General features: G+C 70.6%; 51 protein-coding genes and 1 pseudogene (1 of these 52 running past the window's edge). 36 read left to right on the forward strand and 16 right to left on the reverse strand.

The features are described from left to right. The 4 genes from purB to HQ603_RS00790 form a co-directional block, all read left to right on the forward strand. Positions 1-161, forward strand: the final stretch of a protein-coding gene (gene purB / locus HQ603_RS00775) for an adenylosuccinate lyase (protein WP_222682497.1). It extends 1261 nt beyond the left edge of the window; only the last 161 of its 1422 coding nucleotides appear in the window; its start codon lies off the left edge, out of view; its stop codon occupies positions 159-161. Positions 162-223: 62 nt separating this feature from the next. Continuing rightward, a complete protein-coding gene (locus tag HQ603_RS00780; RefSeq protein WP_222682498.1) occupies positions 224-1549 on the forward strand; it encodes a UDP-glucose dehydrogenase family protein in 1326 nt (441 codons plus the stop codon). A 78-nt stretch (positions 1550-1627) separates the two neighbouring features. Beyond that, positions 1628-3409, forward strand: coding sequence for a DUF4012 domain-containing protein (locus HQ603_RS00785; RefSeq protein WP_222682499.1), 1782 nt, complete (start codon positions 1628-1630; stop codon positions 3407-3409). Positions 3410-3525: 116 nt separating this feature from the next. Beyond that, entirely contained in the window at positions 3526-4440 is a 915-nt protein-coding gene (locus HQ603_RS00790) for a siderophore-interacting protein (RefSeq protein ID WP_261773184.1), read from the forward strand. A 1-nt stretch (position 4441) separates the two neighbouring features. Here HQ603_RS00790 and HQ603_RS00795 read toward each other — a convergent pair whose 3' ends face one another. Next, positions 4442-5872, reverse strand: coding sequence for an MDR family MFS transporter (locus HQ603_RS00795; RefSeq protein WP_222682500.1), 1431 nt, complete (start codon positions 5870-5872; stop codon positions 4442-4444). A 63-nt stretch (positions 5873-5935) separates the two neighbouring features. On the opposite strand from HQ603_RS00795, the gene HQ603_RS00800 reads away from it, so the two are divergent. From HQ603_RS00800 to HQ603_RS00810, 3 genes are read left to right on the forward strand one after another with little or no spacing between them, the layout of a single operon-like run. Next, positions 5936-6820, forward strand: coding sequence for a phosphoribosylaminoimidazolesuccinocarboxamide synthase (locus HQ603_RS00800; protein ID WP_222682501.1), 885 nt, complete (start codon positions 5936-5938; stop codon positions 6818-6820). A gap of 5 nt (positions 6821-6825) precedes the next feature. Further along, the gene (locus HQ603_RS00805; RefSeq protein WP_222683136.1) at positions 6826-8964 is read left to right on the forward strand and encodes a S9 family peptidase; all 2139 of its coding nucleotides are present in this window, start codon (positions 6826-6828) and stop codon (positions 8962-8964) included. Between the two features lie 35 nt (positions 8965-8999). Next, positions 9000-9893 (forward strand): alpha/beta hydrolase, encoded by an 894-nt coding sequence (locus tag HQ603_RS00810; protein ID WP_222682502.1) that lies wholly within the window; start codon positions 9000-9002, stop codon positions 9891-9893. Here the strand turns inward: HQ603_RS00810 and HQ603_RS00815 are convergent. Beyond that, the gene (locus tag HQ603_RS00815; RefSeq protein WP_222682503.1) at positions 9890-10615 is read right to left on the reverse strand and encodes a response regulator; all 726 of its coding nucleotides are present in this window, start codon (positions 10613-10615) and stop codon (positions 9890-9892) included. The genes HQ603_RS00810 and HQ603_RS00815 overlap by 4 nt on opposite strands. Next, positions 10612-12186, reverse strand: coding sequence for a sensor histidine kinase (locus HQ603_RS00820; RefSeq protein ID WP_222682504.1), 1575 nt, complete (start codon positions 12184-12186; stop codon positions 10612-10614). Before HQ603_RS00820 ends, HQ603_RS00815 begins: the two co-directional genes overlap by 4 nt. Before the next feature lie 158 nt (positions 12187-12344). Here HQ603_RS00820 and HQ603_RS00825 point away from each other — a divergent pair, with 158 nt between their 5' ends. Next, a complete protein-coding gene (locus HQ603_RS00825; RefSeq protein ID WP_222682505.1) occupies positions 12345-13730 on the forward strand; it encodes a cation:dicarboxylate symporter family transporter in 1386 nt (461 codons plus the stop codon). Positions 13731-13836: 106 nt separating this feature from the next. Here HQ603_RS00825 and HQ603_RS00830 read toward each other — a convergent pair whose 3' ends face one another. Then, positions 13837-15786 (reverse strand): HNH endonuclease signature motif containing protein, encoded by a 1950-nt coding sequence (locus HQ603_RS00830; protein ID WP_222682506.1) that lies wholly within the window; start codon positions 15784-15786, stop codon positions 13837-13839. 146 nt (positions 15787-15932) lie between these two features. Between HQ603_RS00830 and HQ603_RS00835 the strand changes: the two genes are divergently transcribed. Both HQ603_RS00835 and HQ603_RS00840 read left to right on the forward strand, forming a co-directional pair. After that, complete coding sequence (locus HQ603_RS00835; protein ID WP_222682507.1) at positions 15933-16433, forward strand: glutathione peroxidase; 501 nt, start codon at positions 15933-15935, stop codon at positions 16431-16433. 67 nt (positions 16434-16500) lie between these two features. Further along, positions 16501-17238, forward strand: coding sequence for a DUF2334 domain-containing protein (locus tag HQ603_RS00840; RefSeq protein WP_222682508.1), 738 nt, complete (start codon positions 16501-16503; stop codon positions 17236-17238). A 19-nt stretch (positions 17239-17257) separates the two neighbouring features. On the opposite strand, the gene HQ603_RS00845 is transcribed toward HQ603_RS00840, so the two are convergent. Then, positions 17258-18820 carry an FAD-dependent oxidoreductase gene (locus HQ603_RS00845; RefSeq protein ID WP_222682509.1) on the reverse strand — a complete coding sequence of 521 codons (1563 nt, stop codon included), beginning with the start codon at positions 18818-18820 and terminating at the stop codon, positions 17258-17260. 64 nt (positions 18821-18884) lie between these two features. Here HQ603_RS00845 and HQ603_RS00850 point away from each other — a divergent pair, with 64 nt between their 5' ends. Further along, entirely contained in the window at positions 18885-19481 is a 597-nt protein-coding gene (locus HQ603_RS00850; protein WP_222682510.1) for a helix-turn-helix domain-containing protein, read from the forward strand. An 18-nt stretch (positions 19482-19499) separates the two neighbouring features. Continuing rightward, positions 19500-21143: an FAD-binding dehydrogenase gene (locus HQ603_RS00855; protein WP_222682511.1), complete on the forward strand. Its 1644-nt coding sequence runs from the start codon at positions 19500-19502 to the stop codon at positions 21141-21143. On the opposite strand, the gene HQ603_RS00860 is transcribed toward HQ603_RS00855, so the two are convergent. Beyond that, entirely contained in the window at positions 21140-21784 is a 645-nt protein-coding gene (locus HQ603_RS00860; RefSeq protein ID WP_222682512.1) for an MBL fold metallo-hydrolase, read from the reverse strand. The genes HQ603_RS00855 and HQ603_RS00860 overlap by 4 nt on opposite strands. Positions 21785-21897: 113 nt before the next feature. Between HQ603_RS00860 and purS the strand changes: the two genes are divergently transcribed. Together purS and purQ are read left to right on the forward strand one after the other, a co-directional pair. Further along, a complete protein-coding gene (gene purS / locus HQ603_RS00865; RefSeq protein ID WP_068151702.1) occupies positions 21898-22131 on the forward strand; it encodes a phosphoribosylformylglycinamidine synthase subunit PurS in 234 nt (77 codons plus the stop codon). Further along, positions 22128-22817, forward strand: a complete 690-nt coding sequence (purQ, locus tag HQ603_RS00870; protein ID WP_222682513.1) for a phosphoribosylformylglycinamidine synthase subunit PurQ — start codon at positions 22128-22130, stop codon at positions 22815-22817. The genes purS and purQ overlap by 4 nt, the downstream gene beginning before the upstream one ends. A gap of 1 nt (position 22818) precedes the next feature. Here purQ and HQ603_RS00875 read toward each other — a convergent pair whose 3' ends face one another. After that, a complete protein-coding gene (locus HQ603_RS00875) occupies positions 22819-24111 on the reverse strand; it encodes an alpha-amylase family glycosyl hydrolase (protein ID WP_222682514.1) in 1293 nt (430 codons plus the stop codon). A 624-nt stretch (positions 24112-24735) separates the two neighbouring features. On the opposite strand from HQ603_RS00875, the gene HQ603_RS00880 reads away from it, so the two are divergent. From HQ603_RS00880 to HQ603_RS00900, 5 genes are all read left to right on the forward strand, one after another. Further along, positions 24736-26010 carry a M18 family aminopeptidase gene (locus tag HQ603_RS00880; RefSeq protein WP_222682515.1) on the forward strand — a complete coding sequence of 425 codons (1275 nt, stop codon included), beginning with the start codon at positions 24736-24738 and terminating at the stop codon, positions 26008-26010. 111 nt (positions 26011-26121) lie between these two features. Further along, positions 26122-28407: a phosphoribosylformylglycinamidine synthase subunit PurL gene (gene purL, locus HQ603_RS00885; RefSeq protein WP_222682516.1), complete on the forward strand. Its 2286-nt coding sequence runs from the start codon at positions 26122-26124 to the stop codon at positions 28405-28407. A 109-nt stretch (positions 28408-28516) separates the two neighbouring features. Next, positions 28517-30250, forward strand: coding sequence for an alpha/beta hydrolase (locus tag HQ603_RS00890; protein ID WP_261773239.1), 1734 nt, complete (start codon positions 28517-28519; stop codon positions 30248-30250). Positions 30251-30254: 4 nt separating this feature from the next. Beyond that, positions 30255-30599, forward strand: a complete 345-nt coding sequence (locus HQ603_RS00895; protein ID WP_222682517.1) for a CPBP family intramembrane glutamic endopeptidase — start codon at positions 30255-30257, stop codon at positions 30597-30599. A 5-nt stretch (positions 30600-30604) separates the two neighbouring features. Next, entirely contained in the window at positions 30605-30991 is a 387-nt protein-coding gene (locus HQ603_RS00900) for a sterol carrier family protein (protein ID WP_222682518.1), read from the forward strand. Between the two features lie 10 nt (positions 30992-31001). Here the strand turns inward: HQ603_RS00900 and HQ603_RS00905 are convergent. Next, positions 31002-31567 (reverse strand): annotated as a pseudogene (locus HQ603_RS00905) (helix-turn-helix domain-containing protein). Between the two features lie 84 nt (positions 31568-31651). Here HQ603_RS00905 and HQ603_RS00910 point away from each other — a divergent pair. Both HQ603_RS00910 and HQ603_RS00915 read left to right on the forward strand, forming a co-directional pair. Then, positions 31652-32335, forward strand: coding sequence for an AzlC family ABC transporter permease (locus HQ603_RS00910; RefSeq protein WP_308126295.1), 684 nt, complete (start codon positions 31652-31654; stop codon positions 32333-32335). Then, complete coding sequence (locus HQ603_RS00915) at positions 32332-32661, forward strand: AzlD domain-containing protein (RefSeq protein ID WP_222682520.1); 330 nt, start codon at positions 32332-32334, stop codon at positions 32659-32661. The genes HQ603_RS00910 and HQ603_RS00915 overlap by 4 nt, the downstream gene beginning before the upstream one ends. Here the strand turns inward: HQ603_RS00915 and HQ603_RS00920 are convergent, their stop codons facing one another. Beyond that, on the reverse strand, positions 32662-32979 hold the full coding sequence (locus tag HQ603_RS00920; protein ID WP_222682521.1) for a hypothetical protein: 318 nt from the start codon (positions 32977-32979) through the stop codon (positions 32662-32664). It abuts the gene before it with no gap. Between the two features lie 2 nt (positions 32980-32981). Beyond that, positions 32982-33497 (reverse strand): DUF427 domain-containing protein, encoded by a 516-nt coding sequence (locus tag HQ603_RS00925; protein ID WP_222682522.1) that lies wholly within the window; start codon positions 33495-33497, stop codon positions 32982-32984. 163 nt (positions 33498-33660) lie between these two features. Here HQ603_RS00925 and purF point away from each other — a divergent pair, with 163 nt between their 5' ends. From purF to HQ603_RS00965, 8 genes are all read left to right on the forward strand, one after another. Further along, a complete protein-coding gene (purF, locus tag HQ603_RS00930) occupies positions 33661-35226 on the forward strand; it encodes an amidophosphoribosyltransferase (protein WP_222682523.1) in 1566 nt (521 codons plus the stop codon). A gap of 4 nt (positions 35227-35230) precedes the next feature. Beyond that, positions 35231-35842, forward strand: a complete 612-nt coding sequence (locus HQ603_RS00935) for an ASCH domain-containing protein (protein WP_222682524.1) — start codon at positions 35231-35233, stop codon at positions 35840-35842. A 183-nt stretch (positions 35843-36025) separates the two neighbouring features. Beyond that, positions 36026-37600: an ABC transporter substrate-binding protein gene (locus tag HQ603_RS00940; RefSeq protein WP_222683139.1), complete on the forward strand. Its 1575-nt coding sequence runs from the start codon at positions 36026-36028 to the stop codon at positions 37598-37600. 2 nt (positions 37601-37602) lie between these two features. Continuing rightward, on the forward strand, positions 37603-38691 hold the full coding sequence (locus HQ603_RS00945) for an ABC transporter permease (protein WP_222682525.1): 1089 nt from the start codon (positions 37603-37605) through the stop codon (positions 38689-38691). Next, positions 38691-39650, forward strand: coding sequence for an ABC transporter permease (locus HQ603_RS00950; protein WP_222682526.1), 960 nt, complete (start codon positions 38691-38693; stop codon positions 39648-39650). The genes HQ603_RS00945 and HQ603_RS00950 overlap by 1 nt, the downstream gene beginning before the upstream one ends. Then, on the forward strand, positions 39647-41263 hold the full coding sequence (locus HQ603_RS00955; protein WP_222682527.1) for an ABC transporter ATP-binding protein: 1617 nt from the start codon (positions 39647-39649) through the stop codon (positions 41261-41263). Before HQ603_RS00950 ends, HQ603_RS00955 begins: the two co-directional genes overlap by 4 nt. Positions 41264-41342: 79 nt before the next feature. Continuing rightward, positions 41343-42440: a phosphoribosylformylglycinamidine cyclo-ligase gene (gene purM / locus HQ603_RS00960; protein WP_222682528.1), complete on the forward strand. Its 1098-nt coding sequence runs from the start codon at positions 41343-41345 to the stop codon at positions 42438-42440. Between the two features lie 60 nt (positions 42441-42500). Beyond that, positions 42501-43958: an aldehyde dehydrogenase family protein gene (locus tag HQ603_RS00965; RefSeq protein ID WP_222682529.1), complete on the forward strand. Its 1458-nt coding sequence runs from the start codon at positions 42501-42503 to the stop codon at positions 43956-43958. A gap of 86 nt (positions 43959-44044) precedes the next feature. Here the strand turns inward: HQ603_RS00965 and HQ603_RS00970 are convergent, their stop codons facing one another. From HQ603_RS00970 to ygfZ, 3 genes are all read right to left on the reverse strand, one after another. Beyond that, complete coding sequence (locus tag HQ603_RS00970) at positions 44045-44233, reverse strand: DUF3073 domain-containing protein (protein WP_222676649.1); 189 nt, start codon at positions 44231-44233, stop codon at positions 44045-44047. A 106-nt stretch (positions 44234-44339) separates the two neighbouring features. After that, positions 44340-45011 carry an MOSC domain-containing protein gene (locus tag HQ603_RS00975; RefSeq protein ID WP_222682530.1) on the reverse strand — a complete coding sequence of 224 codons (672 nt, stop codon included), beginning with the start codon at positions 45009-45011 and terminating at the stop codon, positions 44340-44342. Next, positions 45008-46144, reverse strand: a complete 1137-nt coding sequence (ygfZ, locus tag HQ603_RS00980) for a CAF17-like 4Fe-4S cluster assembly/insertion protein YgfZ (RefSeq protein ID WP_222682531.1) — start codon at positions 46142-46144, stop codon at positions 45008-45010. Before ygfZ ends, HQ603_RS00975 begins: the two co-directional genes overlap by 4 nt. 69 nt (positions 46145-46213) lie before the next feature. Here ygfZ and HQ603_RS00985 point away from each other — a divergent pair, with 69 nt between their 5' ends. The 6 genes from HQ603_RS00985 (at position 46214) to HQ603_RS01010 (ending at position 53798) form a co-directional block, all read left to right on the forward strand. Continuing rightward, the gene (locus tag HQ603_RS00985) at positions 46214-47065 is read left to right on the forward strand and encodes an aminodeoxychorismate lyase (protein WP_222682532.1); all 852 of its coding nucleotides are present in this window, start codon (positions 46214-46216) and stop codon (positions 47063-47065) included. A gap of 152 nt (positions 47066-47217) precedes the next feature. Continuing rightward, positions 47218-48693, forward strand: coding sequence for a cytochrome ubiquinol oxidase subunit I (locus tag HQ603_RS00990; protein ID WP_222682533.1), 1476 nt, complete (start codon positions 47218-47220; stop codon positions 48691-48693). A gap of 10 nt (positions 48694-48703) precedes the next feature. Next, positions 48704-49759, forward strand: coding sequence for a cytochrome d ubiquinol oxidase subunit II (gene cydB / locus HQ603_RS00995; RefSeq protein WP_222682534.1), 1056 nt, complete (start codon positions 48704-48706; stop codon positions 49757-49759). Beyond that, the gene (gene cydD, locus HQ603_RS01000; protein ID WP_222682535.1) at positions 49756-51423 is read left to right on the forward strand and encodes a thiol reductant ABC exporter subunit CydD; all 1668 of its coding nucleotides are present in this window, start codon (positions 49756-49758) and stop codon (positions 51421-51423) included. Before cydB ends, cydD begins: the two co-directional genes overlap by 4 nt. Next, positions 51420-53132: a thiol reductant ABC exporter subunit CydC gene (cydC, locus tag HQ603_RS01005; RefSeq protein WP_222682536.1), complete on the forward strand. Its 1713-nt coding sequence runs from the start codon at positions 51420-51422 to the stop codon at positions 53130-53132. The genes cydD and cydC overlap by 4 nt, the downstream gene beginning before the upstream one ends. Positions 53133-53474: 342 nt before the next feature. Continuing rightward, positions 53475-53798, forward strand: a complete 324-nt coding sequence (locus HQ603_RS01010) for a hypothetical protein (protein ID WP_261773186.1) — start codon at positions 53475-53477, stop codon at positions 53796-53798. On the opposite strand, the gene HQ603_RS01015 is transcribed toward HQ603_RS01010, so the two are convergent. Next, positions 53786-54427: an FABP family protein gene (locus HQ603_RS01015; RefSeq protein WP_308126296.1), complete on the reverse strand. Its 642-nt coding sequence runs from the start codon at positions 54425-54427 to the stop codon at positions 53786-53788. The genes HQ603_RS01010 and HQ603_RS01015 overlap by 13 nt on opposite strands. A gap of 313 nt (positions 54428-54740) precedes the next feature. On the opposite strand from HQ603_RS01015, the gene HQ603_RS01020 reads away from it, so the two are divergent. Next, a complete protein-coding gene (locus HQ603_RS01020; protein WP_222682537.1) occupies positions 54741-56216 on the forward strand; it encodes a cutinase family protein in 1476 nt (491 codons plus the stop codon). A 77-nt stretch (positions 56217-56293) separates the two neighbouring features. Here HQ603_RS01020 and HQ603_RS01025 read toward each other — a convergent pair whose 3' ends face one another. Together HQ603_RS01025 and HQ603_RS01030 are read right to left on the reverse strand one after the other, a co-directional pair. Continuing rightward, a complete protein-coding gene (locus tag HQ603_RS01025; protein WP_222682538.1) occupies positions 56294-56602 on the reverse strand; it encodes a DUF1416 domain-containing protein in 309 nt (102 codons plus the stop codon). A 2-nt stretch (positions 56603-56604) separates the two neighbouring features. After that, positions 56605-57441, reverse strand: coding sequence for a sulfurtransferase (locus HQ603_RS01030; RefSeq protein WP_222682539.1), 837 nt, complete (start codon positions 57439-57441; stop codon positions 56605-56607). Positions 57442-57488: the final 47 nt, after the last annotated feature.

The raw sequence follows: 57488 nt of genomic DNA on the forward strand, positions 1-57488 counted from the left end.
GCCTGCCGCTGGACCGCGCCGCCCTCGACGCCGCCCTCGCCGACCGCACCGCGTTCGTCGGCGCCGCGCCCGCGCAGGTCTCGGCCGTGGTGGACGCCGTCACGCGGCTCACCGAGGCGTACCCGGAGGCCGCTCACTACACCCCGGCGCCGATTCTCTAGGCACCGCCCGGGAACCGACCGCTCCGGTGGAAAGCCCGCCGCGCACCCCTTACGGTTCTCGGGTGAGCACGCGCATCGTCGTCATCGGAACCGGCTACCTGGGGGCGACGCACGCCGCCTGCATGGCCGATCTGGGTCACGACGTCCTGGGGGTCGACGTCGACCCGAGCAAGTTGGCCAAACTCGAAGCCGGTGAGGTCCCGTTCTGGGAGCCCGGCCTGCCGGAGGTGTTGACCCGGAACATCGAGGCGGGTCGGCTGCGCTTCACCGCGTCGTACGCCGAGGCCGCCGCGTTCGGCGACGTATTCTTCCTCGCCGTCGGCACCCCGCAGCGCAAGGGCGAGTTCGCCGCCGACGTCACCTACGTCGACTCGGTGATCGAGAACCTCGCGCCGCTCGTCGACCGCCCGGCCGTGATCTTCGGCAAGTCGACGGTGCCCGTGGGGACGGCGGCGCGGCTCGGTGCCCGCGCCCGCGAGCTCTCGCCCGTGGGCGAGCAGCTGGAGGTGGCGTGGAACCCGGAGTTCCTGCGCGAGGGCCACGCGGTGCAGGACACGCTGCATCCGGACCGGTTGGTGCTGGGGGTCGACCGCGACCGTCCCGGTCGCGCCGAGGAGGTCGCGCGCGAGGTCTACGCGACGCTGCTGGGCGAGGGCATCCCGTTCCTGGTGACCGACCTCGCGACGGCGGAGCTGGTCAAGACCAGCGCCAACGCGTTCCTCGCCACCAAGATCTCCTTCATCAACGCCATCTCCGAGGTGTGCGAGGCGGCGGGCGCCGACGTCACCGTCCTCGCCGACGCGATCGGTCACGACGACCGCATCGGCCGCAAGTTCCTCAACGCGGGCATCGGCTTCGGCGGCGGATGCCTGCCCAAGGACATCCGGGCGTTCATGGCCCGCGCCGGTGAACTCGGCGCCGACCAGGCACTGACGTTCCTGCGCGAGGTCGACGCCATCAACATGCGTCGGCGGACCGCGATGGTCGACGTGGTGCGCGAGCAGGTGGGCTCGCTGCTCGGAACGCGGGTGGCCGTGCTGGGGTGCGCCTTCAAGCCGGACTCCGACGACGTGCGCGATTCGCCCGCCCTCAACGTCGCCGGTCAGCTGCAGCTGCAGGGCGCCGGGGTCTCGGTGTACGACCCCAAGGCGATGGACAACTCGCGGGCCCTGTTCCCGACTCTCGGCTACGCGGCCTCGACGTTGGACGCGTGCCGCGGTGCGGACGTGGTGCTCGTGCTCACCGAGTGGCGCGAATTCCGCGACCTCGTCCCGGCCGACCTGGACGGTGTCGTGCGCGAGAAGCGCATCGTCGACGGGCGCAACTGCCTCGACCCCGAAGTGTGGCGGAGCGGCGGCTGGGCCTACCGCGGACTGGGTCGTCCGTGACGGCAACGTCGGTTCGTGGGGACAGGTTGGTATTGGTAGTCTCCTGCCGGGTCGGGGGACTCCCATTCGAAGGACGACATGACCAGTAAGCACGCGGTGCCGCGTTCGGGACGCCGCGCCCGGTGGTGGATCGTCGGCGTTCTCGCCGTGCTGGTGGCACTGCTGCTGTGGTTCGCGTGGACGTTGTACTCCGCCTACGACGGACTTAGTGCCGCCCGGGACGAAGCGCAGCGCGCGAAATCCGCCATCCTGGAGGGCAATCCGGACGAGGGTCGCGTTGCCGCCGACGCTGCGGTCGAGTCGTCGTCCGATGCGGTCGACGCGACGAACTCCCCGATCTGGCGCGCCGTCGCGGCGGTCCCGGGCCTTGGATCACCGCTGGCCGTCGTCGGATCGCTGGCCGACACCGTGCAGGAATTGACCTCCGACGTATTGCGTCCGGCGAGCGAGGTCGGGTCGGCGCTGAATCCGAAAGAACTGCGCGCCGACGACGGCACCATCGACCTGGCCGCCTTGCGCACGGCCGCACCGAAACTGGAGTCCATCGCCGCGGCGACGAGCGCGCTGAACGCTGACCTCGAGCAGACGTCGACCGACACCTGGGTTCCGCAGGTCGCCGACGCCGGTGCGCAGCTGAAGGATCAGGTGGGCGATCTCTCGAGCCTGGTGACCAACACCTCGCTCGCCGCGAAGGTGCTGCCGACGATGCTGGGCGAGGACGGTCCGAAGAGTTACTTCCTCGCGTTCCAGACCAACGCCGAGTCGCGCGGAACAGGCGGTCTCATGGGCGGTTTCGCCGTCGTGAAGGCGGACCGCGGCAAGATCAGCCTCGACGAGCTTGCGCAGAACGCCGCGCTCGACGGTCGTTACCGGCCTATCGACCTCGGTCCCGACTTCCAGCGTGCCTACGGCAACCAATACGACGCGACCACCAACTGGCAGAACGCCAACCTCAGCCCGCACTTTCCCTACGCCGCGCTCATTCTGCGCTCCATCTGGTGGCAGGACTCCGGGCAGGTGGTGGACGGTGTGGTGGCGACCGACCCGGTGGCGCTCGGCTACATCCTGACCGTGGTCGGCCCGGTGACGTTGGCCGACGGGGAACAGATCACCGGCGACAACGTGGTGAACAAGACGCAGTCCGAGGCCTACTTCCGGTTCCAGGACGACAACGCCGCGCGCAAGGAGTATCTGCAGCAGATCGCGGCGCGGGTCTTCGCGAAGCTCGACGGGTCGGTGTCGAACCCGCAGGCCTTGCTCGACGCGATCGGCCGGGGGGTCGGCGAGGGGCACACCGCGGTCTGGAGCGGTGACGAGCAGGTGCAGAACGTGTTGTCGGGCACCAAGATCGCCCACGAGGTCCCCGACGACCCCGCGCCGTACGCATCGGTGGTCGTCAACAACGGCGCCGGTGGCAAGCTCGACTACTACCTGAAACGCGACGTGACCTACACCGCCGAAGGGTGTGCGGGCGACCGTCGTCGGACCAGGGTGACGGCGACCGTGACCAACACGGCGCCGGCGCAGGACTACCCCGTGTACATCGCGGGTCGGCAGAACGAGACGACGGCCTACGAGGGTCCGCCCGGCACCAACCGGTCGGTGGTGACGATCTACACGACCACCGGGTCGAGCCTGGGCCGGGCGACCATCGACGGTCGTCCGGTGGTGATGTTGACCGGTGCCGAGCGCAACCACCCCGCGTTCTACACGCCGCTGGTGGTCGAACCGGGACAGACGCGCGAGGTGGTGCTCGAGCTGCTGGAACCGACGGCGCGGGGGGCCGCGCGGGTGCCGATGCAACCGCAGACGCTCGACGGCACCGTGACGGTGGACGTCCCCGACTGTTCGAAGAACTGACCCGCGGGTACCTCCCCTGTGAGGGCGCCCCGTTGCACGACCCGTCGTGCGATGGTTAGGCTTACCTTGCAGCCGGGATTCCGGTTGGACCGGACTCGGCAGGCGAGGGAGGTGCGATGTCCGCAGCGTTGGAGCTCGACGCGATCACCGAGATCGAGCCTGGGTGCTACCCCGCGATCGTGGTGTCCGCGCAGCAGCTGTCGCCCTCCATGATTCGGATCGTCTTCGGCGGGCCGGACATCGAACGCTACGTGGGCGTCGCGGCGCCCGACGAGTGCGTCACCGTGTACTTCCCGCCCACCATGGACGACGTGCTGCCGCGGATGACCGAGGTCGCCGGCGTGTGGGGCTACCACGATCCCGCGCTGCGCCCCGAGTGCCGCAACTACACCGTGCGATCGCGCACCGAGACCACCCTGACCGTCGACTTCGTCCTGCACGAGGTGGGCGTGGCCGCCGAATGGGCCCGCGCCGCACGCGCCGGCCACCAGGTGGTGCTGTCCCGACCGCGGTCCTGGTACCGCGTTCCGGCCGACGCCGACTGGCAGCTGCTGGTCGCCGACCAGACCGGCCTTCCTGCCGTCGGTCGGGCGCTGGAGCAACTCGCCCCCGGCGACCGTGCCCACGTGATCCTGGAGATCCTGGACGACGCCGATCGCCAGGAGTTCGACACCCGCGCCGACGTCACCGTCGAGTGGCTCGTCGGCACCGGCAACGGTGCGACGCCGACCGCGCTGGTCGACGCCGTGACGTCGTTCGAGCGTCCCGACGGCGTCGGCTACCTGTGGTTCGCCGGCGAGGCCGGCGCGTCGCGTGCCGTGCGCGCGATCGCGCGGAAGCATTGGGGATTCGACACCAAGCACTGCTCGTCCATCGGGTACTGGCGCGAGCGCGCCGAGGAGTGGCTGGCGAAGTACAAGCGATACGAGCGGATGGCGCTCGCCGGCTACAACCGGGCACTGCGCGAGGGCCGCACCGAGGCGCAGGCGCAGGAGGAGTTCGAAGCGCTCCTCGAGCGCGTCGGGCTCTGACTCAGGCGGGTCGATCCCGGCTTTCCGGCGACTCCACCCGTCCTCCCGGCATGGCCAGCGCGGCGACCAGCAGCAGGACCGCGCCGCCGACGACGGTCCAGAACACCAGGTGCAATCCGTCGGCCAGCACCTCCGGGCGTGGATCGTCCCCCACCGTCGCGTTGACGATGGCACCGCAGACCGCGATGCCCACCGCACTGCCGATGTTGCGCGCGAACGTGTTGGTCGAGGTCACCACGCCGCGTTCGGCGTAACTGACGGACGACTGCGCGGCGATCAGGGCCGGGCTCGCGATGAGGCCCATCCCGGCGCCGAGCACCAGACACCCGGCGGCCACTTCCCACACCGACGACGACTCCGACCAGCGCAGGGTGAGCAGGGAGCCGACGGCCACCACGGACGCGCCGATCACGGCCGTGCGCCGGAAGCCGATGCGCAGGTACACCCGGCCGGACTGCGACGACATGGCCGGCCAGGCGAGCAGCAGCGGCGCGAGCGTGAAGCCGCCGGCGAGCGCGCCGAGGCCGAGCACGCCCTGCACGAGCGTCGGCACGTAGGTGGTGATCACCAGGACGACGGCGCCGATGACGGCCGCCACGGCGCTGGTCGCGAGCAACACGCGGCGGGTGAGGACCCAGAGGGGCAGGACGGGCGCCACGGTGCGACGCTCGACGGCCACGAACGCGGCGAGCGTCACCACTCCGAGTCCGAACACCGCCACCGACGTCCCCGACGTCCAGGCCCAGGACCGTCCGCCCTCGAGCAGCCCCAGAATCAGGGCGCCCGCGCCGACGGTCAGCAGCGCGGCCCCGGGGTAGTCGATGCGGTGGGCGGTGCGGGGCCGTTCGCCCTCGTCGAAGCGGCGGGCAAGGACCACGGCGGCGACGATGCACAGCGGGATGTTGACGAAGAAGATCCACCGCCAGGACAGGAACTCGGAGAAGAGGCCCCCTAGGCTGGGGCCGGCGAGCGAGGCCACCGCCCACACGCTGGCGAGGTAGCCCTGGGCCTTCGCGCGCTCCCGCACGGTGTAGATGTCGCCGGCGATGGTCTGCACCATCGGTTGCACCGCGCCGGCGCCGATGCCCTGGACGGCACGGAAGACGATGAGCGACGGCATGGACCACGCGAGCCCGCACAGGATCGACCCGACCAGGAAGACGCCGATTCCGAACAGCACCAGCCGTTTACGGCCGAACAGGTCGGCCAGCTTGCCGTAGAGCGGGACGGTCACGGCCTGCGCCAACAGGTAGACCGAGAAGAGCCACGGGAACTGGCCGAAGCCGCCCAGCTCGCCGACGATCGTCAGCACCGACGTCGCGATGATCGTGGTGTCCAGGGCCACCAGGAAGTTGCACAGCATCAGGGCGGCGAGGATCGGCCCGCGTTCGGACCGGAATCCGACGTCGGCCGTTCCCGGTTCGCTCGCCACGAGTCGAGAGTGGCAGATGCCCTGGCCGCACTCCCGGCCGACCCGCGACTAGTGTCGGTCCTCGTGCGACCACCACTGTCGAGTTACCCCCACCTGGCCGCCGGCAAGGTTCGTGAACTGCACCGCATCGACGACGAGCACCTGCTGCTGATCGCGTCGGACCGCATCTCGGCCTACGACCACGTGCTCCCGACGTCGATTCCGGACAAGGGCCGGGTGCTCACGGCGATGAGCGTCTTCTTCTTCGATCTGCTCGGCGTGCCGAACCACCTCGCCGGCGGGCCGGACGACCCGCGCATTCCGGAGGAGGTGCTGGGCCGCGCCCTGGTGGTGCGCGCGCTGGACATGGTGCCGGTGGAGTGCGTCGCCCGCGGGTACCTCACCGGCTCGGGGCTGAGCGACTACCGCGCCACCGGCGCCGTCTGCGGCGTGCCGTTGCCCGACGGGCTGGTCGAGTCCAGTGCGCTGCCGGAGCCGATCTTCACCCCGGCGGCCAAGGCGGCTCTGGGTGAGCACGACGAGAACGTCGACTTCGACACCGTCGTCGCCACGGTCGGCGCGGACCGGGCGCAGGCGCTGCGGACGGCCACCCTGGACATCTACCGACGCGCCGCCGAGCACGCGGAGACGCGGGGAATCATCCTCGCCGACACCAAGTTCGAGTTCGGCGTCGACGCGTCGGGCACGCTGGTCCTGGCGGACGAGGTGCTCACCCCGGACTCCTCGCGGTACTGGCCGCGCGAGGGCTACGCGCCCGGCCGGACCCAGCCGAGCTACGACAAGCAGATCGTCCGCGACTGGCTCACCGGCGAATCGGGTTGGGACAGAACGGGTGACGCGCCGCCGCCGCCGTTGCCCGACGACGTGGTGCAGCGCACCCGCGCCCGCTACATCGAGGCCTACGAGACCGTCTCGGGCCTGAACTTCGACGATTGGGTCCGACCGTGACACCCCTGCAGCCGCCGATCGCCGCCACCGTCCCCACCGAACGTCGTCACCACGGCGATGTCGTCGTCGACCCGTACGAGTGGCTGCGCGACAAGTCCGACCCGGCCGTGATCGCCCACCTCGAGGCGGAGAACGCCTACACCGAGGCGCAGACCGCACACCTGCAGCCCCTGCGGGACGCGGTGTTCGAGGAGATCAGGTCGCGGACCAAGGAGACGGATTTGTCCGTCCCCACCCGGCGCGGATCGTGGTGGTACTACGGCCGCACGTCCGAGGGCAAGAGCTACGGCGTGCAGTGCCGCTGCCCCGTCGCCGCACCGGACGACTGGAACCCGCCGGTGCTCGAGGTCGGCGTCGACATCCCGGGCGAAGAGGTGGTGCTCGACAGCAACGTCCTGGCCGAGGGGCACGACTTCTTCTCGCTGGGGGCGTTCTCGCTCACCCGCGACGGGTCGCTCCTGGCCTACTCCGAGGACACCACCGGCGACGAGCGGTACACGCTGCGCATCAAGGATCTGCGGACCGGCGACCTGCTGCCCGACGTCATCGAGGGCGCCGCGCCCGGCGCCACGTGGTCCGGGGAGGGCGAGTTCCTCTTCTATCAGACCGTGGACGAGTCCTGGCGGCCCGACCGCGTCTGGCGCCACCGCGTCGGCACCGCGACCTCCGAGGACGTCGAGGTGTTCCACGAACCGGACGAGGCGTTCTGGGTCTCCTTCGGCTCCACCCGCAGCGAGAAGTACCTGCTGATCTCGGTCGGGTCGAAGATCACCACCGAGATGCGCTACCTCGAGGCGGACGATCCCACGGGCGAGTTCCGCGTGGTGCTGCCCCGGCGGACGGGCGTCGAGTACCACGTCGAGCACGCCGTCGTCGCCGGCGAGGACCGGTTCCTCATCATGCACAACGACGAGGTCGACGGGGTCAAGGCGGACAACTTCGTGCTCGTCGAGGCGCCCGTGAGCGACCCGACGGCGACGACGGTGCTGGTGCCGCACCGCGACGACGTCCGGCTCGAGGACGTCGACGCGTTCGCCGAGCACCTCGTGCTCTCCTACCGCCGGGGTGCGGTGCCGCGGATGGCGCTGTGGCCGCTCGGTCCGGACGGCTACGGCGAACCCGCCGAGCTCGAGTTCGACGAGGAGCTGTTCTCGGTGGGCCTCGGCGCCAACCCGGAATGGTCGGCTCCGCTGCTGCGCTTCGGTTACACCTCGTTCATCACGCCGTCGCAGGTCTACGACCTGAACCCGGCGACGGGGGAGCGCATCCTGCGCAAGTCGCAGCCCGTGCTCGGCGACTTCGACCCGTCGCGCTACACCCAGACGCGGGAGTGGGCGACCGCCGACGACGGCACCCGGATTCCGCTGTCCGTCATCGCGCGTCGCGACGTGACGGGGCCGGCGCCGACGCTGCTCTACGGCTACGGCTCCTACGAGGCCAGCATGGACCCCGGGTTCTCGGTGTCTCGGCTCTCGCTGCTCGACCGCGGCATCGTCTTCGTCATCGCGCACGTACGCGGCGGCGGCGAGATGGGCCGACGGTGGTACGACGACGGCAAGATGCTGCGCAAGAAGAACACGTTCACCGACTTCGTCGCCGCCGCCCGCCACCTGATCGACACCGGCGTCACCACGCCGCAGCAGCTCGTGGCCGACGGCGGCAGTGCGGGTGGCCTGCTCATGGGAGCGGTGGCCAACATGGCGCCGGAGCTGTTCGCTGGGATTCTGGCCAACGTTCCGTTCGTGGATCCGCTGACCTCGATCCTCGATCCCTCGCTGCCCCTCACCGTGATCGAGTGGGACGAGTGGGGCGACCCGCTGCACGACGCCGAGGTGTACGAGTACATGAAGTCGTACTCGCCCTACGAGAACGTCGAGGCCAAGGACTACCCCGCGATTCTCGCCGTGACCTCGCTGAACGACACCCGCGTGCTGTACGTCGAGCCGGCCAAGTGGGTGGCCGCGCTGCGGGCGAAGAACACCGGCAGCGAGCCGATCCTGCTCAAGACGGAGATGAACGCGGGCCACGGCGGCGTCAGCGGACGGTACGAGCAGTGGCGCGAGGTCGCCTTCGACTACGCCTGGGTGATCTCCCGAACCGGAGCCGACCACGTTGCCGACACGTCTCGGGGCGAGGCAAACTGACCCCCGAGTAAGTTCCGATCCAGGGGGGCACAGTCATGACACGAACCGACGTCGAGTTCCCGTCCGGAGACGACCGCTGCGCCGCATGGCTCTACCGGCCGGAGGGCGCCTCGCCGGACGCAGCCGTCCCGGTGGTGGTGCTTGCGCACGGACTCGGCGGCGTGCGGGAGATGCGTCTCGACGCGTACGCGGAGCGCTTCACCGCCGCCGGGTACGCCTGCCTGGTGTTCGACTACCGCCACTTCGGCGCCAGCGGGGGAGAGCCGCGGCAGCTCCTCGACGTCGACCGGCAGTTGGCCGACTGGGCGGCGGCCGTGCGCTACGCCCGTCGACTGGACGGCGTCGACTCGGCACGCGTGGTCCTGTGGGGATCGTCGTTCAGCGGTGGGCACGTCGTTGAGGCGGCCGCGCGGGACGGCCGCATCGCCGCCGTCGTCTCGCAGTGTCCGTTCACCGACGGGCTCGCCTCCGCCCTGGCCACCCCGCCGGTGACGACGCTGAAGATCGCGCCCACCGTCGTCCGCGACGTCGCCGCGTCGATCCTGCGTCGTCCGCCGGTGCTGGTGCCGCTGGCCGCGCCCCACCGCGGGGCGGCGCTCATGGCCAGCGACGACGCGCTCGAGGGCTACCGCGCCCTGCGGCCGGACGGGATGGCCGTCGCCGAGTCGGTGGCCGCCCGCGTCGCGCTGCAGATCAGCCGGTACTTCCCCGGCCGGTCCGCGAAGAAGCTCACCTGCCCGGCGTTGTTCTGCGTCTGCGACCACGACACCGTGGCGCCGGCGCGCGCCACCCTGCGGCACGTGGAGAAGGCGCCGCGCGGTGAGGTGATGCTGTATCCGTACGGCCACTTCGACATCTATCTCGGTGAGGCGTTCGAGACGGTCGTCGCGGACCAGGTCGCGTTCCTGCGCCGGGTGGTGCCGGTCTAACGCCAGCGGTAGCGCACCTGCGGGCGGCCGGCCCGGCCGTACTCGGTGTGCCGGTCGACCAGACCGTCGTCGGCCAGGCGCTCGAGGTACCGCCACGCGGTGACCCGCGAGACGCCGACGGCCGCCGCCGCGTCCGACGCACCCAGCCCGTCCGGGGCCGCGCGCACGCTGTTCGAGATCTCCGTCAACGTCTGCGGGGCGATGCCCTTCGGCGTCGCCGCCCGCTCGTCCGCCGTCCGCAACGACGCCATGGCCCGGTCGATGTCGCGCTGGCTGACGGCCGACTCGCCGTTCCGCAGCGCGGTGCGGAACTCGCCGTAACGCTCGAGCTTGTCCCGGAACGCGGCGAAGGTGAACGGCTTGAGCAGGTACAGCACGATGCCGTGGGCGACGGCCCGGCGTACCACCGCGAGGTCCCGCTCGGACGTGATGGCGATGACGTCGGGACCGGGGCGGAGTCCGCCGAGGGCGGCGGCGACGTCGATCCCGCTGGCGTCGGGCAACCCGATGTCGAGGAGGACCAGGTCGAACGGGGCGTCGTCGGCGATGGCCGTCGTCGCGGCACGCAGGGCGCCGGCGCCGGAGTGCGCCACCGCGCCCACGGTGAAGCCGGGCACCCGCCCGACGTAACTCGAGTGGGCCTCCGCGATCAGGGGTTCGTCGTCGACCACCAGGACCTTGACGTCGCGATCGTCGTCGGCCGTGTCGCTGTCGCCGCTCACCGCAGCGACCCGAGCGGGATCGTGGCGGTGACGACGGACCCGGCGGAGGCATCCGAGGTCAGGGTGCCGTCGTGGCGCTGGATCACCTGGGAGACCAGGGCGAGTCCGAGACCGCGGGAGCCGGCCTTGGTGGAGAACCCTCGGGTTCGTGCGCGAGCCAGGGCGTCGGCGTCCATGCCGGACCCACTGTCGGCCACCTCCACCACCAGATCGGTGTCGGTCTCGCGCACACTCACCTCCACCCATGCCTCGTCGGACTGCTTGGCCGCGTCGATCGCATTGTCTATCAAGTTGCCGACCAGGGTGACCAATTCCCGACGCGCGACGGCGTCGGTGTCGGTCAGCGCCGTGTCCTCGGTGACGGTGAGTTCGACGCCCTGTTCCGCGGCCTGACTGACCTTGCCGAGCAGCAGCGCGGCCACGGCGGGTTCCTGCACGGTGGTCATCAGGCGGTCGATGAGGTTCTGCGACAGCTGCAGTTCCTGGGTGGCGAACTCGACGGCCTGCTCGGTACGGCCCAGCTCGACCATCGTGATGACGGTGTGAAGCCGGTTGGCCGACTCGTGCGCCTGGGAGCGGAGGGACTCGGCGAACGACGTCATCGAGTCCAGTTCGCCGAGCACCCGCTGCAGTTCGGTGTGATCGCGGACCGTGGTGACGGTGCCCAGCCGACGGGATCCGCGCACCACCGGGTTCTGGTTGACCACGAGCACGCGCGTGGCCGTCAGGTGCATCTCGTCGCGGATCGACTCGTCCCCGAGCCCCCGCAGGGACTCCGGCAGACAGTCCCGCGTCACCGTCTCCGCGTCGAGGTCGAGCAGGCGTCGGGCCTCGTCGTTGACCACCTCGGCCTCGTCGCCGTCGCCCCACACCAGCAGGCCCTCGCCGATGGAGTGCAGCACCGCGTCGTGATGGTCGTACATGCTGCGGAGTTCGTCCGGCGCGAGGCCCAGCGTCTGACTCTTCAGGCGTCGGTTGAGCAGGTAGGAGGCGCCGACCGCGATGGCCAGCGCGGCGCCGACCACGGCGAGCACGACGGGAAGGCCGGCGACGAAGCGATCCGAGATGCGGGCGCGGGTGACACCGGCGGACACCAGCCCGATGAGGCTGCCGCCGTCGTCCATCACCGGGGTGACCGCGCGAATGGACGGACCCAGTGAGCCCTCGTACGACTCGGTGAACGTCTCTCCGGCCAGCGCCCGGTCGATGGTGCCGGTGAACTTGCCGCCGATCAGCTCGGCGTTGGTGTGGGTGAACCGAGTGCGGTCGGGGGCCATGACCACGATGAAGTCGACCGACGTGGCCCGCCGGATCTCCTCGGTGACCGGCTGCAGACGCGCGGTGGGATCGGGGGACTCGATCGCCTCCGCCGTCGACGGGGAGGTGGCGAGCGATTCCACGATGGCGGTGACCTCGTGGCGGGTGGCCTCGTCGCTCAGCGCGCGTTCGTCGAGGACGACGGCGACCCCGCCGATGCTCACCAGGAGGATCACCACGGCGAGCTGCCCGAGGAACAGTCGACGGGCAACGCTGCGTGACCGGCGGCGGCGTCGGGCATTGGTGCTGGTCAACTCGACCTTTCGGTAAGTCGTCGTTCACCGGTGGTGTTGTGTGCAACCCCGCGCAACGTGAACGTAATGAACAGATTCGTGACTGGGATCACCCGGTGCAGCACAGTTCTCTGCAGACCGCGTGACTCACCTCACGCCTCGATTCTAAGGACGAGAACATGACCACCACGCACGACGTCGAACCCACCTCGCCGACACCGCCGCCGAAGAAGAAGCGGGACAAGACCCACTGGCTCTACAGCGCCGTGATCGTCGCGGTCGTCGGTGGCATCGTCTTCGGACTCGTCGCGCCGGACACGGCGTCCGAGTTCGGCGTGCTCGGCACCATGTTCGTCTCGCTGATCAAGATGATGATCAGCCCCGTCATCTTCTGCACCATCGTGCTCGGCATCGGCTCGGTCAAGGCCGCCGCCAGCGTCGGCAAGGTCGGCGGCCTGGCCCTCGGCTACTTCATCGCGATGTCCACCTTCGCGCTCGCCATCGGCATGGTGGTCGGCAACCTGATCCAGCCCGGTAACGGTCTGAACATCGAGTCGGACAGCGCCGCGGTCGACAAGCTCGTCGGTCAGGCCGAGGGCGCCGGCGGCACCCTCGACTTCATCCAGAGCATCATCCCGACCTCGCTGCTGTCGTCGCTCACCGCGGGCAGCGTGTTGCAGACCCTCTTCGTGGCACTGCTCGTCGGCTTCGGTCTGCAGGCCATGGGCAAGCAGGGCGAGGGCATCCTCAAGGGCATCGGCTCGATCCAGAAGCTCGTCTTCCGCATCCTCGCCGGCATCCTGTGGCTCGCCCCGATCGGTGCCTTCGGCGCCATCGCCAAGGTGGTCGGTGACACCGGCATCGACGCGGTCGTCCAGCTCGCCACCCTGATGCTCGCCTTCTACCTGACCTGCACCATCTTCGTGTTCGGCATCCTCGGCACCATCCTGCGCTTCGTCTCCGGCGTCTCGATCTTCAAGCTCTGCAAGTACCTGGGCCGTGAGTACCTGCTCATCGTCGCCACCTCGTCCTCCGAGTCGGCCCTGCCGCGCCTCATCGCCAAGATGGAGCACGTCGGTGTCCAGCGTCAGACCGTCGGCGTGGTCGTCCCCACCGGGTACTCGTTCAACCTGGACGGCACCGCGATCTACCTGACGATGGCCTCGATCTTCATCGCCGACGCCATGGGCAACCCGCTCTCCATCGGTGAGCAGATCTCGCTGCTGCTCTTCATGATCATCGCCTCGAAGGGTGCAGCCGGCGTCTCCGGTGCCGGCCTGGCCACGCTGGCCGGCGGCCTGCAGAGCCACCGCCCCGAACTGCTCGACGGCATCGGCCTGATCGTCGGTATCGACCGGTTCATGTCCGAGGCCCGCGCCGTCACCAACTTCTCCGGCAACGCGGTCGCCACCATGCTGGTGGGCACCTGGACCAAGACCATCGACAACGGTCGGGTCAAGGACGTGCTCGACGGCAAGCTCCCGTTCGACGAGACCACGATGGTCGACGACGGACACGGCGAGGCTCGCGATCCGGAGGCCAAGCCGGACCTGGTCAAGAACTAGGTCCACAGCCCCGGCCACGAGCCGGGGACGCACCGAACCACGGCGGGTGCACTCTCGATCAGAGGGTGCACCCGCCGTTTCCCTGTGCGCCGTTCTTTTCCTTTCGTCAGAACGGGGGCGGGGTGTCGTCGGGTGGGTGGTGCTTCATCTGGTTGCGGAGTCTGTTGCGGTTTCGTTCCTGTCGTCGGCGGGCGTGTTTCTGCTCGGTGCGTGGGGCAGGTCGAAGGCGTTCCACCGGTGTCGGTCTCGGTCTGTGTCCGTTCTCGGTGGGTGGGTCGCCGAAGACGACGGCGTCGAGTCCGGGGTGGACGTCGTGTCCGGTGAACGCCGGGCCGAGGACGGTTCGGCCGTCGGGGATGGTGACGGTGCGGATCAGGCGGCTCGGGTCGGTGGGGTCGGGGTACTGATCGTCCACGAAATTCCCGAACGTTTTCAGCAGGTGGTGGAAGCGGCATTTGGCGCCGAGTCCGGCCGCGTTGGTGCGCCCGCCCTTCTCGGGGTGGGTGTGGTCGTATTCGGTGATGTGGTCGAGGTCCCCGTCCCACGCGGGTCGGTTGCAGCCGGGCCAGGTGCAGAACAGATCCCGCGCACGGATGTACGCATCGAGGGCTGCGGAGGGGCGGTAGGGGTTCGACGGTTGCGTCGCCCGCAGTGGGGTGTCGGTGCCGTCCCCCAACGGCCGGATGATCGTGCCGGGGTCGGCGGCGAGGTCGCGGACGTGGGCGCCGGAGATGATCCCGATGCCGGAGAGGAACCCGACGCCGTCGACGAAGTCCAAGCCGACAGGCTCTTCGCATCCCCGGGAGTGGTCCGCCGCGTCGCCGGCGGTAGCCGCGCCACCGAGCTCGGTCGAGTCCCCGCTGTCACCGGTCCCGGCGGTGACGGTCGGCCGGTCCGATGGCACCGCCTCCGTCGCAACCGTTTCCGTCGCAACGGGTTCCGCCGCGACCGACTCGACCGAGGCCGAGCCCGCGGCAACCGATTCCGCCGCACCGGGTTCCGTCACCACCGACTCGGCCGAGACCGAATTCGCTGCACTGTCGGCCTCGACCTCGTCGGTGTCGGTCTGGGCGTCGGGCCGAGGCGGCGCGGCGGCGTTCAGGTACGGCCGCGGGAGGTGCTGCGGTGACCGGCAGACCCGTTCGTTCTCGGGCGCGGGGACGGGGCCGTGGAGGGTGGTGGTGTCGGTGACGAGGTGAATCACGATGCGGGGCGCGGTCGCCGCGAATGTGGTCAGGTCGATGTTCTTGTAGCGGCAGTCGGTGATGGGGCGGTCGCAGTCGCACCCGAACTCGGTTTGGGTGATCAACGCGTAATGCGCATCGGAGGCCCGAGCGGCCTTGGAGCGGGTGTCCTTCGGGCACACCTGCGCGGCCAACCGTCGCACGGCCGCGTGGAGCGCGACGATGTCCTCCGCCGGCCGGGTGTCCGTCGCCGACGCCATCCCGTCGCGGCCGATCTCGACGGTGAACTCTCGATTCCGCTTCGCCTTCTCCCGCCGGGCGCGGACGGCATCGGGATCACGGCGGTCGACCATCGTGTCCACCATGGCCTCCATCCGCGCCGGCGACCACGACCCGGGTCTGCGGAGGGCGCGGGCGATGTCGGCGTCGACCAACGCCGCGTAGCACTGCCCTTCGATGAGTTCGGTGCGGGCGACGATGGTGCGGATGTGGTGCGGGGTGACGATCCCGTCCCGCAGGCATTCGGCGACCTTCGGGAGTCGGTCGCGCAACGCGACGGCGTCGGTGAGCAGGGTACGGGCAGCCCCCTGCGTGATCGACAACGTGGTGGCGATGGTCGCGGCGCAGCGGGTGTGTGCGTCGAGCTCACGCCGGTCTTCGTCCTCGAACGGCTCCACCAGTTCGGCGTGCATGGCGGCGGCGAGCTGGTATTCGAACCACTTCAGGTAGGCCACCCCCGCCGTCGCGTGGACCAGCGCGTCCAACGCCTGCGGCGCGGGAAGGTCACAGGTAGCAGGCAGACCGAGGGCGGCGTGGTCGAGCGCAGCCCACGGCGTCACCGCGGACTGTGTCCCCACCTGCACTGCAGCCATGCTGTCGACCCCCCAGTCGCTCGTATGTTCGAGTGTACCGGCACCCACCGACACGGTCCATGACACGCACGCACGAAACTCCGTCGGGGGATCGGCCGGGAACACCGGCGGTCGTGGTGGGGGTTACTCGTCGGTACTGTGACCGCATGACAGAACTGCAGAACATCGGCATCACCACCCTGGGTGGGGCGCCGACGTCGCTCGACGAGTACAGCGGTCGGGCGGTCCTCGTGGTCAACGTGGCATCGAAGTGCGGCCTGACACCGCAGTACACCGCCCTCGAGAAGCTGGCCAAGGACTACTCGGACCGCGGTCTCTCCGTGGTCGGATTCCCGTGCAATCAGTTCGGCGGCCAGGAGCCGGGCACGGCCGAGGAGATCGAGACCTTCTGCTCGACCACCTACGGCGTCACCTTCCCGCTGATGGAGAAGATCGACGTCAACGGGGAGAACCGGCACCCGATCTACGAGCAGCTGGTGCAGACGCCGGACGCCGACGGCGAGGCCGGGGACGTCCAGTGGAACTTCGAGAAGTTCCTGATCTCGCCGGAGGGCGAGGTGGTCGGTCGCTTCCGCCCGCGCACCGAGCCGGATGCTCCCGAGGTTCTGGCCGCCATCGACAAGGTGCTTCCGGTCCCCACGCTCTGACCGACGTTCGTCGGGCGTTCACGTACGAGACGAGCCGTCGTACACCTCGGTGTGCGACGGTTTTCTCATGACCGCACGTCTGATCGTGTCCGTCTCCGGGATCCGTGACGAGACCCGCGACGCCGCCGCCGAGTTCGCCGCCGAGATGGACCGTCGCAACCTCTCCCTCTCGCTGCTCGTGGCGCCGCGCCTCAAGGACAAGTACCGACTGACCCGCGACCCCGAGACGCAGGACTGGCTTCGGGCCCGACGCGAGCACGGTGACGCGATCGTGTTGCACGGGTACGACCAGGCGGCGACCAAGCGTCGTCGCGCCGAGTTCGCCGTTCTCCCTGCGCACGAGGCGGGCCTTCGCCTGCGCGCTGCGGACCGCGTCATGGAGGAGATCGGTCTGCGCACCCGCGCGTTCGCCCCGCCGCGGTGGGTTGCCTCGCCGGGCGCGATCTCCGCACTCCCGGCGGTCGGGTTCCGCCTGTACGCGGGCCTGACCGGCATCTCCGACCTCGACCGCGGCACCGTGGTGCGCAGCCGCGTCTTCGGTATCGGGGAGGGATTCGGCGCCGGCTCCGGCGGCTACGTGTGGGAGCCGGGAACGTCCGAGCCGTGGTGGTGCCGCGCCCTCGTGATGGGTGCGGGACGGGTCGCGCGTCGGGGCGGCGTGGTGCGACTGTCCGTCAGCGCCAAGCAGCTCGGCCGACCGGGACCGCGGACCGCGATGCTCGACGCCGTGGACCTCGCCTGCTTCCACGGCGCCGAATCCGCTCGCTACGAATGGGTCTCGCGGTCCCGGTCGACTGCCGCCTGATCGCGGACCAGCGCGGGGGTCACCGCCGGACGGCCACCAGAATCTCGTCGTCCACGTGATGCCCACCCGCCCCGGCGGGCGGCGCGGGGCGCGGGCGGGTCTCGTCGACGCGGATCTCCCACTCGGCCGGATCGAGCACGGCGCCCACCTCGCCGGGTGACCAGAAGTCCGTCGGGTCGAAGCCCGCCCACGAATGCCCCTGCACGCGAGCATGACTCACCATCAGCAGCGTGCCGCCCGGCGCGACGGTCGCGGCCAAGCGCCGCACCGCGTCGTCCCCGTCGGAGCGCAGGATGCCGAAGTAGTGCATCGTCACCAGGTCGAACGACGCTTCCGGCAGCGGGTCGTGCACCAGGTCTCGCGTCTCCCAGGTGACGGAATCGTCCAGTGCGCGCGCCCGTTCCACGGCCACCGCCGAGATGTCCACGCCCGTCGTCTCCCAGCCCTGCCGGGCCAGCCACACGGCGTCGGCACCCTCGCCGCAGCCGACGTCGAGCGCCCGGCCGGGCGTCAGCGATGCAGCCACCAGAGTCAACGGCGGGTTGGGGTTTCCGCTCCAGCGCCGCTCCGACTCGCGGTAGAGCTCGTCCCAGAACGCGCCGTCGAGCGTCGGCTTCTCGCCGGCCCGAGCGACGGCGGCGTCGGTCTCCTCCATCACGAGCTCGAGGTTGGTGTGCGCACCGACCAGCGACCCCTGCGCCGTCGACGCGATCACGGTGGCCGACGGGTCGGACACGTTGCCCGCCACCCGAACTCCAGGAACGGACGTGGCACCCGTCGGGTCCGCCTCGATCATTTCGCCGAGTCCCATCGGGTGCGGAACCGGGTGCAGACCGAGCGACGCGAGCAGCTCGCCCCGCGCGCTGAACCGCAGTCCCACCGCCAGGGCGTCGAGCGGGACGACGGTGCCGTCGGCCAGGGTGACGCCGCTGAGGGCGTCGTCGGTGGTCTCGACGGACGTGACCGGCGTCGTGACGATGTCGACGCCGCGCGCGCCGAGGCGGGTGCGCTCGTCCTCGGTCGGCTCGGCGCCGTCCGTGAGGTAGATCATGTCATCGGTCCACTGCCGCCAGAGGGTGGCGTGGTGCAGGCTCATCGGTGACGTGCGGAGCACGCCGATCCGGCGGTTCTGCACCTCCCACCCGTCGCAGTACGGGCACTGCACCACGTCGCGGCCCCACCGATTCTCGAGTCCGGGGAGGTCGGGCAGGTGGTCGGTGAGACCGGTGGTGACGACGAGACGTCGGGCGGTGATCGTCGTGCCGTCGTCGGTGGTGGCGGTGAAATGCCCGCCGTGCCCACCGAGGGCGGTGACGGTGGCGTCGACGATGCGCACGTCGTAGCGGTCGAGATCGGCCCGCCCGTGCTTCAGGTAGTCGAGGGGTGAGGTGTGATCGCGGCCGAGCACGCCGTGCATGTGCGACGCGGGTGCGTTGCGCGGGGTGCCGTTGTCGAGGACGACGACGCGGCGTCGGGCACGGCCCAGCACGAGGGCTGCGCTCAGGCCCGCGGCGCCGCCGCCGACCACCAGAACGTCGACGTCGGACCGGGAGCGGGGGGCGGACTGGGTGTGTGCGGTCATGGCAGCCACAATGAGCGCGTATCGCGGATTTGACAAACATCTTTGCCGAAACTGCAATAAGACCATGAACGACGGCGCAGACGACGTGGACTCGGTGCTCTCGGCGATCGGCCCGCGGCTGCGGGCGTTACGACGCAAGGCCGACGTGACGCTGACCGTCGTCGCCGAGCGCACGGGCATTCCGGTGAGCACGCTCTCGCGCCTCGAATCGGGACAACGCAAACCCAGCCTCGAACTGCTCCTGCCCCTGGCGAAGGTCTACGAGGTGCCGCTCGACGACATCGTCGACGCTCCCGAGACCGGGGACCCGCGGGTGCATCTGCGGCCGGAGAAGCGCCACAACGGGATGACGGTGGTGCCGCTGACCCGCCGGCCGGGGGGTCTGCAGGCGTACAAGACCATCGTCCCCGCCGGTCCGCCCGTCGCCGAGCCGACGCTCCACTCCCACGAGGGCTACCACTGGCTCTACATTCTCAGCGGACGCCTGCGGATGATCCTCGGGGACCGGGACTTCGTGCTGAAGCCGGGGGAGGTGGCCGAGTTCGACACCCACCTGCCGCACTGGTTCGGTTCCGCGGACGATCGGCCCGTGGAATACCTCGGCATCTTCGGGCCCCAGGGCGAACGGATGCATCTGACCGCCCAGTACCCGCCGCGATGACGTTCTACGCTGGGTGACATGACACGTGACGCCGACGTCGTGGTGGTGGGAGCCGGACTCGCGGGGCTGGTGGCCACCGCGGAACTGGTGGCTGCCGGCAAGCGGGTGATCCTGGTGGACCAGGAGAACGAGGCGAACCTGGGCGGCCAGGCGTTCTGGTCCTTCGGTGGGCTCTTCCTGGTCGACAGCCCCGAGCAACGACGTCTCGGCATCAAGGACTCCTACGATCTGGCCCTGCAGGACTGGATGGGCGCGGCGACGTTCGACCGCCCCGAGGACCACTGGCCTCGGCAGTGGGCGGAGGCGTACGTCGCGTTCGCCGCGGGGGAGAAGCGCAGCTGGCTGCGGGAGCGGGGCTGGAAGGTCTTCCCGTTGGTGGGGTGGGCCGAGCGCGGCGGGTACGGCGCGACGGGTCACGGCAACTCCGTCCCGCGCTTCCACCTGACGTGGGGCACCGGACCGGGGTTGGTGGAGGTCTTCGAGCGCATCGTGCGCGAGGGTGTCGAGCGCGGCTCGGTGACCTTCGCGTTCCGCCATCGCGTCGACGAGGTCGTGGTCACCGACGGCGCCGCGACGGGCGTCCGCGGTGCGGTCCTCGAACCGACGACGGCGGCGCGTGGGGTGACGTCGTCGCGAACGGTGGTGAGCGACTTCGAGTTCCGCGCGGACGCCGTGCTGGTGACGTCCGGCGGCATCGGCGGCAACTGGGAGCTGGTGAAGAAGAACTGGCCGACGCGCATGGGCCGGGTGCCGCGGCACATGCTCTCCGGGGTCCCCGCGCACGTCGACGGCCGCATGCTCGAGATCACCGGCCGCGCAGGCGGTCACGTGATCAACGAGGACCGCATGTGGCACTACACCGAGGGCATCACCAACTTCGACTCCGTGTGGCCGAACCACGGCATCCGCATCCTGCCCGGCCCGTCGTCGCTGTGGCTCGACGCCACGGGAACGCAGTTGCCCGCGCCGCTCTTCCCCGGATTCGACACCCTGGGCACGCTCGAACACATCGTCTCGACGGACCACGACTACACCTGGTTCGTGCTGGACCAGAAGATCATCGAGAAGGAGTTCGGACTCTCGGGGCAGGAGCAGAACCCCGATCTGACCGGCCGCGACGTGCGCAAGCTCCTCGAACGGGTGCGGCCCGGCGCCCCCGGGCCGGTGGAGGCGTTCAAGACTCGCGGCGAGGACTTCGTGGTGGCCGATTCCGTCGCCGAGCTGGTCGCCGGGATGAACAAGATCGGCGACGTCGAGCTCGATCCCGCGGCGATCGAAGCCCTGCTCGTGGCGCGAGATCGGGAGATGGACAACGACTTCGGCAAGGACTTGTCCGTCTCGGCCATCCACGCCGCGCGCAAGTACCGCGGTGATCGGGTGGCCCGCATCGCCTCGCCACACAAGATGCTCGACCCCGCCAACGGGCCGCTGATCGCCGTCAAGCTCCACCTGCTGACCCGAAAATCGTTGGGCGGCCTCGAGACCAACCTCGAGTCGCAGGTGCTGCGGGCCGACGGGTCGGTGTTCCCGGGGCTCTACGCGGCCGGTGAGGTGGCAGGGTTCGGCGGCGGCGGCGTCCACGGATACCGCTCCCTGGAGGGGACGTTCCTCGGAGGCTGCATCTTCTCCGGTCGCGCCGCCGGCCGCGCCCTGGCCCGCTAGACCGTGACGCCGGATTCCTCGTCGACGGTGCGGAATTCGGTTGCCTCGGGCGACAACTGGTCGTAGAGGCCGTACCAGAAGCCGCGTGCCTCGGGTGAAACGACGGCCTGATGGATGGGGAACGCGACGCGCGGTGCGACGGCCCGGAGGAAATCCACGCCCTCGCTGAGCTTCATCCACGGGGCGGCGGCGGGCAGCGCCAGCGCCTCGACGGCGGTGTCGGGCACGAACAGCGAGTCGCCGGGGTGGTAGAGCTGCCCCGGACGCTCGGCCGACCCGAGCAGGAACGCGATGTTGTCGATCAGCGGAACGTCGGGGTGGATGGTGGCGTGGGTACCGCCCGCGCCGGTGATGCGCAGGTCGCCCACGGACAGGACATCGCCCGCGTGCACGGCGGTCCAGCCCTCACCGAGCTGCTCCGCGGTCTGCGGGTCGGCGTACCGGGCGGCGTCCGGGTTGGCCTCGAGCAGTGCCGGCAACCGGTCGGTGTCCACGTGATCCGCGTGCTGGTGCGTGATCAGGATGGCGTCGAGGCCGGTGATGCCCTCGAACCCGTGCGAGAAGGCACCGGGGTCGAACAGCACGGTCGATCCCTCGAGGGAGACCTGGATGCACGAATGTCCGAAGTGAGTCAGCTCCATCACCCGAGTATGCGCCGCGTCCCGCCCGGCGGACCGGGGACGCGGACGGATGCGGCAAGCGCAGCGGTTAAACTTGCCTGCACGCTCACCCCCGATGTTCAGGAGCACCCACCGTGGCCCGTGTCGTAGTCGACGTCATGCCCAAAGCGGAAATTCTCGACCCCCAGGGCCAGGCCATCGTCGGGGCGCTGCCCCGCCTCGGCTTCGCCGGTGTCTCCGACGTCCGTCAGGGCAAGCGGTTCGAGCTCGAGGTCGGCGACGACGTGGACGACGCCACGCTCGAGTCGATCGCCGAGACCTTCCTGGCCAACACCGTCATCGAGGAGTGGAAGGTGACCCGGCTGTGACGGCCGCGACGGGCGCCCGCATCGGCGTCATCACCTTCCCCGGCACGCTCGACGACATCGACGCCGCGCGGGCGGTGAACCTCGCCGGTGGCGAGGCCGTCGCCCTGTGGCACGGGGACGCCGACATCAAGGGTGTCGACGCCGTCGTCGTGCCCGGTGGCTTCTCCTACGGCGACTATCTGCGCGCCGGCGCCATCGCCCGGTTCGCCCCGGTGATGACCGCCGTGATCGACGCGGCGCGCGGCGGACTGCCCGTGCTGGGTATCTGCAACGGCTTCCAGGTGCTGTGCGAGGCCGGTCTCCTGCCGGGCGCGCTGACCCGGAACGCCAACCTGCACTTCACCTGCCGCGATCAGTGGCTGACGGTGGAGAACACCGCGACGGCGTGGTCGTCGCGGTACGAGGCCGGCGCCGAGATCCTGGTGCCGCTCAAGTCCGGTGAAGGCCGGTTCCAGGCGTCGGAGGCCGTGCTCGACGAACTCGAAGGCGACGGCCGCGTGGTGTTCCGCTACGCCGGCGACAACCCCAACGGATCGCAGCGCGCCATCGCCGGAATCGCGTCGGAGAACGGGCGCGTCGTCGGGCTCATGCCGCATCCGGAGCACGCCACCGAGGCCCTCACGGGCCCGAGCGACGACGGTCTGGGGATCTTCTACTCCGCGCTCGACGCGGTGGTGACGGCCTGAGCTAGTTCTGGACGATCGCCCACGTGTGAGGCGGGAGAGTGTCGCCCACGCCGTCCGCGGCGGCGAGGACCTCACCGCCCGGACGCGTCACCGCGTCGTCGCCGAGGTTCAGCGCGAGCCTGAGGGTGGTGCCGTCGTGCGCCGCCCGCAGCGTGAGCGCGGTGTTGGTCAGCGTCTCGACGTCGGCGGACGTGGTGCGCAGCCACGGGAACCGTCGACGCAGCGAGATCATCGCCTGATGCACGCGGTACCGCGGTAGACCCAAGGGAGACAACTCGTCCGGGCTCGCCGGAAACGGCGGGCGGATCTCGTCGTCGCCGCCGACCCGCTCTTCCTTGGTGCCGCGGAAGCCCTGCTCGTCGCCGTAGTAGACGGTGGGTGTGCCGGGGACGAAGAACAGCAGTGCGGTTGCGATGTCGACGTCTCGGTCGTCGCCGAGCGTCGTCGCGACGCGGGTGACGTCGTGGTTGCCGACGAACGTGGCGGGCACGAACGTCGGCAGCAGCGCGTCGTGCCGGCCGAGGGCGTGGGCGAGCTCGAAGAAGTTGCCGTCGCGCAGGGCGCTCCACGTGGCCTTCCACAGCTCGTACTGCGTCACCGAGTCCAGACCGGACCGGTCGACGTACGTGGCGTAGTCGCCGTGGATCATCTCGCCGACGAACCACGCGTCCGGATGCTCGGCGCGGACCCGCGGCAGCACCGCGGCCCAGAACGACGGGTCGACGGCGTACGCCGCGTCCAGTCGCCACCCGTCCGCGCCCCGCGCCAGCCAGTGGTTCATGACGTCGACGACGTGGTCCTGCACGGCGCCGTTGTCGTGGTTCAGCGCGACCAGGATGTCGTGTCCCTCGAACGACTCCGGGCGATCACCGGACCACCGAATGCGTTGTCCTGCGGTCGAATCGGGTCCTTCGCGCACGGCCTCGACGGCCCACGGGTGGTCCCGACCGATGTGGTTGAACACGCCGTCGAGCAGGATGCGCACACCCTTCTCGCGCGCCGTCGCGAGCAGGTGGTCGAGGTCGGCATCGTCGCCCAGGCGGGGGTCGACGGCGAGGTGGTCGACGGTGTCGTACCCGTGCGTGGACGACGCGAAGACCGGGCCCAGCGCGAGCCCGTTGCAGCCGAGGTCGATCAGGTAGTCGAGCCAGGACTCGACGTGCGGCAGCCGGTGGGTCAGCGGCGCGCTCTCCCGCTCGGCGCCCGTGAACCCCAGCGGGAACACCTGCCACCAGATCGCGTGGGCGACCCAGTCCGGCTCGGTCGACGCGGACGGTGCCGGGTGGTCGGACACGGGGTGGCTCCTCGGGGGTCGGGGGTGGGGTCATGGTCGGAAAGTTCCGACGGTAGTCGGTGGCGACGACGTGTTGTGAGAGTGAACAGAAGATGCTCCTGTTGCGGCCCCGATCTTCGTGTGACTTACTGACGTCGGCGAGCGTGGTGCTCGCCTCTCACCTCCACAGAAGGAGCCCGCCCGTGTCGTCCTCCCTGACCGACCTCTTCTCGTCCTTCGAAGATCTCTCGGACTTCGTCACCGCGCTCGGCACGATCCTGAAGACGCTGACCAGCTTCAGCTGACCGTTCGGTGGGGCGGACGGGGCGCGCTGCGGCTCATGAGGTGACTCAGGTCACACTTGGACGACACGCGTTCTGTTGCGGGCTCGCCATTCTGTGAATAACTTATGACCGGGCACAAGCCCACCGACCTCACAAAGGGAGAACACCATGGACGCCGACACCATCAAGATGATCGTCGACACCCTCACCGCCTTCTCGAACATCTTCGGCGGTGCCGGAACGTTCATCAAGGGCATCGGCTTCTTCAGCTGAGTCGTCCCTTCTCGGTGAAGCCGGGTCCACCCTCGCGGTGGGCCCGGCTTCGTCGTTTCCCGGCCCGGCCTCTCTACGATCGGTGATCATGGCGTCCCTCACCTCCGCGACCGCGTCCGGCCTCTGCTCGTTCGTCGACGCGTCGCCCTCGCCCTTCCACGTCGTCGAGACCGTCACCGCCGAACTGGCCGCGCACGGCTTCACCACGCTCGACGAGACCGACGCGTGGCCCACCGAGCCGGGGCGGTACATCGTGGTCCGCGGCGGCTCGCTCATCGCGTGGTCCACCGAGCGCGCGCCCGACGCGCCCTTCCGCATCGTCGGCGGCCACACCGACAGCCCCAACCTGCGCGTGAAGCAGCACCCCGATCGCGACTCCGCCGGCTGGCAGATGGTGGCCCTCGAGCCCTACGGCGGCGCCTGGCTGAACTCCTGGCTGGACCGCGATCTCGGGATCTCCGGCCGGCTCGGCGTCCGGGACGGCGCGGGTGTCCGCGAGGTGGCCGTGCGCGTCGACCGGCCGATCCTCCGCGTCCCGCAGCTCGCCATCCACCTGTCCGAGGACCGCAAGGGCGTCCACCTCGACCCCCAGAATCACGTCGACGCCGTGTGGGGCACGGGGCGCTCGCCGCGCTCGTTCCTGGCCTTCGTCGCGGACGAAGCGGGAGTCGACGACGCCGACGTGCTCGGGTGGGAACTGATGACCCATGACCTGAATCCGGCTGCGGTGGTGGGGTTCTCGGAGGATCTGGTCAGCTCGCCACGGCTGGACAACCAGGGCACCTGCTACGCGGGTACCGAAGCGCTGGTCACCGCCGCCGCGGAGGCCGACGACGTGGTGCCGGTGCTCGCGCTGTTCGACCACGAGGAGGTCGGCAGCATGTCCGACCGCGGCGCCTTCTCCGATCTGATGAACACCGTGCTGGAGCGGATCGTGCTGGTGCGCGGGGGTTCTCGGGAGGACTTCTTCCGGACCATGGCCGCGTCGATCCACGCCTCGGGCGACATGGCGCACGCCACCCACCCCACTCACGTGGCGCGGCACGAGCCGTCGCACCGTATCGAGATCAACGGCGGACCCGTGCTCAAGGTCAACCAGAACCTGCGCTACGCCACAGACGCCGTGGGGGCGGCGGCGTTCGCGCAGGCGTGCGAGCGTGCCGACGTGCCGATGCAGCGGTACGTCCACCGGGCGGACCTGCCGTGCGGGTCGACCATCGGCCCCATCGCCGCGTCGCGTACCGGGCTGTCGACCGTCGACGTCGGCGCACCGCAGTTGGCCATGCACTCGGCGCGCGAACTCATGGGGGCGCACGACGTCGAGATGTACTCCGACGCCCTCGCCGCCTTCCTGGGGGTCTGACGGGCTGCGGGACCTGTCGGAGCGGGGCCGTAGAATCACCGTCGTTCTCGCGAACCGGCGTGCCTCGGTCGTGCTCGGTCGTGTCGTGCCCCAGGGAAGGACCCCTCCATCGTGTCTGTCGAGTCAACCCCTCGGGTCGACACCGTTGCCGACGCCGCTGCCGACCCGGACGTCGCGCAGCCGTACGCCGAGCTGGGGCTGAAGGACGACGAGTACGCCCGCATCAAGGACATCCTGGGCCGTCGTCCCACGGACGCCGAGCTGGCCATGTACTCGGTGATGTGGAGCGAGCACTGCTCCTACAAGTCCTCCAAGGTGCATCTGAAGTACTTCGGCGAGACCACCACCGACGAGATGCGGGCCGGAATGCTCGCCGGCATCGGCGAGAACGCCGGCGTCGTCGACGTCGGGGACGGCTGGGCCGTCACGTTCAAGGTGGAGAGCCACAACCACCCGTCGTACATCGAGCCGTATCAGGGCGCCGCCACCGGAGTCGGCGGCATCGTTCGCGACATCATGGCCATGGGCGCACGGCCCATCGCGGTGATGGACCAGCTGCGGTTCGGTGCGGCGGACGCGCCGGACACCCGCCGGGTGCTCGAGGGCATCGTGCGCGGCGTCGGCGGGTACGGCAACTCCCTGGGCCTGCCCAACGTGGGCGGCGAGACCGTCTTCGACGCCTCGTACGCCGGTAATCCGCTGCTCAACGCCCTGTGTGCGGGCGTCATGCGCACCGAGGACCTGCACCTGGCGTTCGCGTCGGGCACCGGCAACAAGATCATCCTGTTCGGTGCGCGCACCGGGCTCGACGGCATCGGCGGCGTGTCCGTGCTGGCGTCGGAGACGTTCGAGTCCAGCGGCGGGCGCAAGAAGCTGCCCGCCGTGCAGGTGGGTGATCCGTTCACCGAGAAGGTGCTCATCGAGTGCTGCCTCGAGCTGTACCAGCAGAAGCTGGTCGTCGGCATCCAGGACCTCGGCGGCGCCGGCCTGTCGTGCGCGACGTCCGAGCTCGCCTCCGCGGGTGACGGCGGCATGCACATCGAGCTCGACAGGGTACCGCTGCGCGCCACGGGAATGACGCCGGCGGAGGTGCTCTCGAGCGAGTCCCAGGAGCGCATGTGCGCCGTGGTCGCGCCCGAGAACGTCGACGCGTTCATGGCCGTGTGCGCCAAGTGGGACGTCCTGGCCACCGTCATCGGCGAGGTCACCGACGGCGAAAACCTGCAGATCACTTGGCACGGCGAGACCGTCGTCGACGTGCCGCCGCGCACCGTGGCGCACGAGGGTCCGGTCTACGAGCGGCCCGTGCAGCGCCCGGCGGCGCAGGACGCGCTGGTGGCGAACACCACCGAGGGACTGCCGCGCCCGTCGACCCCCGTCGAGCTGCGGGAGACGTTGCTGCGCATGATCTCCTCGCCGCAGCTGTGCAGCCGTCGTCTCATCACCGAGCAGTACGACCGCTACGTCCGCGGCAACACCGTCCTGGCCGAGCACGCCGACGCCGGTGTGGTGCGGATCGACGAGAAGACCGGTCGCGGTATCGCTCTCGCGACGGACGCCTCCGGTCGCTACACCGCCCTCGACCCGTACCGCGGCGCCCAGTTGGCGCTGGCGGAGGCGTTCCGCAACGTGGCCACCACGGGCGCGACGCCGAAGGCCGTCACCAACTGCCTGAACTTCGGCTCGCCGGAGGACCCGGGCGTGATGTGGCAGTTCCAGCAGGCGGTGCGCGGACTCGCCGACGGCTGTGTGGCCCTGGGTATTCCGGTCACGGGCGGCAACGTCAGCTTCTACAACCAGACCGGCTCGACGCCGATCCTGCCGACCCCCGTCGTCGGCGTGCTGGGCGTGCTCGACGACGTCCATCGCCGCATTCCCACGGGCCTCGGCCTCGAGCCGGGAGAGACGCTGATCCTCCTCGGCGACACGCACGACGAGTTCGACGGATCCATCTGGGCGCAGGTGATCCACGACCACCTCGGCGGCGTTCCCCCGCGCGTCGACCTGGCCCGCGAACAGTTGCTCGCCGACATCCTCACCGCGGCCAGCCGCGACGGACTGGTCAGCGCGGCGCACGATCTGTCGGAGGGCGGCCTGGCCCAGGCCGTGGTCGAGGCGGCCCTCGCCGGCGAGTCCGGATGCCGGATCCTGCTGCCCGAGGGTGTCGACCCGTTCGTCACCATGTTCTCGGAATCGTCCGGGCGGGTACTCGTAGCCGTTCCTCGAACCGAGGAGACCCGGTTCACGGGAATGTGCAGTGCGAGGGGGTTGCCGTGGGTGCGGATCGGCGTGGCCGACGAGGGGTCGGACGAGGTGGAGTTCCAGGGGCAGTTCACCGTGCCGCTGGCCGAGCTCCGCGAGGCGTTCGAGGGGACGCTCCCGAGGCTCTTCGGCTGATCGACGGCTCGATCCGAGCCGTCCGGTGACCGACACGACCACGCGGTCATCGGAGCGGGGCGGCGCGGACACCGAGGAGGACATTCCCCGGCCGCACTCCTTCGAGGAGTTGCCGGCGTACGTGCTCGCCACGGCCACGCACACCGTGCGCAAGCATCCCGCGGTGGTGTGGGCGTGGGGACTCCTGCGGCTCGACGTCACCGGCATCGCCTTCGGCGCGCTGTTCTTCTGCTGGTCGCTGACGCCGTCGTTGCTGCCGCGGGGCTGGCTGTTCCAGGGCATCGTCAGCGGCATCACGGCCGCCATCGGGTACGGCGTCGGCGTCGCGGTCGGGTGGGTGCTGCTGCGGACGGTGCTCCGCCAACAACCGTGGTGGCCGCTGCCTCCGCGCGTCGAACGCGGCATCGTCGTGGCGGTGCCGATCGTCGGTGCGGTGGCGGGTGCCGTCATGCTCTACGCCTCCGCCGAGTGGCAGCGTCAGCTCGCGGCGCTCATGAACGCCGAGGGGCTCACCAGCACCGGATTCATTCGGACCGGCATCATCAGCGTCGTCGTCGCGGGTGTCCTGATCGGCACGTGGCGGGTCCTGCGCGACATCCGCCGGTTCGTCGTCCGCACTCTGCTCCGCCTGATCCGGCTGCCGCAGTGGGTGGCCAACCTGGTGGGCTTCGTGCTGGTGATCGTGGTCCTGGTGACGCTGGTCCAGGGTGTGCTGCTGCGCGGCACCATGAGCGTGGCCAACTCGGTGTTCAGTACGCAGAACGGCAACACGCGCGAGGGCGCCGAGCAGCCGACGGTCCCGGAGCGATCCGGCGGGCCCGGCTCGGTGGTCGACTGGGACACGCTGGGATTCGAGGGGCGCAACTTCGTCTCCGGTGGTCTGGACGCCGACGAGATGCGGCGCGCCACCGGGCGCGAGTCGAAGCAGGCCATCCGCGTCTACGCCGGACTCGAGAGCGCCGAGACGCCCGAGGAGCGCATGGATCTGCTGATCCGGGAACTCGACCGGACCGACGCGTTCTCCCGCCGCGCCGTCGTCGTCATCCCGACCACCGGGACCGGCTGGGTCAACCCGACCGCCGCACGCGCGGTGGAGTTGATGTACGAGGGCGACGTGGCGCTGGTGGCGTCGCAGTACTCCTACCTGCCGAGCTGGATCTCGTTCCTCGCCGACCGGGAGAAGGCCGCCGCGGCGGGCAAGGACCTCATCGATCGGGTCCACGCGCGGTGGGAGCAGGAACCGGTGGAGACGCGGCCCAAGCTCTACGTGTACGGCGAGAGTCTGGGCACCCAGGCCGGCGAGGGGGCGTTCGCGGACATCGCCGACATCCGGAGCACCGTCGACGGTGTGCTCTGGGTGGGGCCGCCGAACTCCAATCGCATCTGGTCCACCTACGTCGACCGTCGCGACCCCGGCACCACCGAGGTGGAACCCGTGTACGCCGGCGGCCTGCTGATGCGGTTCGCGGACAGCACCCGCGACGTCGAGGCGCTGTCCGGCGAGTGGCCGTTCCCGCGGGTGCTCTACATCCAGCACCCGTCCGACCCGATCGTCTGGTGGACGCCGGACCTGCTGTTCCAGCGGCCGGACTGGCTGGCCGAACCGCCCGGCTACGACCGGCTGCCCAGCATGCGGTGGTTCCCGTTCGTGACGTTCTGGCAGGTCAGTGCCGACCTGACCAACGCGGCCGGGGTGCCCGACGGGCACGGCCACAACTACGGCACCACGGTGCTCGACGGCTTCGCGGCCGTGGCGGCTCCGGAGGGCTGGACGCAGGCCGACACCGAACGCATCCGCGCGGTCATGACCGAGTACGCGGACGCGGACGGTCCGGAGAAGTAGCGGCGTGGTGACCGCGCGGTCCCTCGCCCGCTGGGTCTGGTTCGACATCCCGATGGGCACGGTGCTGCCGGAGGAGTTCCTGTTCCGCGGCATCGTCGACGAGGTCGCCACCGCGCTCGTCGGCCCGGACGCCGCGCTGGTGGCCGGGTCGGTCGCGTTCGGTGTGTGGCACTGGCCGGGGTCGAACCGGTCCGTGCCCGTCGTGGTGGTGACCACGGCCGCGGGCGCGCTGTTCGTCCTCGCGCGGCGCCGCACCGGCACGCTGCTGGCCCCGATGGCCCTGCACTGGGCGACCAACGCGGCCGGGGCGGTGGCGGCGACGTGGTGGTCGCGCCGGGTGAGAGACTGACCGGCGTGGCACCGTCGAAGACCGTGGACCCGGCCGAACTCCGGGCGTCGCTGATCGCGGTGTCCGCCTGGCTCGACGACCCGGCCGCACCCAAGCCGCCCCGCGCCGAGATCGCGGCCGCCGTGCGCCTGAGCGCCCGGACGCTCGAACAGACCGCGCCGGGGTCGAGCGTCGAGGTGCGGGTGCCGCCGTTCGTCGCGGTGCAGTGCATCGTCGGGCCTCGGCACACGCGCGGCACGCCGCCCAACGTGGTGGAGTGCGATCCGCGGACGTGGCTGCTGCTCGTGACCGGTCGGACCGAGTTCGCCGACGCCGTGCGGGGTGCGGGCGTGACGGCGTCCGGTGGGCGGGCCGGCGAGGTGGCGCACTGGTTGCCGCTCGTCCGGGTGTGACCCCGGCGCGTCAGTACTGCTCAGTGATCATGGTCGCGGTGGTACCCGGTTCCAGAGCCTCGAAGACGTGGGGCACGTCGCCGGGGTAGGAGAGGTAGTCGCCCGGGAGCAGTTCGACCGGGTCGTCCACCGGCCCGAGGCGTGCGCGGCCGGTGCCGAGCACCACGTGTTCGACGACGCCGTGCATGTGGGGATCGGACAGGCGGGGGCTGCCGGGATCGGCGGCGATGAGGTAGACGTCCCGACGCGCATTCGGCGGGCAGGACGTCAGCAGTGTGGCGCTGTACTCGGCCGCGTCGGAGGCGATGGCCGGACCCTCGCCGCGGCGCACGAGGCGCACCTCCTGGCGGGCCGGCTCGACCAGCCGGGCGAACGGGACGTCGAGGGTCACCGACAGCGCCCAGAGCGTTTCGACGCTCGGGTTCCGGTCCCCGATTCGAGTTGCGACAGAGTCGATTTGGCGATCCCGGCGCGGCGGGCGACCTCGGCGAGGGACAGGCCGGTACGACGACGCTCGCGCACCAGTGAGGCGGCGATCGCGGCGATGGGGGCGCGGTCGGACGGCACGGTGACCATTCTGGCACACCGTTCGGAAGACACGTCGATCGTTCGTCTTGACGAACAGGACTGTCACCGTTCATCGTAGGAGTCATGCGTTCGATGATGCGAACGATCCGGCACGATCCGGACGTCGCGGTGCGAGACATCCTGGTGGTGTGCCTGGCCGACGCCCTGGTGGGGGCGTCGCTGGGCGCCATCGCCGTGGCGTCGGACCTTCCGTGGTGGCTCCCGGTCCTGCTCTCGGTGGTCGTCTTCGCGGGCGCGTCGCAGTTCGTCTTCGTCGGCGTCCTCGCGTCGGGCGGGACGGTCCTTGCCGCCGCCCTCGGCGCGCTCCTCATCAACGGCCGCCTCACGCCGCTGGCGTTCTCGGTCGCCCCGTTATTGGGGGAGAGGACGACGACGCGACTGATCGGGGCACACCTGGTGACCGACGAGTCCGTCGCCTTCGCCACCGCGGCGACCACGTCGACCGGACGACGCCGCACCTACTGGTTCTCCTCGATCCTGCTGTTCGTCCTGTGGAACCTCGGCGTGCTCGTCGGCACCGCCGTGGGGTCGGTCGTCGCCGACTCCGACGCGCTGGGACTCGACGCGGCCTTCCCCGCCGTCCTGCTCGCCCTCGTGATGCCGGCGCTGCGCGACCGCCTCACCAGGCGTGCGGCGCTCGTCGGGGCCGTCGTCGCCCTCCTCGCGAACACGGTGGTACCCGCCGGGGTGTCCGTGGTGATCGCGCTGGCCGTGGTGGTGCCGGTCATGCTCCGCCGCGAGCGGAGCGACGCATGAGTACCGCGAGCGCCACGGTTCTGGTCCTCGGCGTGCTCGGGCTCGCGGTCGGGACCTACCTGCTCCGGCTGGCCGGAATCGTGTTGCGCGGCAGGCGAACTCTGACCGCGTCGGCCGAGCGCACGATGGACGTCGCCGTGGCCGTCGTCTTCGTCGCCCTCGTGGCGACGTCGGCGTTCCCGGACGGGGTGACGTCGTCGGGCCTCGCCCTGCCCGCGGGCGTGCTGGTGGCCGGTGTGCTCGCCTGGCGGCGAGCGCCCTTCGTCGTGGTGGTCGTCGGAGCGGCCGCGGTCACGGCGGTGCTGCGCCTGCTGGGTGCCGCGTGACTACCAGGGCTGCACCGGCGGCTTGACCCACAGGATCTTCTCGTCCCGGTTCGGACGCGGCGTCTCCGGCCGGCCGGCCGCCCACGCCGCCTTCTCCTCGAGCAGCCGGGCCACCACCGTCCAGGTCTCGTCCGAACTCGGCGGATTGATCTCCGCCGCCCGCGCGAGCTTGCGCCGCGTGGCCGCCGGCATCGCCGCGAGATCGTCGGCGGAGATGTCGCGGTCCCACAGGTACCGCGCGAGCGCGACGGCCTTCTCCCGGCGCGAGCGTTCCGCGACGTCGGAGTGCGCGTAGCGGTCGGCCTCGGTGCGGTCCACCGTCACCAACCCCAGCTGCCCGGAATCCCCTTGAAGGGGCCGACCACGTCCGCGGTGATCCACCCCGCGTAGAAGCCGCCCTCCTGAGCACGCGCGATCTCCCCGTCGAGCTCGCAGGTGAGCTGGGCGGGGGAGAAGGACAGGGCGCCGGCGATGTCCGCGAACGCCGGGGTCGGGTTCTCGTAGCTCCACCCGCCCGCCTCGAGGACCGCGCCGTCGTCGCCGAGCACGTCCCAGTACGTGGCGGCGCCCTTCCACTCGCACATCGTCGATCGCGCGCGGGATCGACGCAGACGCGCGGAATCGACGTCGTCACGCGGGATGTACCACGTCGGCGGGTGACTGGTCTCGAGCACGCGATACGCGGACGTGCTGTCCGCGATCACCGCGTCGCCGAACCGCACCACCAGGTGCCGCGTCGACGACTCGAGTCGGGGCGGGCGGGGGTAGTCCCACACCGATTCCTGGCCCTCGCCGGGCTGCTCGGGCGTCACGCCGAAGGGAAGTCTGCCGACCATGGTCTCCATCATGCCTGCCGTGATCGGGCATACGGGGAACAAGTCGGGCGGTCCGACGGTTGCGTCCGGCGAGCGCCGTAGACTCGATCACCGGAATCGCTTCTGCGCTGTCCACGTGCGACCATCGTCGTAACCCCTCGCCGGCCCCTAGGGAGAGCTTGTCGTGACCCGTGCCGATCTCTCGGTCCACAGCCCCAACCTGCTGAGCACGCCCGATCTCGAGGGACCGGAGAACGAACCCCGCGAGGAATGCGGCGTCTTCGGCGTCTGGGCGCCCGGTGAGGACGTCGCCAAGATGACGTACTACGGCCTGTACGCGCTGCAGCATCGCGGCCAGGAAGCCGCCGGTATCGCCGTCGCCGACGGTGCACAGGTGCTGGTGTTCAAGGATCTCGGCCTGGTCAGCCAGGTGTTCGACGAGCAGACGCTCGCGGCCATGAACGGCCACGTCGCCATCGGCCACTGCCGCTACTCCACCACCGGGTCCACCACCTGGGAGAACGCGCAGCCGATCTTCCGGACCACCGCCGCGGGCAGCGGCGTCGCCCTCGGCCACAACGGCAACCTCGTCAACACCGCGGCCCTGTCCGACCGGGCGCGGGAGGCGGGCATCATGGGTCGCCCGCGCGGCACGGGTGCCACCTCGGACTCCGACGTGGTGGGCGCACTGCTCGCCCACGGTGCCGCCGACAGCACCATCGAGCAGGCCGCGATGGAGCTGCTCCCCACGCTCGAGGGCGCGTTCTGCCTCACCTTCATGGACGAGAACACGCTGTACGCCGCGCGTGATCCGCACGGGGTGCGCCCGCTCTCGCTCGGTCGCCTCGACCGCGGCTGGGTGGTCGCGTCCGAGACCGCCGCCCTCGACATCGTCGGCGCGTCCTTCGTCCGGGACATCGAGCCGGGTGAGTTGCTCGCCATCGACGCCGACGGCGTCCGGTCCTCGCGGTTCGCCGCACCCGAGCCCAAGGGTTGCGTGTTCGAGTACGTCTACCTCGCGCGCCCCGACAGCGTGATCGGTGGACGCTCGGTGCACTCCACCCGCGTCGAGATCGGCCGCCGCCTGGCCGAGGAGCATCCGGCCGAGGCCGACCTGGTCATTCCGGTTCCCGAGTCCGGCACGCCCGCCGCGGTCGGCTACGCGCAGGGCTCCGGCATTCCCTACGGCCAGGGCCTGATGAAGAACGCCTACGTCGGGCGCACCTTCATCCAGCCGTCGCAGACCATCCGCCAGCTCGGTATCCGCCTGAAGCTCAATCCGCTGCGCGAGGTCATCCGCGGCAAGCGGCTCGTGGTGGTGGACGATTCGATCGTCCGCGGCAACACCCAGCGCGCCCTGGTCCGCATGCTGCGCGAGGCCGGTGCCCTCGAGATCCACGTGCGCATCGCCTCCCCGCCCGTGCGGTGGCCCTGCTTCTACGGCATCGACTTCGCCTCACCCGCCGAGTTGATCGCCAACGGCATGGAATCCGAGGACGGCATGCTCGAGGGTGTGCGGCAGGCCATCGGTGCCGACTCGCTCGGGTACATCTCGATCGACGGCATGATCGGCGCTTCCGAGCAGCCCTCCACCCGGCTGTGCGCGGCGTGCTTCGACGGCAACTACCCCATCGCGCTCCCGAAGGAGACCGCGATGGGCAAGAGCGTGCTCGAGAAGCTGTTCGCCGCGGCGCCGGGTCTGACCGCTCCCGCCGACGACGACAACGTGAGCGCCCTGTCCCGCCCCTGACGCCGTGCTGATCCGTCGCGCCGTCGCCGAGGCCATCGCCGCCGGAACGGTCCGGGTGCAGTACCGGCGGTGGTCGACGCGTCGCGTCAAGGTCGGCACCTGGATCCACACGCCGGTCGGCGTGATCGTGGTCGACGCGATCACCGAGGTCGACCCCGCGTCCCTGACCGACGACGACGCCCGGCCGGCCGGGGAGACCTCGGTCGCGCAGCTGCGCAAGGGTTTTCGCGGCGCCGACGGTGATCCCGTGTGGCGCATCGAGGTGTCGTTCGGCGGCGAGGATCCTCGCATCGCCCTGCGCGAGGACGACGATCTCACCGACGACGACCTGGCGGCCCTGCGTGCGAAGGTCGACGCGATGGATGCGCGGGCGGATTCCCCGTGGGCGTGGGCGACGCTGGAGCTGATCCGCGATCACCCGGCGGTGCTCGCCGCGGACCTCGGGGCTCGGCTGGGGCTGGGGCGCGACGTGTTCAAGCCGCGGGTGCGGCGCCTGAAGGCGCTCGGCCTCACGGAGAGCCTGCGGGTCGGGTACCGACTGTCACCGCGGGGGGAGCGGGTGCTCGACGGGGCCGTCGGACAGGCCGACAGCCCTACCGGTCATGACCGGTCATGACTGAAAAACGCATTCGTCACACGATCGTCACACCGCCTCGGTAATCTTCCGTTCACCGAAACGCACTGTCGTACGACACCCGTCTGCTGTGCGACGACGAACGAAGGATCACCCACCATGAGCGTGCCCTCCCGAGGACGCACCGCGCGCGTGTTCAGCACCCGTACCGCCGCCGTGTCCCTCATGTCCGTAGCCGCCCTCACGGCGGCTGCCTGCGGCTCCGGCCGTACCGACGACGGCGGCGGCGGGGGCGGCGAGGCCGGCGGCGACGCGCTGGTGGTCGGCACCACCGACCAGGTCTACTCCCTCGACCCGGCCGCCTCGTACGACAACGGCTCGTTCACCATCATGAACCAGGTCTATCCGTTCCTGATGAACTATGCGCCGGGCAGCGACGAGTTGAAGCCCGACGCCGCGGAGAACTGCGAGTTCAGCCAGCCGACCGTGTACTCCTGCACGCTGAAGGACGGCCTGACCTTCGCCAACGGCAATGCGCTGACCAGCGAGGACGTCAAGTTCTCCTTCGACCGCATCGTCTCCATCGACGATCCCAACGGCCCGTCGTCGTTGCTCGCCAACCTCGACTCGGTGGCGGCGCCGGACGATCGCACGGTCGAGTTCACCCTGAAGGCCCCGAACGATCAGACCTTCCCGCAGGTGCTCGCCACCAACGCCGGGCCGATCGTCGACTCGCAGGTCTTCTCGGCCGACGCGATCCTCGACGACAACGCGGTGGTGGCCGGCAAGCCGTTCGCCGGGCCGTACGCCATCGACAGCTACGAGAAGAACTCCCTGGTGAGCTTCTCCGCGTTCGACGGCTACCAGGGCACGCTGGGCGCCCCGAAGACCGCGTCGGTCACGCTGCGCACCTACACCAGCGCCGACAACCTCAAGCTCGACATGCAGAACAAGTCCATCGACGTCGCGTGGCGCTCGCTCACCCCGACCGACATCGAGTCGCTCGAGGGCACCGAGGGTCTGACCGTGCACGAGGGCCCCGGCGGCGAGCTGCGCTACGTCGTGTTCAACCTGAACACCATGCCCGGCGGAACCCCGGAGCAGAAGCTGGCGATCCGCAAGGCCGTCGCGTCGTCCGTCGACCGTGAGGCGCTGTCGGAGAACGTCTACAAGGGCACGTTCACCCCGGCGTGGTCGGTGGTGCCCAGCGGCCTCGAGGGCGCCAACAGTGCCTTCAAGGACATCTACGGCGAGGCGCCGAACAAGGACGAGGCCGCGAAGTTCCTGTCCGACGCCGGCGTGCAGACGCCCGTCGCGGTCAACCTGCAGTACAACCCCGATCACTACGGGTCCAGCTCGTCCGAGGAGTACGCCGCGGTCAAGGCGCAGCTCGAGGCCACCGGCCTGTTCACGGTGAACCTGCAGTCCACCGAGTGGAACACCTACAACAAGGAACGCGTCGCGGACACCTATCCCGTGTACCAGCTGGGCTGGTTCCCGGACTTCCCGGACGCCGACAACTACCTGACGCCGTTCTTCGCGCCGGACAACTTCCTGCAGAACCACTTCGACAACCCCGAGATCACGGCGCTGATCGACGCCGAGCGCACCGAGACCGACGAGGCTCGTCGCAGCGAGATCATCGGGGAGATCCAGACCAAGATGGCGCAGGATCACGTCTCGACGCTGCCGCTGCTCGAGGGCAAGCAGATCGCGATCTCGACCGACTCCGTCACCGGTGTCGACGAGACCCTCGACGCGTCGTTCAAGTTCCGCTTCACCCCCATCGCGAAGGGCTGAGCATGACCACCACCACGCCGGACGAGGCGTCGGTGGGGAAGCAGTCACGGGCGAGCGCGTCGTCACGCTACGGCGCGCTCGCCCGTTATCTCGTGATCCGGTTCCTGCTGATCGTCCCGACGGCGTGGATCCTGGTCACGGTGGTCTTCTTCCTCATGCGCGTGCTCGGAGACCCCATCAGCGCCGCCCTCGGCGGACGGCTGCCCGCCGACCAGATCGCCGAACGCCGCGCCGCCGCCGGGTACGACCGGCCGATCCTCGTGCAGTACTGGGAATATCTGTCCGGCCTGGTGCGCGGTGACTTCGGTCGCGCCGCGACCAACAACCAGGAGATCAGCAGCGTGCTGATCACCAACGGCGCCGCCACCCTCGAGCTCGCCTTCTGGGCGTTGCTGGTGGCCTTCGCCGTCGGCATCCCGCTCGGCTTCTACGCCGCCACGCGTCGGGACTCGTTCTCCGACGGCACCCTGCGCATCCTCGCGATCCTCTTCTACGCCGCGCCCGTGTTCTTCGTGGGCATGCTGCTCAAGCTCGTGTTCGCGGTGAAGCTGGGCTGGCTGCCGGTGGCGGGCCGCGCGAGCACCGACGTCGAACTCGCCCTGCGGAACGTCTCGCCGAAGACCAACATCCTGCTGATCGATTCCATCCTCTACGGCGAGCCCGCCTACACCGTCGACGTGCTGAAGCACGCCGTGCTCCCGGCGATCGCGCTGGGCCTGCTGACGGCGGGCGTGTTCCTGCGCCTGGTGCGCGTCAACCTGCTGCAGACCCTGCAGGCCGGGTACGTCGACGCCGCGCGCGCCCGCGGACTGTCGGCCCGCACGGTGGCCCGTCGTCACGCCTTCCGCAACGCCCTGATCCCCGTGGTCACGGTGATGGGCCTGCAGATCGCGATGCTGCTCGGCGGGGCCGTCCTCACCGAGACCACGTTCGAGTGGCAGGGCCTGGGCTACCAGCTCGCCCGATACCTGCAGGCGCGCGACTTCGTCGCCGTCCAGGGCATCGTGACCTTCCTGGCCATCGTGGTCGCGGTGATCAGCTTCCTCACGGACGCGATTGTGGCCCTCGTCGACCCGCGGGTGAGGTTCTGATGACCATCGAAGTGACCGTCGGCGAGATCGAGGCGCCGAAGCGCCGGCGCGGGGTGCCGGGACTGGCGATCGTCCGGTCGAGCGCCGGGCTGCAGAAGGCCACCATCGTCATCGGCCTGATCCTCGTCGCCGCGTTCGTGATCATGGCCGTCTTTGCGCCGCTCATCGCCCCGTTCGGGTTCTCCCAGACCTCGGCCGACGGCGTCGATTTCGCCCGGCAGGCGGGACCGAGCGCCGATCACCTCTTCGGCACCTCGGTACGCGGGGAGGACGTCTTTTCCCGCGTCGTGTGGGGCGCCCGGACCGCGCTGTTGGTGATCGGGGTGTCGCTGGTGCTCTCCATCGCCGTCGGCGTGCCGCTGGGACTGCTGTCCGGCTACATCGGCCGCTGGGTGGACCGCGTGCTCGTGCTGTTCATGGACGCCATGTACGCCTTCCCGAGTCTGCTTCTCGCCGTGGTGGTCTCGATCGTCGTGGCCGGCGGTCAGTCGAGCAGCTTCGGCGGCGTGCTGTCGGCGGCGGTCGCGATCACCGCGGTGTTCGTGCCGCAGTACTTCCGGGTGGTGCGCAACGCCACGGTGTCGGTGAAGACCGAGCCGTACGTCGACGCTGCCCGCGTCACGGGGGCGAGCCCACTGCGCATCATGTTCCGGCACATCCTCGCCAACGTCACCCAGACGCTGCCGGTGATCCTCACGCTCAACGGTGCGGAAGCGATTCTCACGCTCGCCGGCCTCGGCTTCCTCGGGTTCGGCATCGAACCGACGTCGGCGTCGGAGTGGGGCTACGACCTCAACAAGGCGCTGCCGGACATCTCCAACGGCATCTGGTGGACGTCGATCTTCCCCGGCACGGCCATCGTGCTGGTGGTGCTCGGCATGACCATGGTCGGCGAATCCGTCAGCGAGACACTCAATCCCGTACTGCGTACGCGCCGTCGGGCCAAGGACGGATCATGACCACTCCTGCCCTCACCCTGACGGACCTGTCGGTCACCTTCGCCACCGACGGCGGCGCCGTCCGTGCCGTCTCCGAGGTCTCGTTCGACGTCCGTCCGGGCGAAGTGCTCGCCGTGGTGGGGGAGTCCGGGTCCGGCAAGTCCGTCAGCGTGCGGTCCGCCATCGGGTTGCTGCCGGGGACGGCGTCGGTGCGCGGCTCGGTCACCCTCGGCGACCGCGAGGTGATCGGACTCGGCGACAAGCAATGGGCGCAGTTGCGCGGCCGCGACGTGGCGATGGTGTTCCAGGAACCGGGCAGTGCCCTCGACCCCCTGTTCACCGTCGGCTACCAGATCGTCGAAGCGCTGCGCGCCCATCCCGGAGCCGACGGCACCCGGATGGACAAGAAGGCCGCCCGCCGACGCGCGATCGAGTTGCTCGAGCTCGTCGGCCTGCCCGATCCGGAACGACGCTTCGGCTACTACCCGCACGAGCTGTCCGGCGGGCAGAAGCAGCGCGTGATGATCGCGATCGCCATCTCCTGCGAGGCCAAGGTGATCATCGCCGACGAGCCCACGACGGCCCTCGACGTCACCGTGCAGGCCGAGATCCTCAACCTGCTGCGCGACCTCAAGGACCGGCTGGGCTGCGCGATCGTCCTCATCACCCACAGCATGGGCGTGGTGGCCGACATCGCCGACCGCGTCGTGGTGATGAAGGACGGCGAGGTGGTCGAGGAGGCCACCGTCCACGACCTCTTCGAGTCCCCGTCGGCCGAGTACACGCGCACGCTGCTCGCCGCGGTCCCGACGCTCGACCCCGTGGTGGCCGACCGGACCGTCTCCGACGAGGTGGTCCTGTCGGTCCGCGATCTGACGGTGCAGTTCCCGGGCGGCCTCGGCCAACCGGTGTTCCGCGCCGTCGACGACGTCTCGTTCGACTTGCACCGCGGCGAGACGCTCGGCCTGGTGGGGGAGTCGGGCTCCGGCAAGTCGACCATCGGGCGGTGCGTCGCGGCCCTGCAGAAGCCGACGTCCGGCTCCGTCGCGGTCCTCGGCCAGGACGTCGGTCGCCTGCGCGGCAAGGACCTCAAGGCGCTGCGCAAGCGCTTCGGTTTCGTGTTCCAGGACCCCTCGACCTCCCTCAACCCGCGGCTCACCGTCGGTAAGGCGGTCGCCGAACCGCTGATCGTGCACGGGGTGGGCAAGACCGAGATCGCGCGCACCGTGCGTGAGTGGCTCGACGCCGTGAAGCTGCCGTCCGGCACCGACGCCCGGTACCCGCACGAGCTCTCCGGCGGTCAGCGGCAACGGGCGTCGCTCGCCCGCGCGCTGGTGCTGAAGCCGGACCTGCTGGTGGCCGACGAGCCGACCAGCGCGCTCGACGTCTCGGTGCAGGCGGCGGTGCTGGACCTGTTCGAGGAGTTGCAGGCCGAGTTGCAGTTCGCCTGCCTCTTCGTCAGCCACGACCTGGCCGTCGTGGACCGGCTCGCCCATCGGGTCGCGGTGTTGCGGAACGGCGCCGTGGTGGAGCAGGGGAGCCCCTCGCGCATCCTCCGCGAGCCCGCCGAGGAGTACACCCGCCGCCTGATCGCCGCGATCCCGGAGCCCCGGGTGACGCGGGACCGGCCGTGAGGGTGCTCCGGTACCGTAAGGGCGCAGTCGGCCCGGGTTCCGGGCCGTCCCCCGACAGCAGTTACGGAGCGCGACACCCATGACCGACGACACCCAGCAGCACGGCAGCGTCCCGTCCTCGGGAGGCGCGTCGTACGCGGCAGCGGGGGTGGACATCGAGGCGGGTGACCGCGCCGTCGAGCTGTTCGCGCCGCTGGCCAAGCGTGCGACGCGGCCCGAGGTCATGGGTGGCCTCGGCGGATTCGCGGGCCTGTTCGCGCTGAAGGGCGGGTACCGGGAGCCCCTCCTCGCCGCCTCCACCGACGGCGTCGGCACCAAGCTGGCCGTGGCGCAGGCGCTGGACAAGCACGACACCGTGGGCATCGACCTGGTCGCCATGGTGGTCGACGACCTGGTGGTGTGCGGCGCCGAGCCGCTGTTCCTGCAGGACTACATCGCAGTCGGCCGCGTGGTGCCCGAACACGTCGCCCAGCTGGTCGCCGGCATCTCCGACGGCTGCGTGCAGGCCGGGTGCGCCCTGCTCGGCGGCGAGACCGCCGAGCACCCCGGCATGATGGCCGACGGTGAATACGACCTCTCGGCCACCGGCGTCGGCGTCGTCGAGGCCGACGACGTGCTGGGGCCGGACCGGGTGCGTCCCGGTGACGTCGTCATCGCGATGGGCTCGTCCGGGCTGCACTCCAACGGCTACTCCCTGGCCCGCAAGGTGCTGCTCGAGATCAGCCGCATGTCGCTGACCGGTCACGTCGAGGAGTTCGGCCGCACCCTCGGCGAGGAGATGCTCGAACCCACCCGCATCTACGCCAAGGACTGCCTCGCGCTCGCCGCCGAGGCCGACGTGCGCACGTTCTGCCACGTCACCGGCGGCGGACTGGCGGCCAACCTCGCTCGCGTCATGCCGAAGGGTCTGGTCGCCGAACTCGACCGCGGCACGTGGTCGCCGGCCCCGATCTTCGCGATGATCGCCCAGCGCGGCCGCGTCGAGCGAGCCGAGATGGACAAGACGTTCAACATGGGCGTCGGCATGGTGGCCGTCGTCGCTCCCGAGGACGTCGACCGCGCCATGGCCGTGCTCACGGCCCGCCACATCGACTGCTGGACCCTCGGCACGGTGCGCAAGGCCGACAACGGCTCGGACGAGCGTGCCGTGCTGGTGGGGAACCACCCGCGCTTCTGACGTCCCGTCCCGCGAGGCGGTCGGCCGTTTCCCGGCCGTCCGCACGGGCACCCGTCGCGCATGACCTACGACGGATTCGACACCATGCCCATCGCCGGCCGGTGGCGCGTCGGGCGACTGGGTGAGACGGCGGACGACGTCGACCCCTGGTCCGACGACGTGCTCGTGCGGCTCCCGCTGGCCAACGCGGACGACGCCGACGCGGCGTTCCGTGGCGCCGCGGAGGCGCAGCCGGACTGGGCCGCGACGCTGCCGACCGAGCGCGCCGACGTGTTCCACCGCGCCGCGCGGATGATGGAGGACCGCCGGGACGAGATCGTCGACTGGCTGATCCGCGAGGCGGGCGGCATCCGTCCCCGCGCCGAGTGGGAATGGACGGCGGTCCGCGCGGTTCTGCTGGAGTCGGCGAGCTATCCCACGCGGGCGGCCGGGGCGATCCTGCCCGCGGCGTTGATCCCGGGCAAGGAGAACCGGGTGTACCGGCGGCCGCTGGGCGTGGTCACCGTCATCAGCCCGTGGAACTTCCCGCTCCAACTCTCGGCCCGGTCGGTGGCGCCCGCGCTCGCGCTGGGCAACGCCGTGGTGCTCAAGCCCGCGAGCTCGACCCCGGTCACCGGCGGTCTGCTCCTGGCCAAGATCCTCGAGGAAGCCGGACTGCCGCCCGGGGTGCTGTCCGTGGTCATCGGCCCGAGCCGTGAGATCGGGGACGTCGTGGCCACCCACCCGCTCACCCGGTTCGTCTCCTTCACCGGCTCGACGCCCGTCGGCGAGCACCTCGCGACGACGGCCCCCATGACGCGCCGGGCTCTCGAACTCGGCGGCAACGGTCCGCTGCTGATCCTCGACGACGCCGACGTCGAGGCCGCGGTCGATGCCGCGACGTTCGGCTCGTTCTTCCACCAGGGGCAGATCTGCATGGCCACCAACCGCATCGTCGTGGCCGACGCCGTGTACGACGACGTGGTGGACCGGCTCACCGAACGGGTGCGGTCCCTGGTCACCGGCGACCCGAAGGACCCGGCCACGCAGATCGGACCGATCGTCGACGACGACCAGCTGGGACACGTACTCGACCTGATCGAGCGGGCGGAGAAGGACGGAGCGGAGGTGCGCGTCCGCGGGGAGCGATCCGGCCCCGCCGGCCGAGTCCTCGGCCCGCATCTGCTGCTGGGGACCAACGACGTCGCCACCGCCGCGGAGGAGGTGTTCGGCCCCGTGGCCACGGTGATCCGCGCGCGGGACGACGACGACGCCGTGCGCATCGCGAACGACACCGAGTACGGCCTGTCGAGCGCCGTGTTCTCCCGCGACGTCGACCGGGCGGTGCGGGTGGGGCTGCGCATCGACGCCGGGATGACCCACGTCAACGACACCACCGTCAACGACGAACCCAACACGGCGTTCGGGGGCGAAAAAGGTTCCGGGATCGGTCGATTCGGCGGCGAGTGGGCCATCGACGAGTTCACGACCGATCACTGGATCAGCGTGCAGCACACCCGTCGGGAGTACGCCGTCTGATCGATCGGTCCGCTACACGACGACGTGCGGGGCACTCCTCGGTTCTCCGAGGGGTGCCCCGCACGTCGTGCGTCGGTATGAGGTGGTCAGCGCCGCCAATCTTCGTACTCGTCGTCCTCGTACCGGGACGGTTCCCGGTCGACGAGTCCGTTGCGGTGCGAGTCGGGGGAGCCTGCGAGCTCTCGCTGGAGAGATTCGAAGTCCGTCGACGGCGAGCTGTACTTGAGCTCACGTGCAACCTTGGTCTGCTTTGCCTTAGCCCGGCCGCGGCCCATGGCTAACCCCCTCGCGAATAGCGGGGCGGCCTGGGATTTTTTGGCGGCCCCGTCTGATTGTGTGTTCTTCCTGCCCCACACCATAGCCTGCAAATGTCCGACGCGCTCACACCGCATCGAGTGGCGCCGCGCGTCGTCGCGCCCGCGCCGCCATGTCCCGCGCCTCCCGGTACACCTTGGGAGCGAAACCCTCGATGTCCAGCAGGGTGTCCATCGCCGAGACCGAGCTGCCGAGGAACAGATCACGTACCGTCACACCATGGTCGGGGACGTCCGTGACCTCGATGTGGTCACCCGCGGCGAGGTGCCCCGGCCGCAGCACGCGGAGGTAGGTGCCGACGTCGGCGCGCTCGGTGAACCGCTTCACCCACCGCGACTCACCCATCCAGCGCGCGAACGCGGCGCAGGGACGGCGGGGAATGGTGACCTCGAGCACGGCGGTGCCCACCGCCCACCGCGAGCCGACGACGGCGTCCGTCACCGGGACGCCGGACACCCGCAGGTTCTCCCCGAACCAGCCGGCGGGCACGGGCCGACCAAGCTCGCTCGCCCACCGCGCCGCTTCCGCGTCGTCGTAGGCGTAGACGGCCTGATCCGCCCCGCCGTGGAACGTCACGTCGCAGGATCGATCACCGACCAGTCCGAGCTCGGCGACCTCGACGGGACCGGCGACCGAGCGCTTGTCGATCGCGGAGTCGACGACGGCCGGGCGCGAGATCGGGTGGATGGTGTGGACCACGCAGACGTCGAGCACCCGCCCCGCGGGATCAAGACTCACCGGCCACGCAGCCGATCGACGGCGGCGCGACCGGCCTGGATCGCGGTGTCCGGGGTGTAGGAGTCCGGATCGATCGACGCCGCGCACGGCCCCGCGGTCAGCGCGGTGTCCACCGGCACGGCCCGCTTGATCAGGGCCAGGGCGATCGGGCCGAGTTCGAAGTGGTCCACCACCGTGCCGACGCGGCCGACCGTGCGTCCCTCGGCGGTGACCTCGTCACCCGTCTCGGGGCGCCCGTCCGCCGACCCGTCGAGGTGCAGCAGCACCAGACGCCGGGGTGGTTTGCCCAGGTTGTGCACGCGCGCGACGGTCTCCTGTCCGCGGTAGCACCCCTTGTCCAGATGCACCGCGCCGAACTCGGTGACGCCGCCGATCCAGCCCACCTCGTGCGGAATGGTCCGCTCGTCGGTGTCCAGGCCCAGGCGGGGGCGCACGGTCTCGACGCGCAACGCCTCGTACGCCCAGCTGCCCGCCTCCCGCGCGCCGGCGACGACGAACGTCGCCCACCACTCCTCGAGGCGGTCGCGCGGGACCAGGACGTCGAACGAGTCCGTGCGCGAGGGCCACGGCATGCGGCGGACGAAACCGGGACCGCCCCCCGGCAGCGCCGCTGCGTCGTACGGCATCTCCGGCACCGGCGCGCCCACCGCCCGCAACACGGACGGGGCCTGCGGGCCGATCAAGGACAGCACGGCCAGTTCGCCGCCGTCCCGAGGCTCCGCCTTCGACCAGAACACCATCTTCGTCAGGAACCCGAGCAGAGCGGGGCCGCGCGCGGCCTCGGTGTCGATCCACGTGGTGCCGTCGAGGTCGGTCAGCACCAGGTGGTCCTCGACGCGGCCGTTGACGTCGAGGCTCAGGTTCTCCGCCGAGCGGCCGTCCGGCAGCGACGCGATGTGCTGCGAGGAGATGGTGTGCAGCCAGGTGAGGCGCTCCTCGCCGGTGACGGCGAGCACCGCGCGGGTGCTGCGGTCGACCACCGCGACGGAGGTGGTGGCGGCGCGCTGCTCGCCGAGCGGATCGCCGTAGTGCCAGGCGGTGCCGACGTCGGGGCTGTCGGCCGGGGAGGCGACGGCCCCCGGACGGCCGAGAACGGGGGAGGGCGGGGACGTGCGATCGGGAGAGACGGCCACCCGACCAGTCTAGAAGCGTGTGCGGGCGGCCTGCAGGGGGCGGCGGGTACTCGGCACTACCCTGTCGCCATGACCTCTCGCGTCGTGGTGACCCTGGCGGGCGACGTCCTCGATCCGGCCGTGCCCGTGCTGCACGCGGACGATCTCGGGGCCGTCCGCGGCGACGGCGTCTTCGAGACCCTGCTGGTGCGCGACGGGACGGTCTGTCGACTGGACGCACATCTGGCGCGACTGCGGCGGTCGGCGGCGGCCGTGGACCTGGGCGAGCCCGACCTCGACGCCTGGACCCGCGCGATCGGCATCGCCGCGACGGCCTGGGGCACGGCGGAGGAGGGCGCGATGCGGCTCTACCTCAGCCGCGGCCGGGAGTTCGACGACGGCGGCGAGACGGCGGTGGTCACGGTGTCGGCGATTCCGCCGCGCGTGGCCTCGGCGCGCGCGGCCGGGGTGACCGCGACGACGTTGGCCCGGGGATATTCCGTCGACGTGGCCGCGGACGCGCCCTGGACGTTGCTCGGGGCGAAGACGCTGTCCTACGCGGTGAACATGGCCGCGCTGCGGCACGCGCAGCGCGAGGGCTTCGACGACGTGATCTTCCGCAGCGCCGAGGGCTACGTCCTCGAGGGGCCGCGCTCGACCGTCGTCGCCGTCACCGACCGGGTGGTGACCACCCCGCCGGTGGAGCACGGCGTGCTGCCGGGCACCACCGTCGACGCGCTGTTCGAGACGGCGTCGGACGCCGGGTTCACGTGCCGACGGGCGCCGCTGCGGATCGCGGATCTCGTTCTGGCGGACAGTGTCTGGCTGGTGTCGTCGATCACCCTGGCGGCGAAGGTCACCACGCTCGACTCCACGGTCTTCGGCGTCACGGCCCTCGACGGCGCCATCCGCGAGTGGGTGGACACCGCCGTCTCGCGCTGAACAGTGCGCCGTGCGTCCGGACGCCGGACCCCCGGGTGACGTGGATCGCCCATGACCGCGGACACAGTCCGTCGCTTTACTACTACGCGTAGTAGTAGCGTCGTCGCTGCAGGTCGAACGCCCTGTCCTGCGTGCTGCGAGAGAAGTTGGCCATGGACGCACTCGATGTCTCCCGGTGGCAGTTCGGCATCACCACCGTCTATCACTTCCTGTTGGTTCCGCTGACGATCGGGCTCGCCCCGCTGGTCGCCGCCATGCAGACCATGTGGGTGATCACGGGCAAGGACTCCTGGTACCGGCTGACCAAGTTCTTCGGCAAGCTCTTCCTGATCAACTTCGCGCTCGGCGTCGCCACCGGCATCGTCCAGGAGTTCCAGTTCGGCATGAACTGGTCGGAGTACTCGCGCTTCGTCGGCGACGTCTTCGGGGCGCCGCTGGCCCTCGAGGGACTCGTCGCGTTCTTCCTCGAGTCGACCTTCCTGGGGCTGTGGATCTTCGGCTGGAACCGGCTGCCGAAAGTCGTTCACCTGGCGACGATCTGGCTGGTCGCGATCGGCGTCAACGCCTCCGCGTACTTCATCATCGCGGCCAACAGCTGGATGCAGCACCCGGTGGGGGCGATCTACAACCCGGACACCGGCCGGGCCGAGCTGGTCGACATCGTCGAGATGCTCACCAACAACACCGCGCTGGCCGCGTTCCCGCACGCCGTGGCCGGATCCTTCCTCACCGCAGCGACATTCGTCGCCGGCATCGCCGGGTGGTGGATGGTGCGCAGCGCCCGTCGCGGTGAGACCGGGCCGGAGTCCGACGCCCGCACCCTGTTCCGACCCGCCGCGCGCCTGGCCTTCGTCGTCATGATCGTCTCCGGGGCGGCCCTCGCGGTCACCGGCGACATCCAGGGCAAGCTGATGTTCGACCAGCAGCCCATGAAGATGGCGTCGGCGGAATCGTTGTGCCACACCGAGACCGGCGCGGCGTTCTCGATTCTCACCATCGGCACGCACAACGACTGCGACAGCGTGCAGCACATCGTCGCCATCCCGGGTCTGACCTCGTTCCTCGCCGAGAGCGACACCGGCGCCACCGTGCAGGGCGTCACCGAACTGCAGGCGCAGTACGAGCAGATGTACGGACCGGGCAACTATCGCCCCAATCTCTTCGTCACCTACTGGGCGTTCCGCGCCATGATCGGCCTCGCCGCCGGCTCGGCCGCCCTCGCGCTCGCCGGCCTGTGGGTCACTCGCGGCGGCCGAATTCCCGACCAGCGCTGGTTTTCTCGCCTGTCGCTGCTCGCGATCCCGACGCCCTTCCTGGCCAACAGTGCCGGGTGGATCTTCACCGAGATGGGTCGCCAGCCGTGGATCGTCGCCCCCAACCCGACGGGCGTCGACATGATTCGGCTGACCGTGGACCAGGGCGTGTCCGACCACCCGGTGGGCCTCGTCGTCGCCTCGCTCGCGACCTTCACCGTGGTCTACGCCGCCCTGGGTGCCGTGTGGTTCGGCCTCATGCGGCGCTACGTGCAGGCCGGGCCGCTGGGGCACGACCGTCACCCGCACGCCGAGAACACCGACGACACCGACGATTCCGACGACACCGCACGCCCGTTGTCGTTCGCCTACTAGGAGCGCAGCCATGGCCACCCCCGAGTTCTGGTTCGTCCTCGTCACCGTCCTGTTCGTCGGCTACTTCGTGCTGGAGGGCTTCGACTTCGGCGTCGGCATGCTCGTGCCGGTCCTGGGCCGCGGTGCGGCCCCGGTCTCAGGACGCGGCGCGTCGTCGGAGATCACCGAGAAGCGACGACGCGTGGTGCTCAACACGATCGGCCCCGTCTGGGACGGCAACGAGGTCTGGCTCATCACCGCGGGCGGCGTCCTGTTCGCCGCCTTCCCCGAGTGGTACGCCACGCTCTTCTCCGGGTTCTACCTGCCGCTGCTGCTGATCCTGGTCGCGCTGATCCTGCGCATCTGCGCCATCGAGTACCGCGGCAAGATCGACGATCCGGTCTGGCGGCGCCGCTGCGATCTGGGCATCGGCATCGGATCCTGGGTGCCGGCGGTGCTGTGGGGTGTCGCGTTCGCGAACATCGTGCGCGGCGTCGCCGTCGACGAGAACAAGAAGATCGTCTCCGGCCTGCTCGATCTGCTGAATCCCTACGCCCTGCTCGGCGGGGCGACGACGGCACTGCTGTTCCTCTTCCACGGCGCGGTGTTCGTGGCGCTCAAGACGTCCGGCGACGTGCACCGCGACGCCGACGCGCTCGCCCGGCGACTCGCCCTGCCGGCGACGGCCGCGACGGGCACGTTCGCGCTCTGGACGCAGCTGGCCCACGGCAAGACCTGGACCTGGTGGCTGGTCGGCGGCGCGGTGGCCGTTCTGCTCGCCGCCGTCGTCGCCGCGCACGCCGGCCGGGAGGGGTGGGCGTTCCTCGGCACCACGGTCACCATCGCCGGCGCCGTCGTCCTGCTCTTCGCCTCGCTGTTCCCCGCGGTGCTGCCCTCGACCCTCGATCCGGCGTGGACGCTGACCGTCGAGAACGCGTCGTCGTCGGAGTACACACTGCGGGTGATGGGGTGGGCGACCGTGATCGTCGCCCCGGTGGTCCTGGGGTACCAGGCGTGGACGTACTGGGTCTTCCGGCGTCGGCTGTCCGTCGCCGACATCCCCGACTCGATCGGTCTGGCCCGATGACGCGGCGACGGCGCGGACCGGTCGACCCGCGCCTGTGGACCAGGTCCGCCGCGGGCCGCCGCTACCTGCTCGCGTCGACGGCACTGTCGCTGGTCACGACCGTCTGCGTCGTCGTGATCGCCATCGTCGTGGGCACGATTCTCGCCGGCGTGGTCACCGATCCGCTCCGCCGGACGCCGGGGGAGTGGGCCGTCGAACTCACGATTCTGGGTCTCGCGGTGGTCGGCCGCGTCGCCGCGACGCTGCTGCGGGCGCGCACCGCGCACCGGTCGGCGACGCGGGTGGTGCAGGACCTCACGGCCGAGGCGCTCGACGCCGCGGCGCGCCTGCCCGAGCGACGCCTCGCCGACCGACGCGCCGAGTGGACCACCGTGCTCACGCGCGGTCTCGACGGCCTGCGCCCCTACCTGACCGACTACGTCCCGTCGCTGCTCCTCGCCGCCACGGTGACCCCCGCGGCGCTGGTGGTGGTGGCGTGGTTCGACCCGCTCTCCGCCGTCGTCGTCGCGGTGACGCTGCCGACGATCCCGGTGTTCATGATTCTCATCGGCCGGCTGACCGAGGGACGCTCGCGCCGCACGCTCGACGCCTCCGCCGCCCTGGCCGGACGGCAGCTCGACCTGCTGGCGGGCGTCCCGACGCTGCGGGCACTCGGACGGGAGCGCGGCCCCGAGACGCGCGTCGCCGAGCTCGGCGATCGCCACCGCCGCACCACGATGCGCGCGCTGCGCACCGCGTTCCTGTCCTCGATGGTCCTGGAACTGCTCGCGTCCCTGGGCGTCGCCCTGGTGGCCGTCACCATCGGTCTCCGCCTGGTCCGCGGCGAGATGGAGCTCGCGCCCGGCATCGTCGCGTTGATCCTCGCGCCGGAGATCTACTACCCGCTGCGCGCGGTGGGCGCGGCCTTCCACGCGTCCGAGGACGGCGCGGAGGCCGCCGACCGCGTGTTCGCGCTCCTCGACGAGGACGCGGAGAGACCGCGCACGGGAACCGTCGATCCGCTTGTGGCGCACCCGCTTCGGTGGCACGACGTGACCGTCGACGGGCGGGACGGACCCGCGCCCGACGGGCTGTCCGCCGAGTGCCGGCCCGGCGAGGTCACCGTGCTGACCGGACCCAACGGGTCCGGCAAGTCGACCGCGCTGGCCGTTGCCCTCGGCCTCACCGATCCCGACCGCGGGCACGTCACGGTCGGCGACGTGAACCTCGCGGACCTCGACCTCGAGCGGTGGTGGGCGTCCGTGGCCTGGCTGCCCCAACGTCCCGCGATCACGGCCGGAACCATCCGCGACAACGTGTGGTGCGACGACGACGAGCTCGTCGCCTCGGCCGCGTCGACGACGGGTCTCGACGCCGTCGTGGCGTCGGCACCGAACGGGTGGGGGACCCGACTGGGCGACGGCGGCGACGGCCTGTCGCTGGGGGAGAGGCAGCGTCTCGCCCTGACGCGGACCCTGGCGTCGTCGGCGCCGGTCCTGCTGCTCGACGAGCCCACCGCACATCTCGACTCCGACAGCGCCGCCGCCGTTCTCGCCGCGCTGGTGCGGCTCGCGGACGAGGGACGCGCCGTGGTGATCGTGGGTCACACCCCCGACGTGCTGGCCGCCGCGGATCGGATCGTGACCGTGTCGGCTCCCGCCGCACGTGCGGCGAGTTCGCGATGACCGACCTGCGCCGGGTGCTCGGCCTGGCCGCCCTGGACCGTCGCCGCATCGCGTGGGCCGTGCTGGCCGGCGTCGCGACGCTCGGCAGCGCACTCGCCCTCTCGGCGCTGTCCGCGTGGCTGATCCTGCGGGCGTGGCAGATGCCGCCCGTCCTGCACCTGACCGTCGCCGTCGTGGCGGTTCGCGCACTCGGCATCAGCCGGGGCATCTTCCGCTACCTCGAACGTCTGGCGACCCACGACGTCGCACTCCGCGGCACGGTCGCCCTGCGCGCCGCGCTGTATCGCGCTCTCGCACAGGGGGAGTCGACGGCGGCGTGGCGGTTCCGGCGCGGCGACCTCGTCGTCCGGACCGGTGAGGACGTCGACGCGATCGGTGACGTCGTCGTGCGCGCGCTCGTGCCCGCGGCGGTGGCCGCGGTCCTCGCCGTCGCGTCGGTGGGTCTGCTCGCCGCCTTCTCGCCGGCCGCCGCCGCGATCCTCGCCGGGTGTTTCCTGCTCGCGGGTGTCGTGGCGCCGATTCTCACCGCCCGCGCCCAGACCGACGACGACGCCGACCACGCCCGCGCCCGTGCGGAGGCGGCGGCCTCGACGGTGCTGGCGATCGAGTCCGCCGCGGAACTGCGCGTCGCCGGTCGGCTGGCCGGCGTGCGGGGACGGGCCGCGGCCGCGCACCGCGACGTCGCGGCCGCGGAGGACCGCGCCGCCCGGTGGTCCGCCCTCGCCGCCGCGGCGGGACCGCTCGCGACGGGCGTCGCGGTCGTCGGGGCCCTGCTGGTCGGGACGGTCGCGTACGGATCCGGCACGGCCTTCGCCGGAGGTACGTCACCGACGTCGCTCGCGATCGTCGTCCTCGTGCCCCTGGCCGCCTTCGAGGCCACGTCCGTCCTCCCCGCCGCGGCGGTGGCGGTGGTACGCGGGCGTCTCGCGGCACGGCGCATCGCACGGCTGCTCCCCTCGCCCGACGGGGCGGCGCGCGTCCCCGCGTCGGCGACCGACCGGCCCGGTCTCCACCTCGACGGCCTCGTCGCCGGCTACGACTCCGCCCGCACGACGGCGCCGATCACCACGACGATCGCCCCCGGTGACCGCGTCGCCCTGGTGGGTCGCAGCGGCGTCGGCAAGACGGCGCTGGCGCTGACGATCGCCGGGCTGCTGCCCCCGATCGCGGGCACCGTGCGGCGGGGGTTCGGCGGCGACGACCCCCGTGCCGGGGTGACCTTCTTCGCCGAGGACGCCCGGGTGTTCGAGACGACGGTGTTCGAGAACCTGCGGGTGGTGCGGGGTGACCTCACCGAGGCCGAGGCTCTCGCCGCCCTCGACGCGACGGGACTCGGTGGCTGGGTGCGCGCCCTGCCCGACGGTGTCCACACGATGCTGACGGGCGGCGACCGGTCGGTCTCCGGCGGGCAACGGCGTCGCCTGCTGCTGGCCCGGGTCGTGGTCTCGCAGGCGCCCGTCGTCGTGGTGGACGAGCCGACCGAACACCTCGACGACGCGAGTTCGGCGCGCCTGCTCACCGCCCTCCTGGACGCCGACTCCGGACTGCTCGACCCCGCGACCACCGTGCTGGTCATCACCCACCGCCCGGTTCCGGACGGGGTCCGCACGGTCACGATCGGCGGTGCCGACGGCGGTTCCGCCGGCGTTGTGGCGGGCCGTGTTCACCTCGAGAAAAAGTCGTTGCCGACCCCGCTCGGTCGGGCGTAGCGTCGTCGGTACACGAGAGAGGAGGTGGTTCGAAGTTGTATGACTTGTGGACACGTGAGGTGGCTGCCCGCTAGCCGCACCCGCTGACGGTATTCACCGGAATCTCCGCGCGAGCGGCGGGCGAATACCAGGTAGTCACCCGGCCCCCGAGCCCTCGGTCAGTCCAGACCGAGACCCGGTGCGGCTCTCCTCCCGAGAGCCCACCCGGTACGGCTCGGGGGCCGCTTCCGTTGTGGTGGGGCGTCTTTCGCGGAGATGGACGGCACGAGGCGAGTCTGTGCCGGATCACCGCAGACGGCGCAAACGCCCACCGACGGTGCGCCGGTGTGCCACGCTCGTGTCATGAGCGGACGCGAGCAGGATCAGGGCAGCGACGGCACCGAGAACGGCACCGACGACGGGAGCAACGGCAGCGCCGAGGAGACGGTGGGTCCCGAACTGACGCAGGAGGATCTGGACCGGGCCGGCGAGAAGATGGACGGTCTGAACGAACGCTACGAGACCGGCGCTCGCGAGACGGTCACGCTCCCGGGGACCAACGGCACCGTCTCGGGGACGGCGTTCGCGGACATGGTCGACGGCGAGTCCGCTCGTGACGAGTCCGCCGAGGGTGGGGACACCTCACAGGAGGAGGCGGCCGCCGACGAGGAGGGTCAGCCCGCGTAGCGCTCCAGGCGCGCGGACAGTCGGGGAGCGAGGTCGCCGTCGGGGCCGACCCGCTCCTCGACGTAGGCGAGGTCACCGCCCTCGACGATGCCGTAGAGCCGCTTGGCCCCGCCCACCAGCGCGGCGGACGTGCTGCGAATCACGACGTCCGTGGCCAGTTCCCACGACGACTGGTTGCGGGCGTGCCCGTAGTACAGCTCGACGACGCCGGAGGAATGCGTCAGCAGCAGTTCGAGGGTCTCGGGGTTCTCGGCGCCCGCGGCGTCGCTGCCGCTGATGCGCCAGAAGCCGGACTCGCGCAGATCCGCCGAGGCATAGGCACCGTCGTCACCCAGGCGCCAGCTGCGGGACTCCCAGATCAGGTACGGACCGCCGTCGTGGCTCACGACGATCTGCTGACCGAACCGGTAGTCGCCCTGCTCGTCGTGGCCCTCGCCCTCGCCGCGCCACACCCCGACCAGCGGAAGCAGCGCGAGCATCGCCGGCGAGATGTCCTCGCCCAGGCGGAGATTCGCGGTGTCGTCGGGCGCGGGCAGATCCGGCAGCGACGGGATGTTGCGCGTCGCGGTCTGCTTGGCGCGCTCCTCGGCGCGAGCGACCGCCTCGTCGCCGCTCAGCCGATCACTCACGACTCGTCGGTGACCAAGCGGTAGACGACGTAGAGCGAGAACCAGGCGATGAGGATCGACGCCAGTACCAGGAGTACCTCGAAGAAGATGACCACGTCACCAGTGTAGACGCCGCCGAACCGGGGTCGAGCACAGGTCGGGCGTGCGGCAGGACCGGGGCGCGGAGTCGACGCCGCGCCGAGTCAATACTGCGCGGGGCAACACTGTGTGATCTGACAAATCGGCTCGGGTCCGTCGTCCGGACAACTCTCATAGGGTTTTCACCGCTCGGGCAGCACGCCCGCGGCGAGGCCCCGGAAGGACGATCGGATCGATGCGCGTGACGAGGACGCAGTGGACGGCGCGAGTACGACGAACGGTGGTCGTCGCCTCGACACTGCTCCTGACGGTGGGCGGCCCGACGGCGCTCGCGGCTCCCGTGACCCCGTCCGATCCGCTGGGCCTCGGGGACGATCCGGTGGAGTCGGTCCTCGACGTCTTCGGGGCGGGGACCGAGGTCGACGTCGATCCGAACAATTACGCCCTCGACTGCCCCGACGTGCTCATCGTCGCCGTCACGGGGGCCACCGACTCCGAGACCACCCGCAACCCGCTGGACGAGGTGGACCGCCTGCCGTGGTCGAACTGGACCGGCAACGTGACGGTGCCCGTGGGCGAGGCCGAAGCCGATCACCCGGGCCGCGTGGGCTGGGTCTACGTCCCGTACGCCTCGACGTACGGCGTCGACGCCACCGCGATCGTGCCCACCTACCAGGAGTCGGTGCGGGAGGCCCTGGCCGGAACCAACCGCTTCCTGGAGGAGAACAAGGCGAAGTGCGGGTCCGGCACCAAGTTCGTCCTGCTGGGCTACAGCGTGGGCGCGGAGGTGATGGAGCGGCTCGCCGTCGACATCGGCTCCCGCCCGTCGACCGCCACCGTGACCAGCGACGACATCGCCGGAGTGGCCCTGGTCGGGGACCCGTACCGCCCGGCCGGAACGCCCTCCCTGGGCCGGCCGGGCCCGTCGGGCGGCGGGTTCATGTCCTCCGAGCCCAAGGACTACGGCACGCTCACGCCCAAGATGCAGTGGTTCTGTCGACCGGGCGACATCGCGTGCGACGCGCCGCTGCGGCTCGGCATCCTGCCCCTGGCGATGAACGTCTTCGGGCAGATGCACTTCACCTTCGCGGCGCCCGGTCTGCTGGTGACCGACTTCGCGGCCGCGGCGGCCGACCTCGCCGCCCGCACCATCGCCCACGTCTTCACCGACCCGGACTTCGCGACGTCGGACGAGTCGGTCCTCGACGTCATGCTCCGGGTGTCGGACCGGACCGAGGACACCAGCCCGACGCCGCCGCTGCCGTCGCCGCAGGAGGTGTCCGACGCCGTGCAGTGGGCGCTGGGGCCGGGCCGCCCGGTGGTGGAGGCAAAGCTGGCGGCCGAGGCCGAGGGATTCGCCGAGGACAACGCGGACATCTCGCAGCTGTGGGAGAAGCCGTACCTCGAACTCGGCTTCCTCCAGCACCTCTACTACTGGGACAATTTTCCCGACAACGGCCGCGACTGGGAGAGCGAGCGCATCGTCGGGTGGATCTCGGACCTCGCCCGCGAGCAGAGCGAGGCTCCGCCCGCACCGGCCCCGGCGGAGCCGACCCCGCCGACGGCGCCCGAGCCCCCGGCCGCGCCGCGGGTGATTCCGCCCGTCAACCCGGGCTACCTCGCGCCGCCGTCGCCGGAGCAGGAGTCGATCCCGACGACGTTCGACGAGATCCTGAAATCGCTCGGCATCCCGGCGGAGCCGGGTAAATAGACGCGAGCCCGGCGGAGCCGGGTAAATAGCCAACAGCCCCGCCCCGATCGTCGGGGCGGGGCTGCTGTGTGGTGCGGCTACTTCTCGACGAGCACGTCGGCGCTGTGCACGCCGGCCGACTCGGGGGCGACGGTGGCGGTGCCGTTGCCGGTCGAGGACAGGGCGCGCAGGGTCCACGTGCCGGGGGCGGCGAAGAAGCGGAAGTCGCCGGTTCCGGACGCCACGACCTCGGCGGTGAACTCACCGGTGGAGTCGAGCAGGCGGACGTAGGCGCCGCCGACGGGTTGCTGGTCGGTGGCCGAGAGGACGCGACCGACGATCACGGTCTCCTTCTCGACGTCGACGCCGGCGGGCAGGGTCTGTCCCTGGACGGGTGCTCCGCACATGATCAGCGAACCTCCAGCTCGATGGGTGCTCCGACGAGGGAGCCGTACTCGACCCAGCTGCCGTCGTAGTTCTTCACGTCCGACTTGCCGAGCAGTTCCTTCAGCACGAACCAGGTGTGGCTGGACCGCTCGCCGATGCGGCAGTAGGCGATCGTCGCCTTCTCGTCGTCGTAGCCCTTCTCCTTGTACAGGGCCTCGAGGGCGTCGTCGTCCTTGAAGGTGCCGTCCTCGTTGGCGGTGGTGCTCCACGGGATGTTGATGGCCGTGGGGACGTGGCCGCGCTGCTGCGCCTGCTCCTGCGGGAGGTGGGCGGGCGCGAGGATCTTGCCGGAGAACTCGTCGGGCGAGCGCACGTCGACGAGGTTCTTGGTGCCGATGGCGTCGATGACCTCGTCGCGGAACGCGCGGATCGACAGGTCCGGGGTCTGCGCCTGGTAGTGGGTGCGCTCGCGCTCCACGGTGTCCTTGGACAGCGGGCGTCCGTCGAGCTCCCACTTCTTGCGTCCACCGTCGATGAGCTTGACGTCCTGGTGGCCGTAGAGCTTGAAGTACCAGTACGCGTAGGCGGCGAACCAGTTGTTGTTGCCGCCGTAGAGGATCACGGTGTCGTCGTTCGCGATGCCGCGCGCGGACAGCAGGTCCGAGAACTGCTCCTGGTTCAGGAAGTCGCGGCGGACGGGGTCCTGCAGGTCCTTCTTCCAGTCGAGGCGGACGGCACCCTCGAGGTGGCCGCCGTCGTAGGCGGTGGTGTCCTCGTCGACCTCGACGAACACGGTCTTCGGAGCGTTCAGGTTCTGCTCGGCCCAATCGGCAGAGACCAGGACGTCGGAGCGGGCCATGGGTTTCCTTTCGGTGGTGCTGTCGGTGCTCGGTAGGTGGAGCGGGG

This window comes from Rhodococcoides corynebacterioides, from assembly GCF_019834675.1.
Lineage (GTDB): Bacteria > Actinomycetota > Actinomycetes > Mycobacteriales > Mycobacteriaceae > Rhodococcoides > Rhodococcoides corynebacterioides_A.

Excerpts from the sequence above, each read along its gene's own strand:
- HQ603_RS00785 (WP_222682499.1), top strand. The coding sequence starts at position 1,628 with ATGACCAGTAAGCACGCGGTGCCGCGTTCGGGACGCCGCGCCCGGTGG.
- HQ603_RS00790 (WP_261773184.1), top strand. The coding sequence starts at position 3,526 with ATGTCCGCAGCGTTGGAGCTCGACGCGATCACCGAGATCGAGCCTGGG.
- HQ603_RS00810 (WP_222682502.1), top strand. The coding sequence starts at position 9,000 with ATGACACGAACCGACGTCGAGTTCCCGTCCGGAGACGACCGCTGCGCC.
- HQ603_RS00825 (WP_222682505.1), top strand. The coding sequence starts at position 12,345 with ATGACCACCACGCACGACGTCGAACCCACCTCGCCGACACCGCCGCCG.
- HQ603_RS00830 (WP_222682506.1), bottom strand. The coding sequence starts at position 15,786 with ATGGCTGCAGTGCAGGTGGGGACACAGTCCGCGGTGACGCCGTGGGCT.
- HQ603_RS00835 (WP_222682507.1), top strand. The coding sequence starts at position 15,933 with ATGACAGAACTGCAGAACATCGGCATCACCACCCTGGGTGGGGCGCCG.
- HQ603_RS00840 (WP_222682508.1), top strand. The coding sequence starts at position 16,501 with ATGACCGCACGTCTGATCGTGTCCGTCTCCGGGATCCGTGACGAGACC.
- HQ603_RS00845 (WP_222682509.1), bottom strand. The coding sequence starts at position 18,820 with ATGACCGCACACACCCAGTCCGCCCCCCGCTCCCGGTCCGACGTCGAC.
- HQ603_RS00850 (WP_222682510.1), top strand. The coding sequence starts at position 18,885 with ATGAACGACGGCGCAGACGACGTGGACTCGGTGCTCTCGGCGATCGGC.
- HQ603_RS00855 (WP_222682511.1), top strand. The coding sequence starts at position 19,500 with ATGACACGTGACGCCGACGTCGTGGTGGTGGGAGCCGGACTCGCGGGG.
- HQ603_RS00860 (WP_222682512.1), bottom strand. The coding sequence starts at position 21,784 with ATGGAGCTGACTCACTTCGGACATTCGTGCATCCAGGTCTCCCTCGAG.
- HQ603_RS00880 (WP_222682515.1), top strand. The coding sequence starts at position 24,736 with ATGGCGTCCCTCACCTCCGCGACCGCGTCCGGCCTCTGCTCGTTCGTC.
- HQ603_RS00910 (WP_308126295.1), top strand. The coding sequence starts at position 31,652 with ATGATGCGAACGATCCGGCACGATCCGGACGTCGCGGTGCGAGACATC.
- HQ603_RS00915 (WP_222682520.1), top strand. The coding sequence starts at position 32,332 with ATGAGTACCGCGAGCGCCACGGTTCTGGTCCTCGGCGTGCTCGGGCTC.
- HQ603_RS00925 (WP_222682522.1), bottom strand. The coding sequence starts at position 33,497 with ATGGTCGGCAGACTTCCCTTCGGCGTGACGCCCGAGCAGCCCGGCGAG.
- HQ603_RS00940 (WP_222683139.1), top strand. The coding sequence starts at position 36,026 with ATGTCCGTAGCCGCCCTCACGGCGGCTGCCTGCGGCTCCGGCCGTACC.
- HQ603_RS00945 (WP_222682525.1), top strand. The coding sequence starts at position 37,603 with ATGACCACCACCACGCCGGACGAGGCGTCGGTGGGGAAGCAGTCACGG.
- HQ603_RS00950 (WP_222682526.1), top strand. The coding sequence starts at position 38,691 with ATGACCATCGAAGTGACCGTCGGCGAGATCGAGGCGCCGAAGCGCCGG.
- HQ603_RS00955 (WP_222682527.1), top strand. The coding sequence starts at position 39,647 with ATGACCACTCCTGCCCTCACCCTGACGGACCTGTCGGTCACCTTCGCC.
- purM (WP_222682528.1), top strand. The coding sequence starts at position 41,343 with ATGACCGACGACACCCAGCAGCACGGCAGCGTCCCGTCCTCGGGAGGC.
- HQ603_RS00965 (WP_222682529.1), top strand. The coding sequence starts at position 42,501 with ATGACCTACGACGGATTCGACACCATGCCCATCGCCGGCCGGTGGCGC.
- HQ603_RS00970 (WP_222676649.1), bottom strand. The coding sequence starts at position 44,233 with ATGGGCCGCGGCCGGGCTAAGGCAAAGCAGACCAAGGTTGCACGTGAG.
- HQ603_RS00985 (WP_222682532.1), top strand. The coding sequence starts at position 46,214 with ATGACCTCTCGCGTCGTGGTGACCCTGGCGGGCGACGTCCTCGATCCG.
- HQ603_RS00990 (WP_222682533.1), top strand. The coding sequence starts at position 47,218 with ATGGACGCACTCGATGTCTCCCGGTGGCAGTTCGGCATCACCACCGTC.
- cydB (WP_222682534.1), top strand. The coding sequence starts at position 48,704 with ATGGCCACCCCCGAGTTCTGGTTCGTCCTCGTCACCGTCCTGTTCGTC.
- cydD (WP_222682535.1), top strand. The coding sequence starts at position 49,756 with ATGACGCGGCGACGGCGCGGACCGGTCGACCCGCGCCTGTGGACCAGG.
- cydC (WP_222682536.1), top strand. The coding sequence starts at position 51,420 with ATGACCGACCTGCGCCGGGTGCTCGGCCTGGCCGCCCTGGACCGTCGC.
- HQ603_RS01010 (WP_261773186.1), top strand. The coding sequence starts at position 53,475 with ATGAGCGGACGCGAGCAGGATCAGGGCAGCGACGGCACCGAGAACGGC.
- HQ603_RS01020 (WP_222682537.1), top strand. The coding sequence starts at position 54,741 with ATGCGCGTGACGAGGACGCAGTGGACGGCGCGAGTACGACGAACGGTG.
- HQ603_RS01025 (WP_222682538.1), bottom strand. The coding sequence starts at position 56,602 with ATGTGCGGAGCACCCGTCCAGGGACAGACCCTGCCCGCCGGCGTCGAC.
- HQ603_RS01030 (WP_222682539.1), bottom strand. The coding sequence starts at position 57,441 with ATGGCCCGCTCCGACGTCCTGGTCTCTGCCGATTGGGCCGAGCAGAAC.